Below are 57,671 nucleotides of genomic sequence, written 5' to 3'. Positions count from 1 at the left end.
CGGCGGGCGAACCGGCTGCGGAGCATGTCGGCGAGCGAGCTGGCGGTGACGACGGGAATGCGGCTGCGGGAGTTCAGCTGCCTGCTGGACATCGAGGTGCCGCGGCCTGTTCCAGGCGGCGGCGCGGTGCCGGTGGCGTTGCAGGCGATCGCGAAGTTCGGCCTGCCGAGGTTGGTGATGGTGCAGCAGCCGGTGCTGCGCTCGGTGGAGCTGTACCGCCGTACGGAGCGTGCCGCCCTGGTACTCCGCAGCCAACGGGCGTTGTGTCGGCGGCGGGCTGAGCTGTTCGTCGTGGACGACGTCGATGAGCGGCGGATGCGCTTGTCGGGGCGGCTGTATGGGCGGAGGCGGTCGTTCATCGTGTCGGCGATGCCGGCACCGCTGCGCCGGATCACCGTGATGGAGGGTGATCGTGGTCTGGAGCCGATGGGGCTGTTTCTGGGGCGCGGCGGGCTGTTGTTGTCGGCGTCGCGCTGGCAGCAGGTGTTCGACGCTGCCGCTTCGCGCGCACGGACCCTTTCGGCTGCGTGGGGTGGGGTGGAGATGCCCGCGCGGGTGCGGATTCACGATCTGCGGCACACGTTCGCCGTGTTCATGCTGCGTCTTTTGACCGAGCAGGTCATCGAGGACGAACGTCGTCGCCGTGCGGCGGGTGGTGCGGGTGCGTGGCTGATGGAGCATGTGGCACGGTCACCTTTGCTGATCTTGCAGCGGCAGCTGGGGCACCGAGATCCACGGTCGACGATGAGGTACCTGCGCTATCTGGAGGACGTGAGCGCGATGGTGGCGCGGGCGGTGGAGGAGTGGACGGATGAAGACCGCTCGTTCGCCGACTACGCCGTGCAACTCGCGGGCCGCGGCGGGGGTGTGTGATGCCGCGTCGCGGGGAGCAGCGCAGGGTGTCGGGGCAACGGGTGCAGCCGGTCGTGCCGCAGCCGGGCCCGGACCGTGTCGGGGTACGGCAGGTGGCGCTCGCCACCCGTACGGGCGGGCACATGTGCCGGGTCCACCCAGGCGAGTTTGCCTGCCGGGCGTTGGTGGTGGACTTGGCCGATGAGTGGGTGCTGCACTGTGAGGCGACAGCCGTGCGGGATCCCCGGCGGTCGGCCAGCGCGGTCCGCTCCTTTGCCGCGTTCGCCGACACCTGGCTCGCCGGGCATCGCATCGCGCCGGAGACGGTACGGCTGGCGGGCACGGACGTGGATCTGACGGAGGTGGTCTTCGCCTGGGAGCACGAGTTGCGTGGTGCCCATCCGCCCCCCTCGAAGCGCGGCTACGAGTTGGCGTCGTCGTTGCTGGCTCTGATCGGGCAGCGGGCGCAGCGGGAGGGCGATGTGCCGGCCAAGCTCACGGCCCGGGCCGCGGCGCCGCCTCTGTTCGGCAAGCCGCCCGAAGGGCCTCCGCTGGATGAGTTCACCCAGGCCGAGCGGCTGGCGTTGCGTGATGCGGCCCGAGCCGACATCCGGGCCCTGGAGCGGCGCCTTGAGGCGGGTCGCGATGCGCTGGCGCGCGGATGCGATCCGGTCGTGGGCGGGTGGGCGAGCGAGGTGAACCTGGTGTGGGCGGTGCACGCCGGCGTGCTGGACACCGCGGTGCTGCGCGCGCATCTGCCGACGTCTCCTCGCCACTGGCCGGCGCAGTTGCGGCAGATCGCCGGGAAGTCGGTGAGGAGGGCGCCGCAGGAGCTGCTGGCCGGCCTGGGGGCGATGCTTTTTCCCCGCGAGGTCGACCTGCAGCCGTTTCGGGTGTTGTTGCTGCTGGCCATGGATGAGTGCACCCCGGAAGAACTGCATGATCTTCGCCTGGCGGATGTGGAGTTCACGGACCGCGGGGTGCGGCTGCGGCAGACCAAGCACCGTGCCGCGCGCACCCGTCGCCGCCTTCACACCAGCCCGGCCGGGCCGGATGGTCCGGAGGTGTTCCAGGGGGAGGGCCGGTGGGATGTGCCGGGCTTGATGCGCCGGCTGGTCGCGGTCACCGAGCCGGTCCGCCGAACCTACCCCGCTACGGCGGAGTGGCTGTGGGTCGCGGTGGAGCCGGATGGCATCGGCTGCGCGCGGGTGGCCGGGCGGCGGGCCGGATTTGTCCTTTCCGGGCGGAGGTTCACGGACTGGATCAGCCGGCCGCGCGATGGCGAGGACCGCGGGCTTGACGTCTCGTTCCCGCATGATGTGAGGCGGTTGCGGAAGACTGCGAAGATCACCAAGGCGGTCGTGCTGGGCGGTGCAGTCGCCGATCTGGCAGGTGATGACCACCATGTAGAGGTCTTCCGCCGCCACTATGCGCACGGCACCACCGCCCACGTGCTGGCCGGCCGGGCTGTCACCGGCGCTCAGCAGAAGGTGTTCGCCTCGCTGACCCGCCCTGTCTTCGCCGACGACGCGGCCGTCGAGGAGCTGACGGATCCTCAGGTGGCGTCCGCACTCGGGCTGACAGCCGGCACGGCCAAGGAGATGCGCGAAGGGCAGCTGGACATGGGGCTGGTCAACTGCCGCGACCCGTATGACTCCCCGCACGCGCCCGCAGACGGGCGGGTCTGCCACGTTGCACCGGCGATGTGCATGCTGTGCCGCAACGCGGTCGTCTTCCCCGAGCACCTGCCGCGACTGGTGCTGCTGGCCGACCACATCGAGCAGATGCGCAACCGGCTCACGCCACCGCAGTGGCAGGCCGTCTGGGGACGTCAGGCCGCCACACTGGCGCAGCTGTTCGACGAATGCGCCTCATGGATGCCCGAGGCCCGCCATGAGGCCCGTGGGGGCCGGGCATGGCTGGATCTTCCGCTGGGGATGCGCACGGAGTACGACCAGTGACCGCCCCCGCCGCGCCCTGGGCGAAAAAGGAGAGCGCGCAGGCGGCCTTCGGCGACGACGAGCCGGTCTTTACTTTGGCCAACGGCCTGCTCGACGAACAGGCGCCGATGCCTCGTTTCGGAGAGCGGGAACGCTGGAGCGGGGCCTGCCTGCCCCGTCCCAGCAACGTCATCCCCTCGAACTGGCGGATCGCCTTCCCTCAGTTCGATCCAGTGTGGAACCTGCGGGCCAGGGAAGTGGCCTTCGCCCACCTCAACCCCACCCACCCCGTCCTGCGCGCAGCAGGAGTATTCCGCCTCGCCCAGCCGTCCCACTTGACGACAGTGCGCCAACTGGTCGACCGCATCGGCGTGCTGGGCCGCTGGGCACACGAACACGACCTGCCCGAGCACCTGCCGATGTGGGACACCGACATGCTCACCGACTTCCTCGCCGGGCGGGTACGGGCCGGGGCCAGCCGCACCCTGTCGCTGAACTCCTACCGGTCGGTGCTGAGTGCCCTGTACGAGCTGCGGCAGGTCCTCACCGGCGGTGGCCTCTCGGTGGATCCCGCACCGATCGAGGTCGCCGGCACCGTGCCGACGACACCAACCCCGACCGTCGCCCCCGCCATGTGGTGGCCACTTCTGCGCGCTGCCTGGACCTACATCGACTGCTTCGCCGAGGACATCCTCACCGCCCGGGACGAAGTCCTCGCCCTCCCGGCCAAGCCCGACCCGCCCGCACCGGCTCCCGCCCGGCACCGGGTCGACGAGCGGCTGGAGGCATGGCTGGCCGATCCGGACACCCTCATTCCCGTGCACGCGGCGCCGTTTCGCACCAGCCCGGCCGGTACCCCGATGTGGTCGGTGATCAGCATGCTCATCACCGACGGCGCCAACCACACGGCCCTGGACCGTACGCGTCCGGCGGCCGCAGGGCGCCGCCGCCGCGTCCTGGCCGAAGCCGCCCGTGGCCGCACATTCGCGCTCACCTCCGGCCAAGCCCAAGCGGTGCTCGGGGTCCGGCGTGCTTCGACGGGGAAGCAGCCCAGGTCGCCCGCGGAACTCGACGCCGTCCTCCAAGGGTGGCTCGCCGACCCCGCCCACCTCGTCCCGGTCTGCGAAGACACCGTCCCCACCAGGCGGGGGCCGCGCACCGTGCGCACGCCCAGGTGGGCGGTGCTGGCCCGGCTCATCTACGGCACCCACAGCCCCCACACCATCTCCGTGTCCACCGCGGCCGGCCGCCGGCGCCGCGAGCGCGTTCAGGCTGCCGTCGATGCCGGCCAGTGCCAGGTCCTCACCGGGCAGGCCCACGGGGCCGACCTGCCCCGGCCCACCCCGCACTTCACCCACGTCCAGCGTGCCGACGGCACGACGGGACCGTGGCGCACACACCTGACGGACCGGGAACTGGGCGACGAACTGCGCGCCCTGCAAGGCGCCGTGTACTGCTTCGTCGCCGCACTGAGCATGATGCGCGACTCGGAGATCCAGGAGATCCGCCGCGGTGCCCTGACCGTCCACTACGGCTCGCCCGCGGTGCGCTCGCACAAACGGAAGAGCGAACCCGCACCCATCGCGGAGAAGTGGTGGATCATCGACCCCGTCGCCACCGCCCTGACCGTCATGGAACGCCTCTCGCAGCATCCCACCCACCTGTTCACCACGCTCACCCACCCCGGCGCGTTTGGCCGGGGCGCCTCCGGTCGGCGCGGTGTGAAGGCCCCGGACGTCATCGACGCCTTTATCGCCCACATCAACTTCCGCCACACCTATACCGGCCTCCAGCCGATCCCCGAGGCCCGGGTGCGGCCGCACCAGTTCCGCAAGACCATGTCCGTGATCTGCGCCCAGGAACCCGACGGCGAGATTGCCCTCGGCATCCAGCTCAAACACGCCGCCCGCCGCATCCTGGCCAACCCCACCACCCATTCCTACGCCGCCCCCGACGGCACCTGGATGCGCGAGTTCGACGATCGGCTCGCCACCGCCGCAGCCGCCAAACTCACCAACCTGCTCACGGCCCGCACTGCCGGACACCCAGTTGCCGTAGGCCCCGCAGCACCCCGTCTGCACGCCGGGCTCGACCGCGCCGCGGCCCAGGTTCCGGACGCCCATACCAACCACGAAGGCCAACTCCAGGCGCTCGTCGCCGATGCCCGCACCGCAGCCGACCTCATCCGCAGCGAACTGCCAGAGCTGCACCTCGGCACCCTTAACCACTGCCTGTGGCAGCCCGAACGCGCCGAATGCACCAAACAGCTACCCGAAGCCGAACGCGGCGCTCCACTGATCGGAGCCTGCCAGCCCGCCCGCTGCCGCAACTCAGCCGTCACCGCCGACCACGCCAGGGTCTGGCTGGCCGAACACCACGACCTCGCACAGCAGCTACGCGACCGCCGTCTTCCTCCCGCCCGCCGCGCCGCGCTCCAAGCCCGCCTCGACGATGTCGAGATCATCACCACCGCCCTCACCCAGGACCTGTGAATGACCGTCTCCCCGACCTCCGAAACCAAACTCCGCGCCGCCATGGCCCGGCTCCTGGCCGGACAGCCCAAGCACACCGACGGCGCCCTCACCAAGGAAAATCTCGCCCGCGAAGCCGGAGTCAGCCACGCCACCGTCCACCGCGCAACCGACGTCCTCGCCGAATGGGACACCCATGTTCCCCACCCCATCAGGCGCACCCCCGGTGAACTCGCCCGCGACGACACCATCACCACCATGCGCGCCCAGTTGACCCAGGCCCGCGGCCACGCACGCGAACTCCAGGGCCAGCTCGACGCCCTGGCCACTGTCACGGCAACCCTGTACGCCGAGAACCTCGCCCTGCGCAGACGCCCGGACGGCCGTACCCCCGGCGACGCCAGCGCCATCGCACGGCCAGCTACGCGTTTTGACCTTGTTAGCTCATCAACTCCCCTCGAACAGCGGCCGGATGGAACACTTGGCCACTGACCACGGAGGAGTACGCGCGTGACGGTAGTGGAGTTCGCGGCCGGCCAGGACGGACGCGTCTACGTTGAGGTCCCTGACGGGACACGTGACAACGGCGACAGCGGACTGGTCCGGGCCGGCGCCGGGAACCGGATCGCCCAGGCAGCGACGGATACCTGGCAGGGCGCCCTGGCGGGCGTGCGATCGGTAGCCGAGGGGGCATTGGCCCAGCTGCGCGCAATCGACCCACCGCCCGAGGAGGTGGAGGTGACCTTCGGGGTGGCAGTCGACGGGAAGTTCGGCGCGACACTGGTGTCGGCGGGAACGAATGCGCATCTGACCGTCAAGGTGGTGTGGCGGAACACGGCCGCGACGCCAGGCCCGGACCCGGCCCCATGACCGGCCTGGCAAGCCGGCTCGCTGAACGACCGCCGTGGCTGGCCCGGTTTCCGCACCCGCACGGTGAGAGTGCCGCCGGAGCCGGCGTACTCGTAGGGCCCCGGCACGTGCTGACCTGCGCCCATGTCCTGGAAAAGCAGCTCGGCCGACCGCTTCCAGCGCCTGGCCCTGACCTGGCCACGCAGGCCGAGGAGATCGAGGTCGAATTCCCCTTCGCCGGGGAGCCCGGAACTGCTGGCAAACGCATGCGGGGCACACTCGTGGGCTGGGTGCCGATCCCGGCGGCCCGCTCCGGAGACAAAGCACTGCCGGACGCGGCGAACGACTCCGGTGACGTGGCGCTGCTCGAACTGGAGTCGCCCGTTAACTTCACCCCGGCGCCGCTGGCGTGTCCTCCCACGCTGGATAGTCACCGATTCTCCGTCCACGGCTTCCCCGACGGGGATCCTGTGACGCGACAGGCGAACGGTGTACTGAAAGGAGCCAGCGGACAGGAGGGGACATGGGTACAGCTGGACAAGGAAAGCGAGACCGGCTGGGCGATTGAGGTGGGTTTCTCCGGCGCTCCCGTCTTCGATCACAGCAGGGAGGCCGTGGTTGGCATCGTCGTGGTACGCGACAAGCGCGGCACCCGCACCGGGCACATGCTGCCCATGTCCTACCTGCGGACGCTCTGGCCCGAGATACGCAGCAACTGCCGCTGGCGGCTGGACCTTGAGGCGAACTACGACGCCCACTGGGGCCCCCGGGCACGCGGTTCCGAGCCCGATTCCCCCACCGACGAGTGGTTCTTCACCGGCCGCACCGAAGCCCGCCGCGTCATCCGCGACTGGTTGGAAGGCAAGGACCTGAGCCTCGCTGAGCCGCCGATCCTGCTCGTGACGGGTGGCCCAGGCAGCGGCAAGTCAGCGCTCCTGGCGCACTCGCTGGTCTCGGCCGACCCGCGTCTGGCCGAGACAGTACCTCGCTCCGGCACATCGGATCCGCGCCCGCCGATCGGGGCCTTCGACGTGGCGCTCCACTTGAGGGGACAAACTTGTGACGAGATGACGGCACAGCTGGCCCGTGCACTCGACGTCGCGGTGAGCGATCCCGATAAACTGCCGACTGCGGTGCGCAAGCTCCCAGGTGGTGATCTGATCACAGTGTTGGCGGACGCGGTGGAGGAAGCCGCCGACCTGAAGGAAGCCGAGAAGATTGCAGCTCTGCTGCGGGAGCTGGCCAACACCCGCCGGGTTCGAGTGCTGGCAGCCGTGCGCACAGCGCCCGCTGGTACCAGCCGAGCACGGATCTTAAACAGGCTCGGCCGAGACGCCATTCGCATCGACCTAGAAGACAGCCGATATCTGCACCGCCCAGACATCGCCGAGTACGCAATACGCCGTCTGACCAGCGAGCAGACGGATACAGCCCAGTACCGCGCGTACGAGCCAGACCAACTGCGCGCGATCGGAGAGGCCGTGGCGCGCAAGGCGGGCTACAACTTCCTGATCGCGCAGCTCACCACCGGCTGGCTGCTCCACCGCGGTGAACAGGAGCTCAGTCCAGGCGAAGCCGGTTGGGAGGACGAGCTACCCACGACCGTCGGTGACGCCATGGACGCGTACCTGGACACCTGCGGCGCGGACACGTCGAAGTCCAGGAACCTGCTCACCGCTTTGGCCTACGCCCGCGGCGACGGCCTCCCTCGCAGCGATACCTGGCTGCACATAGCGGACGCACTCGGCTTCCGTCTCCGCCACAGCGGCGACGACCTGGACGAGATCTTCCAGAGCGCGGCGCACTACCTCGTCGAACGGGTCCAGGTCAGTTCGAAGGAACGCAGATATCGGCTCTACCACGACGCCCTGGACCAGCACCTACGCAAAGAGAAAGAGCTTGAACATCCAGAACCGGAGGAGGCCATCACAGCGGCGCTCATGAAGGCCGTTCCCGGACGTGACGGGGAGCGGGACTGGGCTGAGGCCGATGCGTACACGTGCGAGCACGTGGCCAGTCACGCAGCCGCCGGAGGGCTGCTCGACGACCTCCTAACCGCCGGCACCGAGTACCTCGTCCACGCTGCCCCTCGCGGTCTGGCGCCGCACCTGCACCGAGCCCAAAGCGAGCCCGCCCAGCTGGCAGCAGCCGTGTACCGTACCTCCCTCAGCGTTCATACCACCGCCACCCCGGGCGTACGCCGCCAAGTGCTTGCCCTTGATGCCGCACGCGCTGGCGCCACCTCCTTGCGAGACCAACTGGTCGATCACATTCCCGCTGGCGACTGGGCGCCTCTCTGGGCGACAGGCAGCGACTTCGCTCCCGCGCTCCGAGACGTCCTGACCAGCGCCGGGCCTGTGTCCCACGTCACGTGCATGGTGCTGCACGGCACTCCCGTCGCCATCACCGTTGCCCTAGACCCCATTTCCAGACTCGGGGGCGACTGCACGGTGGAGGTGTGGGACCTCACGACTGGATCCCCACTGGCGAGCCGGACCATTCCAAAGTGCGAGGCCGTGTGCACGCTGCCGGACGGCACCCCGGTCGCCGTCACTGTGGGGTATGACAAAACGCTGTCGGGATACGACGAGACGAAGCGAGTGTGGAACCTGATCGAGGCAGTGCGAGTGTGGAACCTGGTCACTGGCGCCTCCATCGGCAAGCCCCTGCCGCTCCCCGCCACCGCACGACATGACGGGCGCTCGATTTTCGGTGTGGCGTGCACGACGGTGGGGGACACTCCGGTCGTCGTCATCGCCTATAACGACACCGATTTCAACGCAGACACCGACAACACGGTGCAGGCATGGGACCTGAGCACCGGCAACCCCATTGGCAAACCCCTCGCAAGCCCCACCCATCCGGGCCGCAGAGTCACTTTCCGAGAACCCGTCGCAGGTCACACTCGTAAGGTGATCAGCGTCGAGTGCGCGGTACTGGAGGGTACCCCGATCGTCGTCACTGGCGACGGCGGTGGCACAGTGCGAGTCTGGGAGCTGGCCACCGGCATCCCTCTCCGAACGCTTCTCGCGGGCATATCAGAGCGCACAGTCAAGATCAACCGGCTGCTTGCCGTCACAACGATGGACGGTAGCCCGGTGGTCGTCACCGCCGACCCTGAGCGGACGGTACGCATGTGGAACCTGGCCACCGGTTCCCCACTCGGCAAACCCCTCGGCCCTACCCCCGGGGTTAGCGCAGTCGCGTGCACGACGGTGGACGGTACCCTGATGGCGGTCACGGCCTGCTATGACAAGACGGTGCGGTTATGGGACTTGGCTACAGGAGTTCGTCTCGGTGAGCTCCTCACAGGCCATACCGAGGGTCTGAGAGCACTGGCGTGCACCACTGTGGATGGCACACCAGTTGCCGTCACCGGCAGCTTGGACGGCACGGTGCGGGTGTGGAATCTGACCACCGATACCCGGCTTGGAAAGCCCCTCCCTGGCCACAGTGGCCAGGTAAAAACGCTGGCGTACACAGTCGTGCACGGTATCTCGGCTGCCGCCACCGCCGGCGACGACGGCACTGTACGGATGTGGAACCTGGCCACCGGCACCCCCCTGGGTAGCCCTATACGGACCGGTCACACCGGCGGGGTTCTCGATATCGCGTGTGCAGTGGTGGACGGCACCCCGGTCGCCATCACTCGTGGCGAAGACGGCGAGATGCGGAGGGGCACTGCTCGGGTGTGGGACCTAGCCGCTGACGCTGACATGCCTCTCGTGGCGTTGGCTCCCATCGGAAGGAGTGGCGCCGTTGCGTGGATGGACGGCACCCCCGTCGCCATGAGCGACGACGTCCTCACCGGCGAGGTGACGGCGCTGAACGTGACCAACCGTGCCCAAATCGGACAACCGCTCCTGGGTCACGCTCCCCACAGCGTAAGGGGGATGGCGTGTGTCGTGCTCGACGGAACGCCGATCGCGATGACAAGTGACGATGATCAATGCGTGCGGGTTTGGGATCTGGCCACCGGCACCTCCGTCGGTGAACCCATGCCCAATGGGCGCCTGGTGTTCAGCAGTATGGCGTGCACAGTGGTGGACGGCACCCTGATGGCCGTTTCCGGCGACACCGGAGGCTCCGTACAGGTGTGGAATCCCACCACCGGCACCCCACTCGACACCCCCGTCACCGGCCACTCCGACTGGGTCGTCGCGGTGGCATGCACGGTGCTGGACGGCGCCCCGGTCGCCGTCACCGCCGGACGCGACAACACGGTGCGATTGTGGAACCTGCGCACCGGCGAGCCCGCAGGGATCCTGCCGACACCTCATCCCCGAGCAGTCGCCCTGACCCCCGGAGGAGATCTCATCGTAGGCACCGGCAACGACGTAGCGGTCTTCCGCCGCCGCCCCGCGCATACCCGCCGTTGAACGGCAGCAACTACATCCAGCCATACACGCACGGGTGACGCTGCGCATAGCGAGACGCGCCACGTTGAGACGGCGAACTCTGCCTAAGGCGGGGGCGCTGCGCTACCACGGCGTCCCGCCGCAGCGGCTGGGCGAGGTGCTGCGGCTGCGCGCCGTCGCCCGCCTCGGAGTCGACGTGCGGGTCGGAATCGGCCGATCGGTCACCGTCGCGGCCACCGCCTCCGCCCAGATCACAGGCCCGGGCGGTGTCCTGGTGATCGAGCCCGGCCGGGAGGCGGAGTGGCTGGGACCGTTGCCCGTCAGCGCCCTGTACGGGATCGGCCCCCTGTTGACTGAACTACGGGGAAAATTTCCCCAGGTCAGCGCCTGCTTTTGCTAGCTTCCCGGCATGCTCAACGGGCGGGTAGTTCCTAGGGATCTAGCAGGATTTGTGTTGCCTGATTCGGGGCGGCTGGAAGAGACCGGCAACCGGTACGAGCCCTACCGACTCCTGGATCAGACGGGTGCTGTGGTGACGCCGGTGGCCCTGTGGTTCTCGGAGCTCCAGGCGGCGGGCAAGCCGGAGGCGACACTCCGCTCGTACGGCAACGATCTGCTGCGCTGGTTCCGGTTCCTGTGGGCGTTCGGCGTGGTGTGGGAGCGGGCGACACGGGTTGAGGCGCGGGACTTCGTGCGGTGGATGCATGTGGCGGACAAGCCGGTCCGGATGCACTGGCGTCACCGTGCGAAGGAAGCCGCGGGTGAGACAGTTGCACTCCCTGAGCCGCGAGTGATTCCGGCGCCCGGTTCGCCGAACCCGGTGACTGGCAAGCCTGCACCGGGGTTGAAGTACGCGGCGTCAACCCGTGCGCACTGCGAGACGGTGTTGCGCACCTTCTACGACTTCCATTGTGAGGAGGGAACCGGGCCGCTGCTGAACCCGTTTCCCCTGGACCGTTCCAGGCGGGGCGGCAGGGCTCATGCCCATCACAATCCGATGGAGGCGTTCTCGCACGAGCGGCAGGGCCGTTACCGGCCGCGGGTGCCGAACAGGATCCCGCGCCGCATCCCTGATGCCCTGTTCGACGCGTTGTTCGCGGCGTTGAGATACAACCGGGACAGGGCCCTGCTGGCGGCGTGGGTGTCGACCGGGGCCCGGGCCGACGAACTGCTGACGTGCCGCCAGGAAGATGCCGATCCGGGGCAGCAGCTGATCGGCGTGATCCGTAAGGGCTCGCGGGAGTACCAGGAGCTGCCGGCGGCGCCGGATGCGTTCGTGTGGCTGCGGCTGTACCAGCAGGAGGCGTGGGAGCGGGGTGTTCCCCGGGGGCCGCGGCTGCCGCTGTGGTGGACACTGCGCCGGAAATGGCGTCCGCTGACCTACCACGCGGCAAGAGCGATGCTGCTGCGGGTCAACGCGCTGTTGGGGTCGAACTGGTCACTGCACGACGTGCGGCACACGGCGGCATACCGGATGGCGCGTGACCCGCAGCTCCCGCTCACTCACGTGCAGTGGGTTCTCGGCCATGCGCATCTGTCTACGACGCAGATCTATCTCGCGGCCGGGCTGGAGGAGATCCTGCACGAGGTGCGCGCGCATCATGCCCGGCAGGCCGAGCGCCGTCTGGCGCCGCCGGCACCTCCGGCTTCCGGGTACAACCCGGCCAGTCTCGACGTGCTGTTCCGGCGGCCGATGTGAGCACGCCGCACCCGCCCGCGGTCAGCAGTCCGGCTCCGGCGCGTCTTGGCACGGTGTCGTTGATGGGCGGCAGCCACCGGGTTTTGACGGCGGCCTTCCCTCCGAGGGATGTGCCCGTGTCCTGGGAGCACAGTGCCGAGACGTTCGATGCGACCTGCGAGCGGCTGGTGCAGGTGACGTTCAGTGACTCGGTCAAGACCTCCGGGCACCGGATGCGCGGGGTACATCGGGTGCTGCGCTGGCTGGAGTCCTTCGAGGGGGACAGCTGGCAGGAACGGTGGGTGGCCTCCGGCTCGGACGCCTTTGAGCGTGCGTGGGCCGACCGTGTCGCGGACGAGATCACCGCCCAGTGCGGGGTGAGCAGGCGCACGGTGCGCAACGAGATCCAGTGCGGCAGCGTGTTCCTGGCGGTCGCGGACGTCTACCGGCCTCGGCTGGAGTGGCTGGCCACCCGCTGGTCGCCGTTCGTGACCGACATCGTGGCCCAGCGGCGCGATCCGGACGGCTTCGCCGCGCTCAAGACGGCGGCCGGGACCCTCTGGGGCACTCCGGTGTGGCGCAAGGCCGCCTACCAGATCGCGTTGATGGTGATCGGCAAAGGTGGTGGCGTGCGGGACATCACGACCGGCGACTGCCTGCAACTGCGCCACATCGAGGTCAGCGTCCTGCGCAAGGCCCCGACCTCGCGGACGCTGTTCTACACGCTCCTGAAGGACCTGGGAAACTTCCCCCCGGACGCGCCCGCGACGCTTCGGTCGGTGTCGACGTACGCGGGCCAGTCCAGCGCCGAGGAACTGGTGGACCGCTACCACGTTCAGTGCCGGCCGGTACGCGATCTGTTCGTCGAATATCTCAACGAGCGACGTCCCGCACTGGATTACAACACCTTCGAGGATCTCTCCCGGACGCTGGTGGCTCGGTTCTGGGCCGACCTGGAACACCATCACCCGGGTATCGACTCCCTGCGCCTGAGCCCGGAGACGGCCGCGGCCTGGAAGGAGCGCATCCGCACCAAGACCGTCCGCCGTCGGGCCGCGGACGGCCAGATCGTGGAGAGCACTGCGCCCCGTCTCAACCCCGGCACCCTGCTCACGGCCGTACGCGCCTTCTACCTCGACCTCGCCACCTGGGCTGCGGACGAGCCCGCCCGCTGGGGCCCGTGGGTGGCACCCTGCCCGGTCAGGGACTCCGACATTACTCCCCGCAAGCACAACCGCCGAGTGAAGGCCCGCGCCGACCAGCGCACCCGCGAACGCATGCCCACCCTGCCCTTCGTGCTGCGCACCGCCGAACTCCTCCTGCGTCAGGCGCAGGAACGCCTGGCGGCGTTCCGGGACACCCCGCTGGGAGCCCGGTTCACGGTCGGGGGAGAGACCTTCACCAAACCCCGGGCCAGCAAGTCCGGACTGGAACCGACCCTGGCCACCGACGGGAGCGGGCGGCGCCGTTACCTGGTGGCGGACGAGAACCGGGCGTTCTGGGTGTGGGCGGCGATCGAGTTCTTCCGCCACACCGGCGCCCGCATCGAGGAGATGCTGGAGATCAGCCACCACAGCATCGTCCAGTACACCCTGCCCACCACCAGCGAAGTGGTGCCTCTGCTGCAGATCGCCCCCTCCAAGACCGATGAAGAGCGCCTGCTGCTGGTCAGCCCGGAACTCGCCGATGTCCTGTCCGCCATGGTCACCCGCGTGCGCGACGCCAACGGCACGGTCCCGCTCATCGCCGCCTACGACCAGGGCGAACGCCGGTGGAACCCGCCCCTGCCCCTGCTCTTCCAGTGGCGCAGCGCCGGACAGAACCGGCCAGTCTCCGCCCAGACCATCCGCAAGGCCCTCGGTGAGACGCTCGCCGCCTCCGGGCTCACCGACGCGGCCGGCGATCCGCTGAACTACCAGCCGCACGACTTCCGAAGGATCTTCGTCACCGACGCCATTCTCTCCGGCCTGCCCCCGCACATTGCCCAGGTGATCTGCGGTCACAAGACCATCACCACCACCATGGGCTATAAGGCCGCCTACCCCGCCGAGGCTATCGAGGCGCACCGCGCCTTCCTCGCCCGCCGCCGGGGCCAGCGCCCCGCCGAGGAGTACCGCACTCCCACCAACGCGGAGTGGGACGCCTTCCTGGGCCACTTCGAACGCCGCAAGCTGTCCGTCGGCATCTGCGCCCGCGCCTTCGGCACCTCCTGCATCCACGAGCACGCGTGCGTCCGGTGCGCGCTCCTTCGGCCGGACCCCGCCCAGCGGCCACGACTGGCGGAGATCAGCGACAACCTGCAGGCCCGGATCGCCGAGGCCGAACGCGAAGGCTGGCTCGGCGAGATCGAGGGCCTCCAAGTCAGCCTGGCCGGCGCCCGCGACAAGCTCGCCCAGATCGACGCCGAGGCCGCCCGCCGCAGCACGGCGATCCATCTCGGGATGCCGGCCTTCCCACAGATCGCGGGCCGCATCGGTACGACCTCAGCATCTCCCGTACCGGGGTGACATCAGAAGGATCGGCCCCTCGGCACCGGGGCGCTGACGGCTACGCCCGATGTCGGCCGTCGGCCGAGATCCGCGACAACCTCCTGGCCTATATCACCGAGGCCGGGCGCGAGGGCTGGCTGGGTGAGTTGGAAGGACTGGAAGTCAGCCTTGTCGGCGCCCAGGGCAAGCTCGCTCAACTGGATGCCGAACACGCCCGCCGGAGCACCACCGTGGACCTCGGCATCCCCACCTTCCGGATATCGCTGGCTGCGACGGCGCCTCACCTCTGTGGCCCGGATGAGACGTGCTCAGCATCAGCTGACTGGGCTCTCTCAGGTGGGACGGTCCCGGCTCACCAAATCATCTTGCTATTGAGAGCCTTGGACGCTTTGTATGCCTGGCTTGCGGACAGAGAGTGGTTACCATCAGCTGGATCCCACACCGAGAGATTCCCGGTGGAGTCGTTGTAGCCGTAAATCACGAGGTAGTGGCCGTTTCCTCCACCTGACCAGGGAAGCTCTGAGGTGTTCACTGAGAGGATAGCGACAGACGAGTGCTTAGTGATGCTGAGCTTGGCATTTGCCATGATGGTTGCCCCACTGGTCACCGTGCTCGCCAAGTAGTCATTTCTACTCTGCCTTTTGTTTAGGACGCTGGCAATGGTGGCGTACGAAGTGCCGGTGCTGCTTGTCCCCAACTCGCCAGCAAGTGTTGCCTGACTCGGCGGAGTGCTGTCAGTTACAGAAAGTGCGGCACGAACGGCAGCTGGGCCGCAGTATGCGGCATTCTGTTGCTCCTGCCGTGTGAATGAAACCGAGTCGCTTGCCGCATATGCAGGTACTGCTTGCATGCAAATTGAAAACGCAAGCACGGATACTGCTCCCACGCCGACGCGTGCCAAATCGCGCCTTGTTACCGCCACTGGAATTCCCCCTTCTATACAGTACGAGCAAGCTACCCTCCTCCTTCGCGGCGGGCAACGCGGCGCAGCAATGCGGACAGAAATATCTCGTGGGCTGAATTGTCCTTTTGTGGACTATCGGGTCAGATCTGAGCACTGATGTACCTGGCTTGATCTCGCATAGACAACGGACAGGACAGACCTTGGGGTGTGCTGCAGGTTTGGGCCGAAGGGCTCGACGATGCGCTAGTTCAGAGAACCCCGCCAGGCCGCCGCCCTTCGGCACTACGGCGTCGACCGCGTCGGTCTGCTCGCCGCGCTTCCGGCGGAGACCGTGCAGCGCCTGCTGGGGCGAGCAGGCCGTACGGCCGTCGACCGGGCCCGCGGTATGGACCCCCGGACCGTCATCCCGCGCCGCCTGCCAGCCTCCGTCAGCGTCCGGCACCGGTTCCCCTGCGATGTCCTCGACGGTGCCGTGGCGCGCTCGGCCCTGCTGGGCCTCGTCGTGCAGCTTGGTGTCGAGCTGCGCCGCCGAGGGCAGGCTGCGCGTGCTCTCACGCTCATGCTGACTTTTGCCGGAGGGCCGGCGTGGGAGAGGACTCGACGCTTGGCCGAGCCGTCTGGGCACGAGGACGACCTGCGCCAGCTCACCTACCAGCTCATGGATGCCGCAGGTCTCCAGCGTGGTCGGCTGACCGGTCTCGCGTTGCGCGGCGAGGACCTGGTCGACGGCGATCAGGTCGCCGAACAGCTCAGTCTCGACGCTGCCCGGCAGGCGCGGCTCGTTGCCGAGGGGGCGGCCGACCGGATCCGGGAGCGGTTCGGACCGGGCGCGATCGGTCCGGCCGCCACCTACCGGCCAGCTTCTTGACCTCCATGTAGAAGGCTGGCAGGGGGGAGTGTCTGTAGGGGGCCGATCTACTTCAGCAATCGAGCCCGTATCTCAGCAGTAGACGAGCAGTCGACGGTCTACTTGAGCAGATAGCGCGCTGACCAGCAAAGACGGAACTCGGGAGCCCGGAACCCAGGCTCTCACGCCGCGCCCGGCCCGCAGTCCGTCCACCGTGGCGTCGTCGACCTCATGTTCACCCTAGAGGCGTCCGTACGCGATGCCCGCGCCAGCCGCAGCGGTGACGTCGCTGGGCACGAGGAAGGCCGTACGTGATGGTGGGTTCGGTCCGGTACCGGACAACGGCCCGGGCCGCTGCCCGCCCCCGGCTCATCGGGTGACGATCGGCGTCACGAGGGCGGCCAGTACCGCCACGCCGGTCAGACCGATGATCAGCGGCTCGCGGCAGGACGGATGGCGGTGCGCCACATAGGCGAGGCCGCCGAAGATGATGCCGCCGACCAGGACGAGCAGCAGGACGACGAGCAGAGCGAGCGTGGACATGGGGAGAGGGTTCCCTTCGGGTTCGGGCATGCGTGTCTCGCATGCGGACCGGGAGCGTGGACGGCTTGCACCTCTTGCGTCGCAGGGCGAGGGTTCCAGCAGGGCCGGGAGTATGCACTCGCGGCCGGTTAGCGCGGCAAGTCATAAGCGGGGGTGGCATCCGGCCTGCGCGCGAGTCCTCCGCGCTACAGCACCCGGCGGGTGCAAGGCGAACTATCGACGGAGGCGTAGCCGTCCATCAGCATTGGTTTGGTGAGTACGCCGTGTTCGGCGACGTACGCGCCCACGTCGTCCTGTGTCCAGCGGGTGGTCGGGGAGATCTTGACCTTCGCTCTGAGCTGCGCATTTCGCCTGGCCTGTGCCGGGACGGGGGCGCCGGAGAGAGGCAACCCGCCCATGTGTGACGGCGTAACGCGCAGCCGGGTGCGGGCAACCGGGCCCCGAGGCGGGCCGTGCGGCCGGGGCAGGGCGCTGCCGGGCCGCCGTGATGTGTGATCAGCCGCGCCGCAGAGCGGTGCGGCGGGCCTGCTCGGCGGCCAGCCGCTTGGTCTTGCGCCGGACCCGTTCACCGACGGCCACTGGGTCCGCGGCGTCGGCAGCCGCGGCGGCCTCCGTCCAAGTGGTCCCCTCTCCGTAGGCGTACGCGAGCACCACTTGCTGCTCGTCGGCCTTAAGGCCCATAAAGACGCGGTTGAGCTTCTCGTCCGCGAACACCCCGCCTTCCGCCCGGTGCAGCAGGTCGACGTCGGCCGCAACCAGGTCGTGGAGCGACAGTCCGTCGCATAGTTCCGCGTCCAGGGACAGCACCCGCCCGTGCCGGGTGCGGCGCCGAAACAGGGGTACCAGCTGCCGGTGCAGCGTGCGGACCTCCGCCTTCAGGACGCCCAGGGCGGTCGGGGCGAGCCGGCCGGTGTCCCACAGGGGATTGCTCCATGTGCCGATCAGTGCGGTCTCGATGGCCTCGTCCCAACGCTGGCTGCGTGGCAGCACGAGGTGCTCCGCGATGACTTTGACGCCCGCCGCGGCCCACTCGCGGCAGTGAAGCAGTTCGAAGAGGTTCTGACCGGCCGTCGTCATCGCGGGCAGGCGGTCCATGTAAATGGGTTGGTTTTGGGGGAGCAGGTGCAGATCGTCACCGGTCACGACGACCCGTGCATGCCCGCGCAGCAGCCTGCGCGTGGAGGGGTCGGCCCAGGTTTTCTCCACCTGCGTGCCCCTGGTGCAGTCCCCGAAGGGCTGGTGGAAGTGGAAGGAGAGGCCGGTGGTCTCGGCCTGGATGCGTTGCATGGGGGCTCCTGTGGTTGAGTGCTTCCCTTCACGGCGCCGGGCGGCGGGCCGACCGGCAATGAATCACACACTCCGGTGTGTGGTCTGCGTCACACAGAGTCCGTCGGGTGCTGCTGCGGGGCGAGCAGACCGGCGAACTCGCGGTCTGCGGCGGCCGACCGGGACTGGTCGGCGCGGGTTTGGTAGTCGCCGGCGAGGTCGGGTTCGAGCCAGGCGAGTTCGTCGCACAGTCCGGCGGCCTCGTCCTGGGCGGCGACCCGGCGGTGCGGCAGTGTGGCCGCTCGGGGTGGTGCCGCCGCCGCTTCGGTGCGGCGGCGGAACTCCTCGCTGAGGCAGCGTTTGTGGTTCTCGCCGAAAAAGCAACGCTAAGCCGTGCAACAGCCTGATCTGAACGACCTATACGACGAGCAGATCCAGCAGTGGGATAGCTTCGTCGTATACGCACGCGTGTAACGGGAGTGGCGGACGACGTCCGGCCCAGGAGAGGTTGGCAGCGGCCATGAAAATTCCCCGCGCGGCCCATTCCGACCAGCCGTGGCGGATCCACGAGTTCACCGGCGACTTTCGGACCGAGGATGTGTGGTCCTTCCGCACCCCGGGTGCCGGCCCGGACGACTTTCCCGTCATACTCGCCGCGATGCAGACAGCCGACGGATTCGCCAAGCAGCCCCGCGCAGTCCGGTTCCTGTTCGCGGTGCGCTGGAAGTTAGGTGCTCTCCTCGGTTGGGACAAGCCCAAGACGAGCCTCGGGAAGCGGGTTCAACCACTGTATGACCGCTTGCCAGGCGATCTCCGTGAGACCGTCGACGTCTCCGACACCAGCGGCGCCCCGTTCACCCCCGTGTACCTGCTCCACAACGAGTCCGTCCGCGAACTGGCGAACAGGACCTGCCACGCCGTCATGCACCTGGGGTGGGTGCCGACCGGAGGCGGCGAATGCGAACTGCGGATGGCGATCCTGGTCAAGCCCAACGGCCGGTTCGGACGGGTGTACATGGCTCTCATCGCACCGTTCCGCTACCTGATCGTCTACCCCGCGATCACCCGGCAGTGGGAGCGAGCCTGGCGGGACCGCGAGCTTCCACCCACCGCGAACGTCGGTCCTCGACCGTAGTCGCTGCGAGCGTCGACACCATTCGTGGCCTCGCAACGGAGAGTCCCGGCCGCCAGCACCCAGCCCCGGCCACCGTCAGCCTGAGCCGTTGCTCAAGTGCCGGTGCCGCAGAGCTGTCGGGGTGTGCTCAACTGCCGCAATGTCCCAGGTCGGTGTGCTCAAGTACCCCGGATTCCTGCAGCGTCAACGACGTCATCGCGTGAGCGGCGCCGTAGGCGCCCATGACGGATCAGTTCGGCCCGGACGCTGAGCGTGCGGGCGGTCCCGGCTCACCTCGGTCTCCGTGCCCCGTCTGTCCGACCTGACAGCACCTCCGACCCGGCGGCGTGGCCCGCGGACGCCTCATGCCCCACGTCGCCGAGGACACCGTGAAGGCTGAGTGATCGCCTGCCACGGCTGGGGTGGCGACGGTACGTATGAGACGCGTGACTACTGTGTCGCGCATCACGCACGGTCGGCGAGGGAGGAATGGTGGACGTCTAACAAGGCACGCCATGGTGGTAAGGCATACCACCGGTCGCGGTCACCTTGATCACGTACAGCATCGTCGGGATCACGATCTTCCTGACGATTTCCGGCTCTGCGGAGAACCGGGGAGCGACGGCCCTCGGCGTCGGGCTGGGGGCTGGCTGGGCGGCGTCCTTCGTCCAGGGCGCGGCCCGTCAGCGACACGATCGGCAATCCCGAGCACGGGTGTAGACGCTGACGAACCGCGAGCCGTGTCAGTGCATCACTTTGAACCGCACCTGATGAAACGAGAGCCCCGCCGCCGTGGTGCGGCGGGGTGGTTGTGGAGGTCTTGATCTGAGCGGGAGTCGTTTCGCGGTGTGTTGGGGAGTCGCCAAGCATGTGTCTGCATGATCAATCGCGATGATTTTTGATGTCACCCGCTGTGGGTCCCGCTTCTTGCTGTTATCCAGAATGGTCCGACTGGTCGCCGGCGCCCTTGTTCTTACGGAGCTGCCCCCGGCGCACATCCCGGCTCTCCGGCGTCCACACCTGGCTTGCGATGAGCACGATTCCTGACGTCATGGTCAGGGCGATGTGAGGCGAACAACCAGCCAGGATGAGCCCGACGACGATCGCGGCGATCACCCCGACGACGAAAATGCGTTGCTGAACAGGCATGGCAAAGCCCCCAGAAGGAGTGGAACGGGGAAGGACCCTTGCGCTCGCGTTGCGTTCTCGGGCCACATCAGACTCCCGGGCTGCGCTCTACATGCGCAATGGAAGTCGGGTCAATGTGAAACGGATCTCCCGTTCGAGGAGATGGGAACAGCCTCCTCGGCGCTAGCCCCGCTGGCCACGGACCGCATGCAGACAGCGGGTTAACAGCACTCATATTTCGACCCCCATCCTCCTCAATCAGGGGTGGCACGCACTGCAAAGGGCGGCGCGACGTCCTGGCAGCATTGCTCGCCTCCGTAGTTTCGCGATCGAGGGTTGAGAGTCCGGAGGTGCAGCTCGGGCTGCTGGCGGGCGATGAGGCACATGAGGCTTACAAGGGCCGAGTCCTTGAGCGAACGCGGGGGCGAGGAACTTCTGCGCGAGGCACAGACGCCGAGCGAATCCAGCCCTATTCTCCGCCCATGACTCGTGGTCACGACTCGATGCCCGAACCTCCACCCGCCGAACCCGGCGTTCTACGCCTACGCATCGACCCCAACTGGGCGTCCACCGGGCAAGTTGCGGTGCGTGCCACACCCGGCCTTGCCCGTGCCCTCCTCGCACAGTTCGAAGAGCAGGGAGCCGAAGCCAGCTTTGGCTCAGAATTCAGCCTCGACCCCGACCAACTCTTCATTGTGGTGCTCGGCAGCAGTGGCGCTGGCGTCTGGTTGACTCTCCGCACCGCAATCAACGCCATCGTCGGCAGGCACAAGGATGCCCGCATCCGAGTCGAGGTTGGCGACCGCACCGTCGAGATCAGCGGTAAGAGCACCGCCGACATGGAACGCCTCCTCGAACACGGAGAGCGTTTGTGGGAGCCCACCAGTCGAAATGAGGACGCCGCTGACGGTGACGGCTCCGGCTAACGGCGTTGCGTTGAGTATCAGCCGGCTGCCCGCCATCTACACCGCATAGCGCCGCCAACTTGGCTGGCCACCTACTGCTGGAGGTCGCACCCACCTGTGACGTCGATCGATTGATGGCCAGCGGGCCTCCGGGACAGTTGCGACGGGACGGGACTGTCTCCGTGCGCTATTCATGACGGCATGAGCATTCGCGAGATCGTCGAGATAGATCGCCCTGCGGACTGGCCAGCGGATGTGAAGGCCTACATACAAGCCCTGGCCGAGACCGTGCCCGGCCACGTGACCGACGGCGGAGACCTCCCCTACGAGGTCGACCTCACCGGGCGCGACATCGAACTTCGAGACCTGCTCGCCGACCGTTGGTTGCGCTCATTCCACGCGACCCGATTGCTGGACTACGAGGTTGAGGACGTGCAGGCGTCGGGGCTGAGGGTACTGACCCAGTCCCTCGTTGAGGATCGCCAGGACAAGGCCCTCGCCAACGAAGTGATCACCCGAGCCGAGCACGCCGCGCTACGCGAATCCAGCGTGTTCACAGTGGACGATAGGACGCTGCCGTACCGCGTCGGCAAGGTGTGCCTTGTCGGCAATGCCCAGCCGCTCCACGACCGCCCCTACGGTTTTTCGCACCAGCTCAGCAACTGGGGCGGTGAGGCGCAGTACGCGACGAGTGCTTGGGAGCATCTCGACAGCGCCCGGGTGAAGAGGCTGGGGCGGCCGGCGATCGTCGTTGCTCTCCTCGACGTCTCGGACCCCGTCATCGCCGTCGTCACTGATCTATGCCTTCGTGGCCAGCCATCGGCACATGGCGAACGTCGGGTCGCAGATCGACTTCGAGGCCGACATCGCTGGGGCGCAGATCGAGGACATCTGGCAACCTGGCCAGCAGGAGTACGACCAGTTCGAACCCCTCCCTCGTATCTAAGGAGTGGGGCGGCCAGGTGACTGGTCCATTCACTGATCCGAGCTGTCGACGACGCCTCAAAAGTGGCCCTGGCAAGATTTCCGTGAAGCCGGGATGAGTTCCCGAGAGCCGGTAACACTCCGTCACTGGTAGCGGCAGTGTCGGCGAAGGTGACGACCTCGTACGGATTGCGCCTGCACACCTGGAGGCGGTGCGGGTGGAGCGAGTGTGGGTGGCAGCGTGTTGACGAGATGAAAGTCCCAACTCCCCGGCGTTCTACTGCCTAACCGTCCATCCTGGACACATGACTTCCACCGATCCCGCCAGAGCGAACGAGCCGCCGACAATCACGGCGGTGACACGACGCGACATCTTCAAGTATCTGAGTGGGATGTCGCGCCCCTGGTGGGGCGAAATGGACGAGGTCACGTTCCTGGAGGGCCTCTACGACCTGGACCGACCTCCAGTTGGCAACAGCCGGCTTCCTACAGTTCGCGCCGATATCCAGCAGCACCGGTTGAACCACCAAGACCTGCTCGACGACTGGATCTTCGACGACTCCCGTTTGAGGCTCGCAGACGGCCCGGACGAGGTACTGCTCACCTTTCTGGCACGGGTAGTCCATCCCGAGGTGGCGGCTGACGTCGAGGAGGCCATGAAGCACGTTGAGGAGCTGAACTTGCTTCTGGCGCCGGACGGATGGGGTCTGCGTTCGGGCGGGTTCCTCTCGGGCCGCCCCCTGTATGAGCCGGTACGAGTTCCGCCTAGTGGCCCGTTGATCCCGTTGCCGCTGGAGGACGAGGACACGGGCAAACTCGATCTGGTCCTCGGCCAGGTATTCAGTCTCCTGGACTGCGCCGGCGAGGAGACCGCACGCAACCTGCTCCGCACCGCGGTCCTGACCCTCCGCCGTGACGGCGGCTTCTTCCATCCCACGCCTGGTGACAATTGGACGGATGCCACCTACGAGGCGGTCCTGACGGTAGAGCGCGAACTTCTGCCCACCTGCACCCCAGAGGTGAAAGAGGTGATCTGGCGGACGTTGCAGTCCGTGCTCACCCAGCTCGGGCGCATCGACGTCCAGGACCTTGTGGTCGAAGGCGAGACCCGGCCGCTGCCCACCATCCCACCGGACTGGCGGACCCAAGCCGCAGCATCCGCCACCCCCATCCTTCGCGGCCTCCGACTCGCCTTCTCCACCACCGAGTTCGATGTCACCCGCAGGGACTTCACCGACCTGGAGATCCGCGGCTCCCAGGACAGCAGCGGGTTCCACTACCTCTATGACACCCGCGGACGCCGGATGATCACCGAGTTCGTCCTCGACGACCGGCCGCAGGTAGCGACCTTGTGCAGCGTCACCATCATCAAGAAGGGCGACACCTTCACGCCGAGGATCAAGCTCTGGAAGAAGGACAAGAAGAAGGCTGGGGAAGTCTCCGTCATGCAGAACATGCCTGAGACCGGGACCACGCGGGCCGTCAAGGCACTCGTCGACACCGGGGACGTCCACGAGAACTTCTGGAAAGTCATCAACTTCCTCCAGGGCTGCACCGGCCTGAGCACACCCGGCGACTCCCTCCAGCTCGTGGCTGGCGACGAGGCCCAACTGGCCCAGCTGCTGACCGACCAGGACCGGACCACGGTGCTCGGCGCGGTCAGGACAGCCATCGGCGGCGGGCTCACAGAGGAGGACATCCGGCTGATCAGCAACCGCAAGGAACAACTCCAGAGGTTCGAACGGCTGCTGACCGACGTGGACTACTTCCAGCAGGAAGAGAGCCTGGCAACGACGCGCGGGGCGGAGGCCGTCTGGCAGGCATTCTTCGAGACGAACCAGTGGATCTTCGGCTACGGGCTCAACCTCATCGCCTGCGAATCCATCGACGACGGCAAACTGGAACGCATCACCGCCGGCGCCAACATCTTCGGCGGATCCGGAAAACGCATCGACGCCATCATGCGTTCCAAGGGGCTGATCAGCAGCATGCTCTTCTGTGAAATCAAGACCCACGACACGGAGCTGCTCGCCAAGACCCCATACCGTGCGGGCGTTTTCCAGGCATCGAAAGAACTGGGCGGTGGCGTGGCACAAGTGCAGAAGACCGTCAGCAAGGCCCAGCAGCTCATCTCCCGCGAGTTCCTCACCCGCATGTACGAGGACGACGGCACCCCGACCGGCGTCGAACTGTCCACCACCCGGCCCCGGCAGGTCGTGGTGATCGGGAGCCTGCGCGAGTTCACCGATAACGGCGGCGTGAACCCGGAGAAGATCAACTCCTTCGAGCTGTACCGGACGTCCATCCAGGACGTCGAGGTAATCACGTTCGACGAACTCTACGAGCGGGCCTGCTTCATCGTCGAGGATCACTGAGGCGGACCGCTGCCAGGGCGCTCGCCGACATTGCCGCTTTCCGTGACGGAGCGTCACCGGCGCACGGTGGCACAGCCCGCTTCACGAAAATCTTGCCAGGGCCACTTTTCGAGCGCCGCCGACACCGAGCGGCGTTTTCGTGGCCCCGGTGGCCAACTGCCGGTCGAGGTGTCACCAACTACGAATCGTCACGCGGCGGCGATCTGCGGTTTCACCTGTGGAGCTGGCCAGAGTCGGTTCGAGGCCACAGCTACCCGACTGCAACTATCGGTCTGAGGCTGTCCACGCGGCGCCGAGTTCAGCGAACTGCGAGCGCAGTACTCCACGTTGCTCCTCCAGTACCTGCGAAGTGGGTGAGAGGAGAAAGACGTTGTCGCGGTAGAGGCGGAAGCCGATGCGCTCCCACCCTCGGCGGATTTGGGCATTCACTCGGTCCCACTCGGCCTGGTCCCGGAGGCGGTTGCCGGTGACGTCGGTGACACCGGGCGAGCACGCGATCGCCCGGCAGCCGGCCATGAGCCGGAGGACAGCCTCCATGGCGAGTACGGCGCCCAAGCCGTGGCCACGCCACTGCTTGTCCAGGGTCACCCTATCCATGACGAGCAGGTCGGAGCCGACGTAGTCCAGCAGCTCACTGACCTCGTCGGTGAAGTTGCCTGTCTGCTGGTCCAGGATGACGCGGGCGGTCTGGTACAGCTCCTCCGTCTCCTGCTCCATGGCCCAGAACGCGTTCATTCTCTGATCGAGGCGCACCCGGAAGAAGGTCATCGACCCGACGGCGACATCCCCCACGACATTTGCGGAGCAGTCCGGGGTGACGCATCCACCGGAGCTTGCCCGGCAGCGAGCGGTGTCGTGTGTGCGGCGGCGGTGGAGGACGGTCACGTCCCACCGCTCCAGCGTGTCGCCCTGCGGGGTGTCGAGGAGTGCGTCGTCGTAGGAGATACGCAGGCGTAGTTCGGAGGGGTCTCCGGGCAGCCTGCGTGACTCGATCACGCCTACAGCCTAGTCAGGCGGGCTGTGCCGCCGTCCCCATCCCGGAGTCGTGAGCGATCAAGGTCGGCGTGTTGCGGTCACCAGCAGGGTGTCCGCGGTGCGCGGCCCCCGGACGGTCGACGGCAGCATGTCCACGCTGATCCCGCTGAATCCGGCCTCGTCCAAGACCTTCACACAGACGTGCTCCTGGAGCACCCACTGGTCCATCGTGGTCGCTTTCCCTAAGGCGTTCTCGCGAGGACGGAGGCGGCCACGACGTCCGGTTGGCCTATTTTGCCGACCGCTGTCCAACCTCGCGAAGGGGTCACCTTCAGCCGGTTTGGAGATCACGCCATTCGTGATCGACTATCGCGTGTACTACTGAATCACGCCACTGCCCACCTTTGTAGATGTGCTCGCGGATCGTGCCTTCCTCGATCATGCCCGCTGCTGTCATGGTCTTCGCTGAGGCTTCGTTGATCGGGGAGCGAGCGCCCCAAATGCGATGCAAGTCGAGGTCCTCGAAGCCGACGGCGAGCAGGAGGCGTACGGTTTCGAGGCCGTAGCCGACGCCCCATGTGTCCGGGCGCAGCGCGAAGCCGAATGTGGCTCCGCGCTGCTGGTGTGGATCCGTGGCGACGCGGCCGAACCCGATCAGTTCGGTGGAGTCCCGCTCGATGACGGCGAGTGCGTACTCCGTGCGCGGCGTCACAGCGGCCGAGGCCATGGACCTGGCCACGATGATGCCGACCTCAGCATGGGAGCGCGGCTCGAACGACAGGTGCGTGGTGGCCTCGATACTCCCGTAGATCGCGAACACAGCGTCCACGTCCTCGACCGAGAGCTCGCGAAGGTCTAGTCGCTGGCTGGAACGCTTGACCGGGTGCATGTTGGGGGACTCTACTGCGGGCTATCGCGGAAGCCCTCGTCTGATGGTGCTTGGGGCCAGCACGAGTGCCGGTTCCACATCCGACGTCATACGGTGGCCTTAGCCGACCGCCGTCCGGCCCCACGGACGAGGCCCCGTCGTCCTCGCTCACAGGCGATGCGGTGCTGGGTCTAGCTTGGCGCCTCCGGGTCCTGGCCGGTGCGACTGAGCTGCGGCCACATCTGCCGCAATGTGGGGTGCAGGGTCTTGCGGCCCACGGCTCGGGCGGCAAGACCCCGCTTGGCAGAAGACCGTCAGCCGAGCGGCACTTTCGCGAAGGTCTCCCACTCGTACATCTGGTTGTCCCGGTGGATGACGATGAGTTCCGCAGTGGAGATGCGAGCATGCGCTGGCGGGAGGCTGAGATCGGAGAGGGCCTCCCTGATGGGCTGGGCGGGACCGTCTCCCGCGCTGTAGGCCACGGAGACGTGCGGAGTGAAACCTGAGGCCTTCTCTGGGACCTCGCCGAGAACCTCTCCGATAGTCTCCCGAATGGCGTCTCTAACGGTCCGAACAGGGCCGTCGGGGTGGACATGCAGGAGCACCGCTTCGGGGTCCAACACCTCCGGTCCGATCTGGACGTCGAAGGCTGAGATAGCGGCTAGCCGTGTTTGGGCTGCATCCACGATGCTGTGGACGTCCTGCTCCTTGGTCTCGCCCACGAAGCCGATGCCTTGCATGGTCAGGTGCAGCCATTGGTCGGGGATTGGGGTGAGTATCTCTCCGAGGGGTGCGAGCGCGGAACGGTACTCGGCAGCGAGTCGGTGCACATCGTCCTGGCGTTCGAACGTGAGGTGCCAGGTGTAGAAACGGCGGCCCACGCTCCAGCCGGGCCGCCACCACCAGTGGTTCCGCATGGTCTCGGGTTGAGTCGTCATAGCTCGGGATCAAATCAGGGAGAGCCCTCTCCTGGCGAGAGCGCAAGATGTCGCGGAGCGGAGTGCACGCAGAACTCTTCGACGGCTTGTCGTAGGCCGATGGTCGCGGTGCCGCTGGCGCGAGATCGACCGATGCTTGTGGACAGTTCGCTGAGGCGGCGGGTCACTGGTTCCAAGCGGTGGTCCGGCGGAAGGGCGAGGACAGGCGCGAGGGCTTCGAGAGCGCCCTCTGCTTCCCCGTTGGCGAGATGGGCTGCGGCCTGGCTGATGTGGATCTGTGCCTCGGTGCCGTAGGCCCTGACCGGTTGTACGGCCAGGAGGACGAGAGCGTTGTCTGCGGATCTCAAGGCATCGGCATGACGACCAACACGCAGTTGGACGGCCGCAGCGTAGTTCTCCTGCCGTGCGGGCTGACAGGCGAAGATGCCCCCGATCTCGTCTTCGCTACTCATAGCGGCGCGCGCGTCTTCGGCATGGGCGAGCGCCGCCAAGGCCTCGTCTTGGGCACCCAGTTCCGACCAGGCGTCCGCCTCTTGGCAGGCGAGGAGCACTGCCACCGTGCCCGTCGTGCGGTAGGTGGCACCGCGCCGGGCGAAGTTGATCGCCTCCCGGAGGCGTCCATCCCAAAATGCCACCTTGGAGCGAGTTGAAAGCACCCAGGCGCGCAAGTTGTTGTGCCGTGCCAGCTCGGCGCACAGCCACGCTGTCCGACCCTGGGTTTCTGCGTCGCGCAACTGTCCCAAGTCGGAGGACATCCATGCCAGGAGCCCGCACAGGTAACCGGCCGCGACGTACAGGTCGGTCGACTGGCGGGGGTACTGGTGGCCTTCGAGGAGAGCGAAGACGCGGTCACGTAGTGCTCGGGTGCGGACGAAGAGCGCGACGGGATCTGAAGTGAGGTAGTCCGAGGCGAGCGACCGAGTATCGGCCATGAGTTGCTCAAGGGCGATATCGCCGACGTTTGAGGCCTCCGCCCATTGCGCCCACGTCGCGGACTCGTCGGCGGCAAGACGCACGAGATTAGACCCGGTCGGTTCGGGCGGGGCAACGATGGACGATGCCGTGGCCGGCGTGTCCGACGGGTCGGTGGTTGACAGGCGATGGGTGAGCAGATGCAGGTCTGCCTCGGGGAGCACGCGCCGGTCTTCCAGGTCCAGCAGGTCCTCCACGCGGCATGAGAAGGCCTCCGCCATGGCAAACAGGACTGAGAGGCTCGGGCGACGTGAGGAAGGGCCCGGCCATTTCTCCCACTTGCCAACGAGGGATGCGTCGGCGGCGACGGACTCGCCGAGGCGTCTGGCACTTCCTTGGGTGATGCGGTCGGCTGCCTCTTGAAGAGTCCAGCCATGGGCATGCCGCCACGCTTCTCTGGGACGCATCTTGAAGCGGGTGCGCATCTCGATCGCGATATCGGCGAGCGCGCATCCGGCGATAGCCATGTCGTGGCGGAGAGCATCCCGATCTGCCTTGGAACCGGGTTTCGAGGGGGCGTTCATGGGCGTGCTCCCTTTGCGGTGTCGTGGACTCAAGGTAGCTGCGTCATCGATCGATCGGGTGGGCGTGAACCGGGAGATCGGGGATATGCAGCCCAACTGGTCGTCCACAAAAGGCGATTACTCCTGGTTGGCGCGCCGGTGCGTGTCCAAAAAAGTTGGTCACGTGTGCCCGTGACGGCAACTGCCCTGATTGAAACCGTAGGGGTCCCCACCAGCACACCGGGCAGGGCAGTCCCCGGCTACTGACTCCTGGACGCTGATCGCCAAGTGAGGACGTATGGAGAAAACGGCATGACACCGACTGTGACCATCGCCCGAACGCGCCCCAGAGTCCTCCCTCCTCTCCGCGAGTACCGCGGATTCAATATGTCCTTCGAGCGGGACGAGGGCTCCGCGGCTGGCGTTATCGCCGATGCAGACCGAGCTGTGCCGGGTCGCGCGCGGGTCATCGTCCGGGCAGGGTTGCGGTATTGGGGCTGGGCGGGGCTGATCGATTCTGCCGATGTACTCGTCACCGAGCTGGTCACGAACGCCCTTGAACATGGGCTCGGTGATGTCGGGCTTCGTGTGTATCTCACCGACACGCACCTTCTGATCGAAGTGCGGGACGGCTCTCACCAACTCCCCGTACTGCGCAAGGCGGCTCCCGACGACGAGAACGGCCGCGGCCTCTTCCTTGTCCGCGCCATCTCCGACGCCTGGGGCGTCAGCTCTGACGGCATGACGACCTGGTGCTCCCTCCCACTTGTGAGAAGGAACGACGACATGGAACACGATGGTGTCGCTGTGATCCCCGATCTCGGGTGTGCAGAGACCAGTTGGATCCAGAAAGTGGAGTTCCGGGCGGACCGCCACGTCGTCGGCAACGCCTACCGCTACACCTGCCTGTACCTCTACGCGTACCTGGCCCCGGAGCACGGCTTCGTGGACATCGAAGATCTGGCCACGATCGGGCGTGTGCTGATGGCCAACGCCTTCGCGCACACCTGCGTGCCCGAGTACGCCGTGATCACCATGCAGTGGGCGCTGCTCCAGACCGGCGAACTCGTCTTTCAGGTGCACGACGGCCGCGTCGAGTTCCCGGACTTCGACAAGGTCGTCAGCTGGGAACCGGCCGAGGGTGAGCGACCCCGTGGCCTGTGGACCGCCCGCCAGTTCGGAGCGGAGATCTCCTACGCGCCCACGGACGCGGGAAAGATCGTCCAGGCCCTGATCAAGCCCCGCGCGCTGCCCGTCTAACCCCCGCCGAACATCGGCCTCCCGGCCGGCCGCCGGGGTGCCGTGAGCCTTGCCTCTGCCCAGACCACCCCGACCCATGAGGACTTTCATGTCTGACCGCGTGTCACCCACTCGCCCGGTCACGCACCGTCGGCGTAGGCGGCCTCGCCCGCCGTTAAGCGCCTACCTGCTTGAGCAGATTCGGGCGGCGGTCGCGGCCCCACTGCTCATCGTCTTGGCCGTGCTGGGCGGTGTCGTCATCGCCTGGCGAACCATCCAGGTGCCGACGGGACCGCTTCTTGCCGTGGTCGCGTGCGGCGTGGTGGTGGCCTCCGGGGTCGGGGCCGTCCGGGCCAGGACGGCGGCGACGGCGGTGGAGCGGATGCAGGACGCGCAGGTGCAGCGGGTCACCGAGGCGGCGACGGCGGTGGAGAAGGCCGTGGTGTGGGCGGCGGAGGAATTATGCCGGGGCGGCCGGCCGATGGTGCCGGAGAGCCTTCCGCCGTACGAGGCGGCGGGCTCGGCGGACGAGGCGGTGGCGCTGCTGGGTGAGGTGCAGGTGCAGGCGGTGTCCGCGCTGATCCGTGTGCACGACGACTCGCAGGCGATGCTGCTGCTATCGACGCTGCACCAGTTCTCCAGGCGTGAACACGCCCTGGTTGACCGGGCGTTGGAGAAGCTGGACCGTCTGCAGGCTCTGACGGAGGATCCCGACCAGTTGGACGGGATCTTCGCGCTCGACCACTTGGTGACGCGGTTGCGGCGCTGGATCGAGAGCAAGGCGATCCTGGCCGGGGAGTCCCTGCGCAGTGCGCGGCAGCCGGTGAGCGTGACGGAGGTCCTGAGGGGTGCGGTGCAGGAGGTCCTGCACTTCGCCCGGGTCAGCGTCGCGGCCGGCACGGTCGGCGCAGAGCTGGGCCTTCCCCGCCATGTGGGACCGGACCTGACGCACCTGCTGGCCGAACTCGTCGAGAACGCGACGCAGTTCTCCGATCCCGCCAGCAAGGTCCAGATGCGGGCCCACCGGGTAGCGCGTGGGTTGGCGGTCGAGGTCGAGGACCGTGTTGCCATCCCGATGCGGCCCGGGGACCGGGAGCGGTGGAACCGTCTGCTGGCCGATCCCGGCCGGGTCGACATGAGCGACGTGGTCCGCGCCGGACAACTCGGCCTGCGTACGGCGGCGTTGATCGCCCGCCGCCACGGCATCTCGGTGACGCTGTCGGAGAATCCGACCGGCGGGACCACCGCCCTGGTGGTCGTCCCGGCACAGCTGCTGGTGTCAGTGGCTGTTCCGCCCCGCGCGGCTGTCCATGCTCCGGCACCGGCCACCGGGTCGAGTTCGCCGCCCGGACCGCAAGCAGGCGGCGCACCGGCACGACCCACACTCGCGTCGCGTCGGACGGCACCTGCAGCACCGGGCGCCGGGGAGGGGGCGGCTGCGCCGCGGTTGCCCCGGCGTGTGGTCGCCGAGCAGCCGTCATCGCCCGAGCCGTCCCGGCCGCAGCCTGCAGTGGTGGCTCCCCGTTACGGCCTGGCCGGGGACTTCCGCAGCAGCTTCGACGCCGGCCGCACCCAGGACGGCACGACCGGGGCCGTGCCCCCGGCCTCACACCCCTAGTCCCCCCACCCATGGCCCGCCCCGGTCACGGCGGCGGGCCCGTATCCCCTGGAGCGATCCCCGATGACCCACGAGACATCCCGACCGGACGGCGGCGACACCATGACGGCCGCCGCGCACGGATCGGACGACCCGAGCAGGCAGATGGCCGGGATGCTGGAAGAGTTCGTCGAGCGTGTCCCCGGCGTGACACACGCGCTGCTGATCTCGCGTGACGGGCTGCGGATGGTCGACAGCGGCATCCACAGGGACTGGGCCGACAAGTGGGCCGCAACGCTGGGCGCGCTGGCGTCGCTGGCCGAGAACGTCCCCGGCCCCCGCGGTGGCGCTGCGGCGATGAAGCAGACGGTGGTCGAACGCGTCGACGGCATGCTCTTCGTCTCGATCGCCGGAACCAGTGCCGCCTTCCCCAACCAGCCGGGCAACAAGGACGGCGTGGTCGCCACGGTGCTCGCCGTGATTACCGAACCCGAGGCCAGCGCGGGCACGGTCGGCTACGAGATGGGCCTCCTGGTGGATCGCTTCGCCCCGTACATGGTCGCGGCCGTCCGCAGCGCCTGATGACCGGGCCCGACCAGGACACACCACCGTCCACCCCAGGCAGCGCCTCGTTCGTACGGCCCTACTACGTCACCAGGGGCCGTACCCGTGCCCGGCACCTGCTCCGTCCGGAGACCGTGCTGGAGGCCGGCACCGGCAGAGGCGGCCCGGGGCTCTCGGAGGGGGAGTACCGGCAGATCACACAGCTGTGCCGGACACGGCGCCGGTCGGTCGCCGAGCTGGCGGGCACCGTCCGCCTCCCGCTGAGCGCGGCCCGCGTGCTGATCTCGGATCTCGTCGACGCCCGCGTCCTGGTGCTGCCCGTCACCACCCCCTACACGTCCACCGATTCCCCGAACGGGAACCGCCCGACCGCCCAGCTCTTGGAGGCTTGCCGTGCCGCTCTCGCACGCAAGTGGACCGATGCCGACACCCGGGCCAGCTGACCCGCCCCACCCTGACGCCGTGCTCCGCCCGGCGGGAGGCCCGGCCGTGCTGAAGATCCTCATCGCGGGAGGCTTCGGTGTCGGCAAGACCACCGCCGTGGGCGCGGTCAGCGAGATCACCCCGATTGCCACCGAGGAGTACCTAACCCAGGCCAGCGCCCCCACCGACAGCCTGGCCGGGGTGGAGGCCAAGATCACTACGACCGTGGCCTTCGACTTCGGCCGCATCACCTTCGACGTCCCGGTGCCGATGGAGCTGATGCTGTTCGGCACCCCGGGCCAGGACCGGTTCATGGACCTGTGGGACGACCTGGCCCGCGGCGCGGTGGGCGCGGTGGTCCTGGCCGACACCCGCCGCCTGGACTCCAGCTTCGACGCGGTCACCTTCTGCGAGCGCACCCGGTTGCCGTTCGTCGTCGCCGTCAACGAGTTCGACGGCGCCCACCGCTACCCCGTCGCCGAGATCCGCGAAGCCCTCGGCCTCACCCCCCAGTTGCCGGTCGTGACCTGCGACGCCCGCCAGGCCGCGTCGGTCGCCCGCGTGCTGATCCGCCTCGTCGACCACGCCCTGTCCCAGACCCCATCCACCGCCACCCTCTTGGACGCCTGATGACACAGCACCCCCAGATGCCCCCGCCGCCCGCGATGGTCCGCCGGACACCCGGCTTACTCCAGCCCCGGTCCGAACAGCGGGAGTTGCTCGTTGCAGGGCCCGGCGTGATCCGCGCGGGACAGGAGACACTGAGCGCGGTCCAGGCCCAGGAGATCGCCGAGGAGCAGGCCCGTGAGGAGTTGATCCAGCGGCTGGGCATCCCCACTGGAGCAGACGATGTGATGGACCAGTTCGCCCTGCAACTCGCCGAGAACACCGGCCTGTTGTACGGGTTCGTCAACATCTTCCGCGACCGGCAGATGTTCGTCGGCCTGTACAACCCGCCGTCCGACAGCGGTCACATCATTCTGGACCGGACCATGGACCGCGAGCACGGCTGGTGCCCCGCCGTGGTCAAGCGCAGGCGGGCCCTGCCCCTGGCCGATGTCCACGCCTCCCCGCGGTTTTCCGGGAACTACGTCGTCGACGCCATCGGCGTCCGGTCGTACTTCGGCGCACCGCTGATCCACGAGGAGAGCGGCGTTGTGCTGGGCACCGTGTGCGGCGTCGACCCCGAGGCCCGCCCGCGCTCGGACGCCCGCCGCATCCTCGACATCGTCAAGGCCACCGGCGCCGACGTCCTGCACACCCTCACCACCGGCGCCCCCGCGCACTGAGCCTCGTCCGCAGCCCCACCTCCGGGGGCCCAGCCGCACCCGCCTTGCGACCCCGTACAGGGAGAGGGAGACGACCATGTCCGCCACACCGCCGATCGCACTCACCCCCTACCTCACCACCGCCCACAACGTGTTGTGGGCGGTGGCGGAGGACTTCGCCGCCGAGCACATCGCGCCCGATGTCAAGCACATGGAAGCCTCCCCGAACCAGGTGGAGCGCCGCATTCCCCAACTCTTGGCGAAACAGGGCTGGTTCGGGGTCACCATCCCCACCCGGTACGGGGGGATGGAGGCCGGGCATGTCGCCAAGACTGTGCTGATCCACCGCACCGCGGTCGTCTCCGCCGCGGCGGCGGCGATCCTCCAGGCCAGCCTGATCCCGGTCGGCGCGCTCCAGAACTGGGGCACCGCCGGCCAGAAAGAGGAGTGGCTTCCGCAGGTGGCCGACGGGTCGCTGCTGCCGTCGATCGCGGTCACCGAACCCTTCGCCGGCGGCCACATCGGAGGTATCAAGACCGCCGCCGAACGCCGCGGCAAGGACTGGGTGATCAGCGGGATGAAGGCCCACATCGGCAACTCGCACATCAGCCGAGTCCACGTGGTCGTCGCCCGCACGGCCGAGGCGGGTGTCACTGCGTCCCGCGCGCTGACCGCGTTCCTCGTCGAGTACGACCGCAAGGGCGTGACCCTCGCCCCGCACAGTGCCGGACTGGGTCTGCACGGCTTCACTGCCGGCTGCCTCCGCCTCGACAAAGTGCGGATACCCGCCGCCAATGTGCTCGGAGAGGTCGGGCAGGGACTGTACGTGGCGCAGAGCAGCAGCATCCTCTACGGCCGCCCGAACCTGACCGCAGTCAGTCTCGGGATCCACGAAGCCCTCGTGAGGACCACCGCCGACTTCCTCAGCACCCGCCCGCGCTACGACGGGCACCTGTCCGACCACCCCGTCGTACGAGACCGGCTCGGCGCCATGCAGGCCCGCTACCAGACCGCCCTGACCGCGACCTACAGCGCGGTCCACCTCCTCGACAACCGGGCTTCTTGCGACGGCGAGTTGATCGGCGCCAAGCACACCGGCCACCAGTTCGCCGTCGCCTCTGCACAGGACGCGATGGAACTGCACGGCGCCGCTGCCGTGAACGGCAGCAGCCTGGTCCAACGCGTGTTCCGGGACTGCCAGCACACCTACTCGCCCGCTGGCACCGGGGAGTTCCAGCGCATCCACCTGGCCAATACTGCCCTCGGCACCGAGTCCATCCAGTGGTCCGAACGCCTCGCGGCCGAGGCCGCCTGGACACACCCCGATCCCGCCCCCAGCCTGAGACCCCCGCGCGCGACAGCCCCGTCGTAGTGCACTGCCGCACGCGGACCCGACCCCTGCCGTTCTGTTCTGGCGGCAGGGCCCACCTCGTGTCCCCCGGCCGGACGGCGGCCGGGGGACACGAGAACCCGTCCCCGCGTCTGTCTCATGCGGCGCTACAGCGCAGGGACACCTGTCCCGGTGTGGAGAGCCAAGCGGCCCCCACCTCCCCGGACGGCAAGGCAACTCTCCCCACCGGGACATCCAGCCACCCCGACATTCAGTCGACAGCCCGCCCCACGAATCGGGGTGCACACGAACGAGGAACGTATGCCACGCAAGCGATGGACGATCGTGGGAGCACCGGCGTGCTCCCACCGAGCGCGAGACCCGCCGACCGCCCCGGTCCGCCACGGGCGCGGAACGTCTCGGAGTCGTCGCGCCTCGCCTCCCAGCAGCGCCCGTACCGACCCGTGGACTTCTCCCGGTCAAGGCGTTCCGAAGGCCAATCCGCCGTGGTGCACAACGACTTCCGCACCAGACCCATTCATCTCGGCCCACCACCACAGGAATCCCGTGCTCACCGACACCGATACGACCGAACTCCTTGTTACCGAAGCCAGCGGCCTCGACGCGAAACAGGCAGGCCAAGCCGACGGGATATATCGCCGGCTCCGCGAGTCCATCCGCTCCGGCGAGATACCGCCCGGCGCCACCATGGACAGTGCCGACCTCGCGATCGGCTACAAGGTGGGCGGCGAAGTCGTCCGTGCCGTACTCAAGCGGCTCACCCGCGACGGCCTCGCCCGCGGGCAGGGACGATCGGTAACCGTCACGGCACCGTCAGATCGGCGCTCTGGTCATGCAGCCCGGCCCGGACCGCCGCCCAGGACGTCCGCTACGCAGTACTACTCGGCGTTCGGCGAGAACAAGACCTTGAGCCAGTGGGCCGCCGATTCGCGGTGCCGGGTGAAGTTCGGCCGCCTCTTCGGCCGGATTCACACCGGCGGCTGGGATGTCGAACGGGCCATCACCACCCCGTTGGCCTCGAAATGAACCCGCCTTCCCGAGGAACGTGTCGGCGCGCTCCGCACCTGGACTGCCGTGCTGGCCATCCCATTCCCCCTGACCTGCGCTTACCGCTACTGCCCCGGAACGAGGAGTCCGCATGACGCCCGAAGTGCTCGTCGTCGCGTCCTGGAACATCCAGAAGAACGGACGTGCTCCGCTCGACGGCCAGGACCATTCACCCCGCCCGGAGGAGATCCTCGCGGCCTTCGACCCGCGCCTGGCGTCGAGGGCGACCCGGCGCTGCCGGTGCTTGAGGAGATAGAGGACAGGCCCCACAGGCTGCATCGCTCGTACGTCGGAGCGAACGGCACCCGGGTCATGGATACCCGCCCGGACGAGGCGATGCGCACCGCGGGTTTGGAGGATCTGGCCCGCTACTGGGCGACCGCGATGCAGGGAGACAAACGGGCGGTGTCCCGAACGGTCAACGCCTGTGCGACGCACGGCCCGGACTCCCGCGTCGACCGCGTCTACGGCACCACCGACCTGCTGCCCACGGTGACCGGCGTGGACGTGATTGAGGTGTCCGAAGACGACTCGGACCACCACATCGTCCGCGTCACGCTCGATGGCGACGGCGTCTCGGACCTCCTCAACCAGCAAGTCACAGAGGTCGCGGCCTGACGTACGGCCGTCCTGGTCAACCGGTCGCCCAGGGCCCGGGGGCGGCACAAGAGCACGGTCCGAGGACAAGAGGAGGCACACGATGCAACGCGAACTCCCCCTGATAGCAGGCCAGAAGGTGGTCAACGAGGATGTCGCCGAACTGACGTCCGGTGCCCGGACCGTGGCCGAGGCCCTCGGTTACCGGTACGCGGCGATCGAGCGCGGCCACCGGTTGCGGTTCCTGTTCGATCCGCTGCGGCTGCTGGAGCAGCGGGATGTGATCCGGGCGTACGCGGCCGGGGAGGACCCGTTCCCGACGAGCGTCGAGATCGATCCGGCGAACTCCTGCAACCATCACTGCACGTTCTGTATCTACAGCAGCCTGCACTCCAAGGAGCGCAGCGAGCGGATGGCCCCCGAACGGCTGCTGTCGCTGGTGGAGGAGCTGGCTCAACTCGGGGTGACCTCCCTGCTGTTCGTCGGTGGGGGCGAGCCGATGACACACCCCAGGACGGTCGACGCGATCGAGCTGGCGTCCGGTCACGGCATATCGGTGGGGCTGATCACCAACGGCTCGCGGGTCTTCCCCGAGCTGGGCGCCCGGCTGAAGAAGGCGGCCACGTACGTACGGTTCAGCCTGGACGCGGCCGACCCCGAGCTGCACGCGAAGCTGCACGGCAACAAGGACCATCACCGGATCATCGCGAACCTGCGGGCGCTGGCGGCGGCGGACGGGCCGTGCACGGTGGGCACCGGGTTCTTCATCAACGACGACAACGTGCACGACCTGGTGGCCTGCGGCGAGTTGGTCAAGGACTGCGGGGCCGACTACATCCAGTACAAATCGTACTCCGGAGTCGCCGTCGGCCCCGAGTTGCACGAGCGGATGCTGGCCGGGCTGAACCGGGCGCTGGACCTGGACGACGAGCGGTTCGACGTGCAGATCGTGGACCGGATCTTCGACAACAACACCCACCAGGTCCGCGGGTACAGCCGCTGCCACTGGCAGCAGTTCAAGCCCGCCATCGGCGCCGACGGCAACGTGTTCCTGTGCGCTCAGAAACGCACCCGTACCGACGCCGGCGACGGCATCGCCGGGGTGATCGGCAACATCAACGACTCCACGTTCGCCGAGGTCTGGCGCGGCGAGCAGCGTCGGCAGGTCCTGGAGCAACTGGTGTTGAAGTCCTGCCCGTTCTGCGTGCACCACCAGCAGAACCGCATGCTCGAATTCCTGACCGGATTCGACGCCCCGCACGGCAAGTTCTTCTGACCCCGACCCCCTTGCCGGAGGCATCTGATGGCTCGTCCCAGCACCGAGACCGACCTGATCACCGCCACCGCACGGCCCCGCCCGTACTGGTCCGCGCACAAGGCGCTCTTCGCCGCCGCCGACACCGCGGCCTTGCCGGTCCCCGGGGAGATCCAGATCCGGCCCGCGCCGTGGACTCTGGAGGTCTACGGCACGATGGACTGCAACGTGGCCTGCACTCACTGCAACGCCGACGAGCGCAACCACGCGTACGGACAGGGCAGCATGCCGCTGGAAATGATGGAGCGCCTCCACGTCTCGATCGCGGACATGGGCGTGCGCGGCGTCCAGTACTGCGGCGGCGGCGAGCCACTGCTGTGGCGCGGCGGTCAGATCGCCGACTTCATCGCCGCCCTACCGCGCGAGAGGACGCGGGCCGGGATGGCATCCAACATGACCATGGGGAAGGTGCTGGCCCGCCCCGAAGTCCTGGACAAGATGGTCTTCGTCGCGGTCGCGGTCTTCGCCTACGACGACACCACCTACGAGGCCGTCGCCCAGGTCAAGCACGGGCAGAGCCGGATGGAGAAGGCGGTCAAGACCGTGCTCGCGGCCCGCCAGGCCGCGGGACTGTCCACCCCGGCCGTCAACGCGAAGGTCATCATCAACTCCACCAACTACCGCTGGCTGTCGCGCATTTACGCGTGGGCCGAGGCGACCGGCTTCGACTCGATCCACCTGCGGCTCGCCGACGACTACGAGCACCGCGGCGGCGGCTTCGTCCTCGACGAAGCCCAGCGCACCGAGTTCCGGGCGGACCTGGAGGCGTTCGCCGCTGAGCGGGGCCTGACGGAGTGGGCGGGCAAGATCGGCCTGATCCTCGGTGACGACAACAAGGGCGTCACCGGCACCCACTCCCACTGCTGGACGGTGGCCACCGGCGTGAACTGCTGGGTGCTGGCCAACGGGGAGGTCTACGTCTGCGGCCCGCAGTGGGGCAGCAAGCAGTACCTCATCGGGAACCTCAACCACGGCAACCTGGAGGACATCTGGGGCGGCGAGCAGCATCAACAGGTCGCCCGCCGACTGATCGCGAACATGGGTCTGTCCCGCTGCTATGAGCTGGGCTGCCGCCACATCAAGCAGTCCATGACCGTGGACCAATGGACGGCCGGTGAGGTCGGGGTGCCCCCGCAGGAGGAGTTCGAGCAGCGGCACGCGTGGTTCCTGTGACCCGGGCCCGGACACACGATGTGGTGATCGTGGGCGGGGGCCTGTTCGGGCTGGTGCTGGCCGAGCAACTCGCCACCCGCTGCCCGGCGAGCGTGATGGTCGTCGAACGCGAACACCATCTGGGCGGCTTGTGCTGGTCCAGGCGCGATCCTCAGACCGGGGTGGAGTACAACCCGTACGGCACCCACGTCATGGCCACCTCCGACCCGCGGGTGTGGGAGTGGATCACCGGCCGCGTGCGGATGGTCGCCTACACGCACACCGTGCACGCGGCCGTGGCCGGCCGCCTCGTACCGCTGCCGCTCGGACTGGAGGCCATCGAAGCCGCCTACGGCCGCCGCATGTCACCCGAGCAGGCACAGGACGCCGTCGAACGGGATGCCGCGCCGTACCGTGACGCTCCGGCGGACAGCGTGCGCACTCTCGCTCTCGCGCAGGTCGGACCGAAGCTGTACGAGATGTTCGTCCGCGGGTATGTCACGGCGCAGTGGGGAGCCGATCCGGCCGATCTCGCGCCGGAGGTCTTCGCTGAGCGGTTCGGCATCTCCTACCGCCCCAGCAGCGGCTACCATCCCGAGGCCCGGTGGCAGGGACTGCCGTGCGGCGGCTACGGCACGCTGATCGAACCGCTGGCCGACCACCCGCGCATCGAAGTCCATCTCGGCCGCGACTACCGGCAGCCGCCCAGCCCCCGCTACCGGCAGCTCATGGTCGTCACCGCACCGGTCGACGCCCACTTCCACCGCCAGCTCGGCCCCCTGCAACGCCGCAGCCTCCACCTGAACTGGCAGGTCCTCGACGCCGGAGATGTGCAGGCCGTACCGGTGGTCACCTATCCGGACGGGACGAGTCCTCACTACCGCTCGCACGCTCCCGCCCTGCTGCCGTGGAACGGCGCGCACTCCCCGTCCGACGCCCTGCTGGTCGGGTTCGAGGCCGCCGGCCCCGGACCGAACCAGATCGACTTCGTGCTGCGCAGCCCGCACAACGAAGAACTCGCCGGGAAATACCGGCAGTTGGCTGCCGCGCCGGACGTGCTGCTCGCCGGCCGCGGAACGACCTTCTACGACGACATGGGCACGACGATCGGCCATGCCCTCGCCCTGGCCGACCGCCTCGTCCCCGACCTGACCTGATTCCCGTCCCGCCACCACCGCCAAGAAGGGTGCGCCGTGTACACCGTGGCGATCCACCAACCGCACTATCTGCCGTACTGCGGCTACCTCGACAAGTGGGACCAAGCGGATCTGTTCATCCTGCTGGACGATGCCCAGTTCACCCGGGGCGGCTGGCAGAACCGCAACGTCATCAAGACCGAGCAGGGCCGCCACCTGCTGACCGCGCCCGTACGGCACGAGGGATTCCGCACCCTGAGCGACACCGCCCTCGACTACACCCGGCGCTGGGACCGCTCGCACATCCGCACCCTTCAGCAGGCGTACGCCCAGGCGCCCCACCGGCACCTGCTGTCCACCCACATCGAGGAGGTCTACTGCCGGAAGTGGTCGGTGCTGAGCGAGCTGGCCATCGGGTGCACGCTCAGCTTCGGACGGCAGTTCCGCATCGAGACCCCGACCGTGCTGGCCAGCAGCCTCAACGTGCCCGGCAGCAGCAGCCAGCGGCTGGCCGACCTGTGCCGGGCGGTCGGAGCGGACGCCTATCTGGCGGGCGACGGCTGCCGCGTCTACCTCGACGAGCAGCCCTTCGACAAGGCGGGGATCGAGGTGCTGTGGCAGGGCTTCACCCACCCGCGCTGGCGCCAGCTCCACGACCGGCACGGCTTCCTCAGCCACCTCTCCGCCCTCGACCTGCTGCTCAACACCGGGCCCGACGCGCCTTTTGCGCTGCGCGGTCCGCGTCTCCTTGCCGGAGCCGCCCAGTGACCGTCTCACCCGAGGTTCCGATCTGGCGCACGTACCTGCCCAGCCCGGTCCGGCGGCAGACGCACCTTGAGGTCGCCGACATGCTCAAGTCGGGCCGCATGGTCGACGGGCCGCTGACCTACCGCCTGGAGCAGGCGGTAGGGTCCGCGTTCGACCGCCATGCGGTCGCCGTCGCCTCCGGCATGGACACCCTCGAACTCCTCCTCGAAGCAGCGCAAGCCCGGGGCCGCGACGTGCTGATCCCGGCGAACTGCTTCCCGTCCATCCCGGCCCTCGCCGACCAACTCGGCGCCCACCCGCGTCCCGTGCCCGTCGACCCGGTCCACCTGGCCATGGCCAAGGAGGTCCTCGAACTCGCCGCCGACGCGCTCCATCCCATCGTCGTGTGGGTCCACCACGCCGGCATGGTCGCCCCGCACGCGCGCCACACGATCAGCACGCTGCGGGACGCGGGCCACACCGTCATCGAAGACTGCGCCTACCTCCTCCCTGCAGACCAGCCCGCCGACGGCCCCGGCACCTGGGGCGACATGGCCCTGTTCTCGTACGCGCCGACCAAGCCGCTCAGCGGCAACGGCGGAGCCGTCGCACTACTGCGCAACGCGCCGGACGCCGAGCAGGTGTGCGCGCGGCGCTCCCACAGCGGCCAGGAAGACCGATGGCTCGGCGGTGACCGCTTCCACCGGGGACGGGCCATCACCGAGTTCGCCGCCTCCGTCGCCTACTGGCAGTGGCACCACCGATCCCGCACCCGCCACACGCTGAACCGCCTTGCCCACGCCTACACCAGCCTCTTCACCGCCAGCGACTGTCCGGCGCTGCCCGCCACACGGGCGCCTCAAGAGACCTGGGGCCGCTTCACGGTGGACCTGGCCACGCCCGCCCACGCCCGCCAGACCCGCGAGCGCATGGCGAAGAACGGCATCGCCACCACCGTGATGTTCGACCTGCCGTGGAGCGGCTACCCCGCTCTGACCGGCGCCCACCGGTTCCAGAGCGATCTGCTCCCGGTCCTTCAGCGGTCGGTGTGCATCCCGTACCACCCCACCCTGTCGATCCCCGACGTCCACCGTGTCGCCGAGTTCGTCACCAGCGCCCTCATCCAGGGAGGAACCCAATGAGCACCAGGACCGCCGTACTCCTGGCCGCAGGCCGCGGCACCCGCCTCGGGCGCGACAAGCCCAGCCTCCTCTTCGGCGGCGAGACACTGCTCGCCCGGCACATCCGCCAGGCCCGCCTCGCCGGCATCACCGAGTTCGTCGTCGTCGCCGGACGGCACAACGAAGACCGTGTCCGCGAGATCACCGCAACCGTCCCCGACCCCGAGCAGATCGAGGTCGTACTCCAGGAGGGCCCGGACGCTCACGCCGCGGCTGCCACCGGCCTCGAACGCGTCACGGACCGCGAGGCGGCGTTCCTCTGCGGCATCACCGACCTCGTCCCCGACGACACCTACGCCACGATGGTCGCCACCGCCGCCGCCCCGGGGGTGACCGTGGCCGCGTTCGTGCTGGAGCACACCTTCGTCGGCGGGATGCTCGACTTCCACCCAGGCACCCTCGACCTGCTGCGCATCGTCGAGCGCCCGCCCGGTGGCTGCCCGCCCGGCCGCCTCGTCAACATCTGGATACACCACCTCTCCGGACGGGCCTTCATCACCCAAATCGCCGAGGCGACACGGCAGCTCGGGGACTATGAAGAGGCCATCAACCAGGCGCTCGCAGGCGGCAGTCACGGCACGGCGCACACCGTCCGCGACTGGGAGGCCGTGAAGGACGAGACCAGCCTCGGCCGTGCCTACGAACGCTTCCGCCCCCAGGACCCCACCGCGGCAGCCTGACCCCCGACCGCCCCCGGAAGGTGCCATGCATTCGTAGCCGGCGCCCCCTCGACCCCGAGAGCCTCCAACCATGACCTCACCTCGCACCCTCAACCTGGCCGTCACCGGCGGCGGCACCGGCGGCCACACCTACCCCGCCCTCACCACCATCACGACCCTCCGAGAACGCCTCGCCCAACAGGGCATCACGCTGAACGTCACCTGGTACGGCGACGCCCAGGGCCTCGAAGCCCGCATCTGCCAGACACACGGCATCACCTTCCGCCCGATCGCGACCGGCAAGGTCCGCCGCTCCCTCAAACCGGCAGCCGTCCTGCGCACCCTCACCGACATGGCCCGCGTCCCCTACGGCATCCTCCAAGCCGCCACATCGCTCGCCCGCCACCGCCCCGACGTCGTCCTGTCCACCGGCGGATACGTCGCCGTCCCCGTCGGACTCGGCGCCGCCCTCACCCGCCGCCCCCTGGTCATGCACGAACAGATCACCGCCGTGGGCCTGGCCAACCGCGTCCTGGCCCGCGTCGCGACGGCCGTCGCCCTCAGCCACGACTCCTCCCGCAACGCCCTGCCCCAACGCGCCCGCCGACGAGCCCAGACCACCGGAAACCCCGTGCGCTACGCGCTGCTGCACGGCGACGCAGGCAAAGCCCGAGCCGCCTACGGCCTCGACCCGGCCCTGCCGTTGATCTACGTGACCGGCGGCGCCCAGGGCAGCGCCCAGATCAACTCCCTCATCACCGACATCCTCCCCACGCTGCTGCCGTCCTGCCAGGTCCTGCACCAGTGCGGCCCCGACCACCATCAGCGGATGCTCGGCCACGCCGCCGACCTCGACCTCCACCTGGGCCACCGCTACCGGCCCGTGCCCTACATCGACGGCGAGTTGGCAGACGTCTTCGCCGCGGCCGACCTGGTCGTCTCCCGGGCAGGCGCCGGCACCCTCGCGGAGCTGACCGCCATCGGCAAGCCCTCCGTCCTCATCCCGCTGGAGCCCACGGCCGCCGACGAACAGCGCCGCAACGCCGAGTACCTCGCCGAACACGGCGCAGCCATCGCGATCACCAGGCCGGACGTCACCGCACAACGCCTCGGCGAGAGCCTCCAACGCCTGATCGAAGACGCCCCTCAGCGCGCGGACATGGCGGCCAAAGCCCGTACGCTCGGGCACCCCGACGCCGCCGACGCGCTCGCGGACCTGGTCATCGCGCACGCCCGGCCCCACCGGAAGGGCGGAACTAGGGGACGAGCCCGGTGACCTGCTCCGGGGTGGGATGCCCGTGCTCCAGGTAGACCGGGACACCGGACTTCTTCGCCGCCAGCGCCTCCTGAAGCCGACGGGCATCCGGAGGCGCCAGCCGGGCCACCGCCTCACCCGGGTCCAGGAACGCCCACCCGCGCAGCTCATCGTCCGGCGTCCGGAACCGCTCCTTGGTCTCCTCGTCGACCACACCACCGTCGAAGACGAAGACCAGCTCCTCGAAGAAGCGCCCGTCCTTCATCACCCAGTCCGAGACCAGCATCCGGCCCACAGGCAAAGCGACGCCCAGTTCCTCGGCGACCTCGCGGGCGGCAGCCCGCTGCGGGGTGTCCTGCTGCGCGCGCTCCATCCCGCCGCCCGGGAACAGCCACCGGTCCTTGTGGTAGGTGGGGTGCACCAGCAGGACCTTCTCGTCACGGTCCATGATCAGTACGCCCGAGGCCATCGGCCAGGTGTCGCGCGTGTACCCCTTGGACACCTCAGCGGTGTTCGTCGTCATACGGCTTGTCCCTCGTGCATCCCCAGAAGACGGCAGAAACAGCCATCATGCCGGGGCTCCCCACCCCCACGCAGAGCACCCGCCGTGTTGTTACCAACGCCCCAGCCCGCCGCCCCGCACAGGGAACCCATCCCACCGGGACAGACCTGAAGAAGGGGATCATGCACCGCTGCCACCCGATCAAGGCGTACGACATCCGCGGCCACGTTGACGACGTCACGCCGGAACTCGCCCGCGCCGTCGGCGAGGCATTCGCCTCCCTCACCGGGGCCACGACGATCGTCGTCGCCCACGACATGCGCCCCACCTCACCCGCCCTGGCCAACGCCTTCACCGACGGCGTCACCACGACCGGCACGGATGTCATCCCCCTCGGTCTGGCCAGCACCGACCAGCTCTACTTCGCCTCCGGCACCCTGGATCTGCCCGCAGCGATGATCACCGCGAGCCACAACCCCGCCTCGGACAACGGCATCAAACTGGTGGGCCCGGGGGCCAGCCCGATCGCCCGGGACACCGGACTGGAGGACATACACACCTACCTCCATACCGGACAGCTGCCACACCAGCCACATTCCCGCCAGGCACCTGCCTCCGCAGGACGCCTGCACCCCGCAGACCTCCACGACGCGTACACCCACTACGTGCGCGGCCTGGTCGACCTTGACGGCATCCGCCCCCTGAAGGTCGTCATCGACGCGGGCAACGGCATGGCGGGCCACGTCCTCCCTGACCTCCTGGAGGACCTGCCCCTTGCCGTCGTCCCCCTGTACTTCGAACTCGACGGCACCTTCCCCCACCATGACGCCGACCCCATGAACCCCGCCAACCTCACCGACCTCCAGGCCGCTGTCGTCGCCAACGGAGCCGACCTCGGGATCGCCTTCGACGGCGACGCCGACCGCTGCTTCATCCTCGACGAACACGGCGCTCCCGTACCGCCGTGCGCGCTGCTTGCCTGGTTGGCTGAGCGTCTCCTCGCTCGCAGACCGGGCGCCACGGTCGTCCACGACCTGCTCACCTCCGCCGGCACCATCGAAGCCATCACGGAAGCGGGCGGCACCCCGGTCCGATCTCGTGTGGGGCACGCCTTCGTGAAGCTCGCGATGGAGGCCCACGGCGCCGCCCTCGGCGGGGAAGCGTCTGGCCACTACTACTTCGGCCACTTCTGGCACGCCGACTCCGGAGCCCTGGCAGCCCTGCATGTTCTGGACGTCCTTGGCCACAGCGACCAGACCGTGTCACACGCAACCGCCCCCTACCGGCGCTACGCCTCCTCCGGAGAGGTCAACCGGCGGGTGAGAGACGCCCCAGCGGTACTCAAGGCAGTCGAGAAGGCCTTCGAAGGACGCGGATTCATCGACCGCCTTGACGGCCTGTCGGTCTCCCTTGGGAGCGGCCGCTGGTTCAACCTCCGCCCCTCCAACGTCGAACCCGTCGTCCGCCTGACTGCCGAAGCACCCACCGATCAGGCGATGGACGAACTCCGCAACGATGTCCTCGAAGTCATTGCCAGTGCGGATGAGCGGGCGCCGTACGTCCCGGGGCTCACGGAGCCGACAGAGACGGGAGACGTTGCACAATGAGGCCCGAGGATGTTGGAAGTCACAACTATGGGATGCGGCAGAATCCGAGGTCACGCATCGAGGACAACTCCCCGGAATCCATGAATCGTCAGGCGTGGACGATCTACGGCCAGTTCCAGCTGGACCGGGGATTCCGGACTCCGGATCCCGACCGGATCCACTGGGGTACACCCGGTGATGCGGGGCCGGGCACCGGTGTGCTCGGCGACATTGGAGGCAAGCGGCTGCTCGACCTCGGCTGCGGGGGCGGCCACTACGCCGCCCACCTCGCACGTGACCACCGCGCTGTCGTCGACGCCATCGACGTCGCGCCCACCCAGCACGAGCGTGCCCTCCTCCAGTACGCCGACGTCCCCAGGGTCCGCTTCCTGCTCGGGGACGCCGTCGACCACCTGCACCGCTGCGAGCCGTACGACCTGGTGTACTCGGTCCACGGCCTCGGTTACCTCCACCCACACCACACCACAGCCTGCCCGCCCTGCACCGCGGCCTGTGCCCCGGCGGACGGCTCGTCTTCTCCGTCCTCCACACCGACCTTCACCGCCGGCCGCCCTCAAGCAGCCTCGAACCGCGACAACTGACGGTCCAGCTCAAGGGGCTTGAGCCGCAGGACGTGCACCTGTGGGTTCTCTCTCCCCAGCTGTGGGAGGACGTACTCGCCGACCACGCCTTCACCGTGGAGGCGATTGACCTTCTCCACCGTCAGGGCGACGACCCGGTCGTCGATCAGCTCATTCAAGCCCGCCACGCCTGAACACCCTCGGTACCCTGGACATCGGGCTCGACGGCACCTTCCCCTAGCCGTGACTGTTGGTTCAACGTCCGCCCCTCCGACGCCGACCCCGCTGTCCGCCTGACTGCCGAAGCGCCCACCGATCACGCCATGGGTGAGCTCCGTGACGAAATCCTCGAAGTCATTGCCGGGGCAGATGAGTGGGCGCCCTACGTCCCGAGGCTCGCCGACTAGCGTGACGCCATTGGACAGTTCGGCCAGGTAAGCACTGCCAGCGTCCTGCCGCACGAAGCCCAGTCAGTGCAAGGGGATCGGAGAGGCATCCGAGCGTGGTGAGCGGGCGCGACAGTGTGTGCGGGCGAGGGAACCGTTGAATCGATTCCAGCCACTTTCGGAGGGCGAGGGGCGTTCATGGCGTCCGGCTTTCCGACCAGTGCGTATGGCTCAAAAGCATCGCAAAACCTATGTCATCCAGCGTCGCTGGCAGTGTCTCCACAGGTACATGGACTCGTGAGGAGATGTTCAGCATTGTCCTGCTGGGATTCCCGGTGTCCATGGGTTTCGTGGGGGTGTATCCCCTTGCGGGTTGGCAAAGGTGGCTTAAAACTGCATCAGGGGACGGTCCGTTGCGGTCGACTGGGCTTGCTCGACGGAGCGTCACAGCGGTTGTGATGGGTACGTTCCCCATAAGTGCGTTGTGGCTAACCGGATTTCGTTCGAGGTGTGTGAACCGCCCCGGTTCGAATGGAGACTCGATTTCGTGAAAGGATCGAGTCATGGCACGACCTTCCCGTTACCCGCCTGCTGAGCAGTCGACGGCAAGCAGGTTGCCTCTCGCCGTCTAAGCGTTGTCCCGTAAATGATCTAGGACGGGTTTGTTGACCTGCCTGCTTCTGCATCAGCCGACGAGGGTGAGGTTGTGCAGGCGGGCGATGCCGAGCATGGCGTGGTGGACGCCGTCGCCCTTGAGTCGGCAGTCGCGGAGGATCTTCCAGGTCTTCATGCGTGCGAAGGCGTGCTCGACGCGGGCACGGACCTTGCGGTGGGAGGTGTTGTGTTCCTTTTTCCAAGCGGGGAGTTCGGTCTGGCCGGGTTCGCGGCGGTGCGGGATGATCAGGCCGGTGCCCCGGTAACCGCCGTCCGCGATCACCGTGGCGCGGCCGACGGCGTCCTTCGCGCCGGACAACTCCCATGCCTTGCAGTCGTTGCGGTTGCCCGGCAACGGCCGTCCAACTGCTACGACCAGCCGGGTATCGGCGTCGATGACGACCTGGTGGTTGGTCGAATACCGGTAGTTCTTCGACTGCTCGGCGACCGTGTGGTCGCGAGTGGGGACGAGGGTGCCGTCAACGATCAGCACGGCGTCACGGCGGAACCGTTTACGTGGCTGCAGTGCCAGCGCCGGGCCCAGGTGATCGACGATCCGGTCGGCCGCGGACTTGGACACCCCGAACAACAGCGCCAGTTGGCGCAGGGTCAGGTTGGTCCGCCAGTACGCGGCGACCAGCAGGACTCGGTCCTCCAGAGGCAGGCTCCACGGCCGGCCCTTGCGGACCGGATCCGCGCTTTCGCGCCGCAACGCGGTGATCAGCTTGCCGAACTGACGCGGACTCAGCCCGGTGAACGGGGCTATCCAAGACGGCTCCGACGCCGTGATCACACCAGACACAGCAAGATCATCTCACCCGTGGCCAGCAGTTACGGGACAACCCTTAGGCAGGCCGGAAAAGCAGAGACCCCCCGCATTCGACCTGCGGGGGGTCTCTGGCTTCTGGGACACAACGGGCCCCTTTCGGCCTGACCGTGACGTACGCGGCCCGTCCCCCAAGGCGAGTGAAAGACGAGCCGCCTACTGTCCTGGCCGGTGGCGCTCGTCAGCTGATGAAGTCGCTCTTGTAGAAGACGCTGGCGTCGAGAAGGTCGTCGGGGCTCGCTGCGGTCTTCGACGAGAAGCCGAAGGCCAGTCGCGGCTGGCCCGAGACCATCCAGGTCGCAATGCCCTGCGGTTCGCGGCCGGGCAGCGACGCCCCGGCGCTCGTCTCGAAGACGTCGTAGACCGAAGCCCCCGAGTCGTTCAGGTCGAGAGTGACAAGGTACGAGGTGTTGTTCGCGCGGCCGTAGGTCAGGTAGGCGTACTCCCCGCAGGAGACGATGCCCTGGAAGTAGTCGGTGTCTTCGAGTCCGGGGATCTCGCCGTTGTTCGGGATCGCCCGTTCTACGAGCCGGTAGCCGTCGCTGAGCCGTCCGGCTACCGCGTCGTCCATGTCGAACACCGCGAGTCGCCAGAGACGCTTGGCGGTCGCGTCCGTCGCGTAACGGATCAGGAGTCGGTTGCTGTACGTGTCGATCGCCGGCCGGGGGAGCTTGACGAAGCTGGAAATCGTCGGGGTGCGGTCGTAGATGGTGACTGCCGGATGGTCCGAGTAGTCAAGGGTCAGCCCGGCGACGAACCGGAAACGGGACAGCTTCTCCCCGGCCCCGTTGTCGTCGGAGTCGGAGCCTTCGATCCAGAGATACGGTTCCGATCCCGACCCTGTCGACTCCACGCCCATCGACGAACCGTGGCCGAATCCGTGCAGCGCCATGATGTCCAGCACGTTCCCCGAGAGATCGGTCTTGGAGATCCACAGATCTCCGTTGTGACCCGTGCTGTCCCCGATCCGGTGCTGCGCGAAGTAGATGTGGCTGTTGACACTGTCGAAGGCGAACGACTGCATGGCCCAGGTCGGCTGGTGCAGCGGTGCCCGCCAGACCGGATTCCCTCCGGCGCCGGACAGCAGGAAATGCTTGGAGGAAGGCACGGACGCCGCCGCCGACCCCGCCGCCCCGAGCGAAAACGCTGAACCCGTCGCCGCAACGGCCGCGATCCCCGCCCCAGTTCGCAGAATTCCACGTCTGCTCGGCTGCTGCCGCTGTTCGCTCTCAGAACTCATACCGCTCACTGCTGCGCTCCCTCTGATTCCTTTGCACGCCACCCGGGGTCCGACCCGTTGCCGCTCCCCGTTTCCACGTTCTCGACGCGCGAGCCGCCCAGCCTGGCAGAGAGGATCACTTCTGACCACCCCAGAACCTTGGCCCTCCCAGGAGAGGGCGAGAGGAGATCACTATCCTGAACAGGCGCTCTCCTACGACGAGTTGGCCCCGCCGGAAGGTGACCTGCGGGACGCGTTCCCCACGAGCCCTGGGCCGCCCTCTACACCTTCACCGCTGAGTGCGTTGTGGCAAAGGGAGTCCCTGTTCGATGTGTGCGGCGCGGGTGATCATTCGGACAGAGGTGCCGGTGGGGTCGCGGGCATGAAGAAACGGGCCTCCCGGTAGTGACGTGGTTGTTGAAGCCCGTCACGGTCAAGGAGACCCGTTGTCCGGACAGTTGACCATTTCCGCTGCGCCCGCGTCCATCACGGCCACTCCGGAGTGTGACTGCTACGTGCACAGGTTCGGTTCGATCGCTCCGGGGCGGCGGGCGCGGTGCTATCCGAGTGACATGACGGACGGGGAATGGGCCGAGGTCCGCTCCGCGATGCCGGTACCGGCCTGGCTGCTCAAACGAGGTGGGCGCCCGGAGGCGCACTGCCACCGCGAGATGCTCGACGCTGTGCGCTACCTCGTCGACAACGGCGTGAAGTGGATGGCCGTCCCGGTCGACTTCCTATTAGTTACGTGGAATCAAGCGCCGCAGGATGCGGCTCGTATCCTGCGGCGTTCCCACGTACTGAGGAGATCTGTTGGGCAGCGCGGTGGTGTTGGAGGAGAAGTGGCCGGTCCTGGGTCGGCATCAGCAGGCGGCTGAGTGGCTGCGGGTATGGACGGATCTAGGACGGGCACCCCGGACGATCGACGCGTACGCACGAGGGCTGGCCGAGTACCTGCTGGTCTGCGAGCGGGACGGGATCAACCCGGTCACGGCGAACAAACTGCAAGTGGCCGCGTTCGTGAAGGAACTGACCACCCGGCCGAGCCGTCGTGGGCCCAATGTCGTCGTGCTGGACTCCGGGGTGGGCCTGGCGAACGCGACGTTGCAGCAGCGCCTGGTGCCGGTGCGGCTGTTCTACGACTACCTCATCGAGGAGGGCCTGCGGGATTCCAACCCGGTCGGCCGCGGCCGGTACACCCCCGGCCGGAAGTTCGGCGGTCACCAGCGGGGACTGGTGCCTCGCCTGAAAAAGCTGCCGTGGATTCCCACCGAACAGCAGTGGCTTGACCTGCTGGAGGTCGTGCGCGACGAGCCCATACGCAACCGCGTCATGCTCGCTTTCGCCTACGATGCGGCCCTGCGGCGCGAGGAACTGTGCTCGCTGCGGACCGATGATCTCGACCCCGCCCACCGGACGCTGCGAGTCCGGGCAGAGACGACGAAGACCCGGCGCGAGCGGATCGTTCCCTACTTGGCCGCCACCGGGGTCCTGCTGTCCGGCTACCTCGCCCACCGGGCCACGATCAGCCGGACCCGCGGGCCGCTGTTCCTGTCGGAGTCGCGCCGCAACTACGGCCAGCCGCTGACCCTTTGGACCTGGTCCAAGGTAATCCGGCGGGTCGCGCTCGCCGCTGACCTGCCCCGCTTCTCCACCCACACCACCCGGCATCTCTGCCTGACGGACCTGGCCCGGATGGGCTGGGAGCTGCACACCATCGCCTCGTTCGCCGGCCATGGCAGCACCGAGTCGACGCTGACCTACATCCATCTGTCCGGCCGGGACCTGGCCGAGAAGCTTAACCGCGGCATGCAGCAGATCCACTCCTGGCGCATCGACATGCTCACCCGGGCCAACTCCACGATGCCGGAGGCCACTTCGTGACCATCCCTGCGCCGAGGGCGACTGCTCGACAGAGCGAGTCCTTGCCCTGGACCTGGCCTATCGACGCCCACTGCTATGACCGGCGAGTCTGGCTCATCGACGCCGAGTCCGCACACCTGCGGACGCTCGGCTTCGACCAGCTTCGCGGCGACCTCATCCGCCTGGACACTTCGGCACTCAAGCCGCTCGCCCGTCTCGTTCGTCCTTTGAACGATGCCCTCGCGGCTCTCCGCTGGCCACCGGAGAGACTTCACCAGCAACGCTTTGCCCGAGATGCGGCCGGGGTGGTCCTCCTGCACTGCCGGGACCTGCACAGACCTTTCTGGTCCTGGTCGGATCAGGACTGGGCGGACCTGATCGGGGCCCGCGGCGGCGACTTCCGCCGCGGCCGGTCTGGGCAGATCGGCGCAAACGCCCGCCCGTTCGTCATCGCGCTCGCCTACCTGCTCGGCGACTTCACCGCATTCAACCGTCTGGGCCCCTTCCAACGCGTGACCTTGGCCCGGCTGGTCTTCGACAGCAACACCGTCGACACCACCATCCAGCAGATCAGCGACGTGCTCGTCGGCTGGGGCTACAGCCGGGATGCCACCCGGCTGACCTCAGTGATCTCTCACCTGCTTCTACTGAACCGCAGCCCGTTCCTGCACGACCTGTCCACCCTGGCCCTGGCCGAGATGAGGGCCGATGCGGGACTGGGCCGCCAGCAGAGCAAGGACTTCCACGGCGTCCACCGCGCGATCGCCGCTCTCGGCTACGTCGACCCGCCCCCGGCGCCCAAACACGGCCCTGGCGGTCCACTGGCGATCGAGGGCACTGCCGACACCTGGGCACACTGGATCGAGCGGTGGTACGCGACGACGACACTCACTCCCAAGACCCGCACCGGTTACCGAAGCGTGCTCGCAAAGGTCGGCCGATGGCTGTCGGCCGAACACCCCGAGATCACCGAACCCGCTCAGTGGACCCGCCAGACCTGCGCGTCCTGGGTCGCCGCGGTCGACCGCATGACCGTCGGGCAGTTCGCGCAGTGGAGCGACGGAATGCGCAAGCGCCTCGGGGAGCCCATCGGCGCCGAGACGAAGTCCGGTTACTTGGGAATGACACGCACGTTCTTCCGCGATCTACAGGAGTGGGAGTGGATTCCACGCCGGTTCGATCCAGCCCACGCCCTGGGCACCCCCAAGGCCATCCGCGCGCTTCTGGGCCCCGACCCCCGGGTGATCGCCGACGACATCTGGGCCAAACTCCTGTGGGCCGGCCTCAATGTCGAACCCGCCGACCTGACCACCACAGACGGCCGATCCCACCCGGTCGAACTGATCCGAGCCATCACGTTGACCTGGCTGTTCGCCGGACAACGCAGTGACGAACTCTCCCGGCTCCGGCTCGGCTGCATCCGCTGGCAGTACGACGGCATGCCCGTCCCCGGCGACTCCGACGAGTCCCTCGCCCGCGAGCCTGTCTGCTTGCTGGATGTTCCCACCCACAAGACGGGCACCTCGTTCACCAAGCCCGTCGATCCGCTACTCGGCCAGGCCGTCGAAGCCTGGCAGGCCGTCCGCCCCGAACAGCCGGCGATGCTGGACCACAAGACCGCAGAGCGTGTGCACTTCCTGTTCGCGCACCGCGCCCGCCGGGTCTCCAAGCACTACATCAACAACACCGTCATCCCGATGCTCTGCCGCAAGGCCGGCGTCCCGACTGCCGACGTCCGCGGCAACATCACCAGCCACCGGGCCCGGTCCACCATCGCCAGCCAGCTCTACAACGCCAAGGAGCCGATGACGCTCTTCGAGCTGCAGGAATGGCTGGGACACCGGACTCCGGACGCCACTCAGCACTACGCGAAGATCACCCCGAACACCCTGGCCAGGGCCTATAACGACGCCGGCTACTTCGCGCGCAACGTCCGCACCATCGAGGTCCTCGTCGACCGCGACGCGGTCGCCTCCGGCGCCGCCGCTGGCGGCGAGCCCTGGCAGTACTTCGACCTCGGTCACGGCTGGTGCACTTACACCTTCTTCGAGCAGTGCCAGCACCGCATGGCCTGCGCACGCTGCGACTTTTACACCCCGAAGGACTCCAGCAAGGGCCAGTTGCTGGAGGCGAAGGAGAACCTGCAGAAGATGCTCGCGAGTATCCCGCTCACCGACGACGAACGCGCCGCGGTCGACGACGGCCAAGCCGCCCTCGACCAACTCCTCGAACGACTCACTGACGTTCCTACCCCTGCCGGGCCGACGCCTCGGCAGATCGGTGTCCCGGCCACCGCCACACTGCTGCCGATCGTTGACATCACCAACCGGCCTACGAAGTCTGCTGAAACATCCGACATCGCAAGCCCGGCAGCAGGAGGATGCCCGACATGACCTACGACTACGACGGCAGCCAGGTCCTCTTCCGGCAGGCCAAAGCCCGTTCCCTCGCGGCGCGTCGCTTCACGAAAGAAGCTGCTGAAGAACGAGAGCGCGGACGCTCTGGAATCGAACGCAAGCAGCGTGAACGCGATGCCGTCATCGTCACCGTTGTTCTGACGCAAGCCGCCGCTGAGGGCTACGCCAACTGGGCACATATCCAAGCCGGAACTTCGGCCAACGGCACCTGGGTCAACCGGTGGGAGACGCTGCCCGCAGCGGCCGAAGCCATCGGCCGCCCTGCGGGATCTCCCCTCAGCGCGGAGCGACGCGACTTCCTCAACCTACTCGGAGCTTGGAGGAACGCCCTTCTGCACGCGGACGCCAGAGCACGAGACCGGCTGCATGACCTGCTGACCAGCACCGGAGCCTTGACTTCGGGGACATCGGAGATTGACCTGCTGACCGCTGACCTCGCGGAGGCGGTGGTCAAGAGGGCCGACGAACTCTTCCGATGGGCCCAGGACCTGACCAGCATCCAAGCCCCGTTCCTCGACCATGCATGGATCGCAGGGGACGAGCTGTTGAGTTGACAGATCAGATTCCACAGAACGTACTGGCGGGCGGTCTACGACTTCTTCCGCCGCTGGCGGACCTACAACTACGTACGGGAACTCTACGAGCGCCTGCGCCGGACGGCGAGGGAGCGCACGGGCCGCAATGCCGAGCCCAGTGCCGGGATCATCGACAGCCAGTCGGTGGACGCCTCCGAGACCGTCGGCGAGGACAGTCGCGGATACGACGGCGGTAAATCACGCGACGGGCGCAAGCGCCACGTCCTGACCGACACCGAGGGCCTGCTCCTGGAGGTCACCGTGACCACCGCGGACGTCCACGACTCCAAGGCCGCCCCTGCGCTGCTGGAGACATTCATGGAGCAGCCGGGCCGGCTGCTGAAACTGCTGTGGGTCGACAGCGCCTACCAGGGTCCGGCGCTGGCGAAGGCGTTCGCCCGCCACGGGGTCCGGGCCGAGGTCGTGCGCCGATCCGACGGGCAGCGCGGATTTGTTGTACTGGCCCGCAGGTGGGTGGTGGAGCGAACGCTGAGCTGGCTCTCCCGCTCACGCCGCGTCAACCGCGACCACGAACGCCGTGCCGATCACCACCAGCAGATGGTGTGGTGGGCCGCCACGATCAGGCTGTCCCGGCGCCTGGCCGGGGACGCTCCGCACTGGCCGGAGAAGCGTCCCGACCGACTGCTGCAGGCGCGGGCGTGAACCGTCCGTCCTTCTCCCGCACCAGCCAGCCCCGCCTCGCCAGCACGTAGGCACGGTGACGGATCTTCTCCACCTCGTTCTTGATCTCCGCCTCCCGGCCCACCGCCCGCGCCAGCTCCGCCCCACTCACCGGCTCCGAAGCGGCCACCACCGCGGCGAACACCTCCCGATACAGGCCGCTGAGCACCTCCTCACCCATGCCCGACCGCCACACCGGCGGCTGCTCGCCGTACCCCGCGCCGGAGCCACTCGATCCCACAGCGGTAACCACCGCACCACCGGACGGCACGGAAACCGGCGAACTCACCGTGCTCTCCTCGGCCAGCACCGACACGAGCTCCTCACGCCCCACCCTGGCCCGCTCAACTCGCTCCCGCGCGGAATCCACCTCCGCCTGAGCCTGCTCCAGGACCTCCGTCCAGGACTCCAGCTCCTGCCTCGCCCGCGCCTCACGCCGTTCCATCAACCCCAGCACCGACGGCATCGCACACTCTCCTCGATCAACAACAAGCCGCCCGCTGCCTGCCCCTACCCCTCCGCGCCCATGCCCCGCACACGAAGAAACCCCTGCTCATCGAACAGGGACTCCCTTTGCCACAACGCACTAAGTGTCAGGGGCTGTTCAGGCGTCGGTCGGCGGAGTCTCTGATGAGTCGACCTCCGATCAATCTTGAATTCCGTAGGTGTTGAAGAGGTACAGCCGGGTGCACGCGGTCGTGGCCCCCACTCGTACGGGTGTGAGCGCGCCCGAGTTATAAAGGCGTCGGGCGAATGTGGAACCGAACCGGGCACCCGCACGTGGTCCGTTATCTTCCGCTGCAGGAACTATCGTCTGCTTGCCGGCTGCCGGCAGCGGGGGTTAGTTCGCTGGTAGCCTGGTGAGCAAATGGCAAGGACCTCCGTCTCGTGTGCCCTGCGGCGGCTACCGCAGGCGAGACGAAGGTCCTCACCGGTGATGTAGCAGGCCCTGGCCGGCGGATCCGCTGTGCGGAACGCTCAGCTGGGGCTTGGTGCTATCGCCAGGGCGCCCAGACCATCACGGCCACAAGCAGTCCCATGGTCTCCAGGACGACGGATGCCCGATCGGCTGTGACGTGTGGTTGCACCTGGCGCCACCGGCCTTTCAGCCAAGCGATCAGCTTCAAGACCGGCTCCTCCCTTCAGACACTGCAGGAAAGCGTCCCGCGCCGCTGGAGTTGCTGAGCACGCCTCCAGCTGGAAGGCATGGGCCAGAACCTCGGCACACTGGACGGTAACAAGAGATCGGCTGTTCGCAAATTCGATCTCGGCTATTCGGACACTGACTTCCCTTTCGCAACGGGGAGTTGTGACAGGACTTACCAATTCCCAAATGCCTTGCCGTGCCGAGTGGTCCATTGGCGCGGCGCGGATTTCTCTGCAAGCTTCAGTCGAAGGTGACCTGACGTTAGGTCAGGCCGCCACGGACGCGGCGCGGTCAGTGGTGGGTTGCTATGGCCCGTAGGCGAGGCGTTCGGCGAACTCGGCGGCCGGTTTCTCGATGTCGTCGGCGCCGAGCCCGCTCGGGAGGTCCCAGACGGGGACGGTGAGACCGTGAGCACGGAAGGACCCCACGAGGCGGGTGCCCTCACCGAGACCGGAGCGGCCGGCGGCGTGCAGCCGGGCGAGAGCGTCCAGAAGCTGCTCCTCCGGGTACGGCATGACCCAGCGCAGGTGGTTCTTGTCCGGCGTCTCGCACCAGTACGCGGCGTCCACGCCCTGGAGTTTCACGGTCGGGATGGCGGCGGCGTTGGCGCGCTCCAGGGAGGCGGTCACCTCGGGCGACGTGTTCTCCGCCTCCGGAACCCAGAATTCGAAGCCCGCGTGCACAACTGGCTTCAACGCGCCTTCCGGGTCGAGCAGTTCCTGCAGTCGCGGACCGTCGGCCGGGGCGCGGCGGGCCTGCACCGGAGTGCCCGGTTCCGCGGCCAGCGCGCGCTGGAGGGTGTCG

General features: G+C 68.0%; 53 protein-coding genes and 3 pseudogenes (1 of these 56 running past the window's edge). 39 read left to right on the top strand and 17 right to left on the bottom strand.

The genetic code is table 11. The features are described 5' to 3' along the window. The 9 genes from R6V09_RS00600 to R6V09_RS00560 all read left to right on the top strand — a co-directional run. On the top strand, positions 1-873 hold the 3' portion of the coding sequence (locus R6V09_RS00600) for a site-specific integrase (protein ID WP_317879305.1). 585 nt of this gene lie to the left of the window's left edge; only the last 873 of its 1,458 coding nucleotides appear in the window; its start codon lies off the left edge, out of view; it ends in the stop codon at positions 871-873. A gap of 92 nt (positions 874-965) precedes the next feature. Beyond that, entirely contained in the window at positions 966-2,813 is a 1,848-nt protein-coding gene (locus tag R6V09_RS00595; protein WP_317879304.1) for a hypothetical protein, read from the top strand. Further along, positions 2,810-5,284: a hypothetical protein gene (locus R6V09_RS00590; RefSeq protein ID WP_317879303.1), complete on the top strand. Its 2,475-nt coding sequence runs from the start codon at positions 2,810-2,812 to the stop codon at positions 5,282-5,284. Before R6V09_RS00595 ends, R6V09_RS00590 begins: the two co-directional genes overlap by 4 nt. Beyond that, positions 5,285-5,755, top strand: coding sequence for a hypothetical protein (locus R6V09_RS00585; RefSeq protein ID WP_317879302.1), 471 nt, complete (start codon positions 5,285-5,287; stop codon positions 5,753-5,755). Between the two features lie 18 nt (positions 5,756-5,773). Then, positions 5,774-6,133 (top strand): CU044_2847 family protein, encoded by a 360-nt coding sequence (locus R6V09_RS00580; RefSeq protein WP_317879301.1) that lies wholly within the window; start codon positions 5,774-5,776, stop codon positions 6,131-6,133. Continuing rightward, entirely contained in the window at positions 6,130-10,491 is a 4,362-nt protein-coding gene (locus R6V09_RS00575) for a trypsin-like peptidase domain-containing protein (RefSeq protein ID WP_317879300.1), read from the top strand. Before R6V09_RS00580 ends, R6V09_RS00575 begins: the two co-directional genes overlap by 4 nt. A gap of 34 nt (positions 10,492-10,525) precedes the next feature. After that, positions 10,526-10,870, top strand: coding sequence for a hypothetical protein (locus R6V09_RS00570; RefSeq protein WP_317879299.1), 345 nt, complete (start codon positions 10,526-10,528; stop codon positions 10,868-10,870). Between the two features lie 9 nt (positions 10,871-10,879). Next, complete coding sequence (locus R6V09_RS00565; RefSeq protein WP_317879298.1) at positions 10,880-12,169, top strand: tyrosine-type recombinase/integrase; 1,290 nt, start codon at positions 10,880-10,882, stop codon at positions 12,167-12,169. Positions 12,170-12,285: 116 nt separating this feature from the next. Continuing rightward, entirely contained in the window at positions 12,286-14,655 is a 2,370-nt protein-coding gene (locus R6V09_RS00560) for a site-specific integrase (protein ID WP_317879297.1), read from the top strand. 334 nt (positions 14,656-14,989) lie between these two features. Here the strand turns inward: R6V09_RS00560 and R6V09_RS54505 are convergent, their stop codons facing one another. Continuing rightward, positions 14,990-15,487 (bottom strand): C39 family peptidase, encoded by a 498-nt coding sequence (locus R6V09_RS54505; RefSeq protein WP_442809944.1) that lies wholly within the window; start codon positions 15,485-15,487, stop codon positions 14,990-14,992. A 439-nt stretch (positions 15,488-15,926) separates the two neighbouring features. On the opposite strand from R6V09_RS54505, the gene R6V09_RS00555 reads away from it, so the two are divergent. Beyond that, positions 15,927-16,409, top strand: a complete 483-nt coding sequence (locus R6V09_RS00555; RefSeq protein ID WP_317879320.1) for a DinB/UmuC family translesion DNA polymerase — start codon at positions 15,927-15,929, stop codon at positions 16,407-16,409. 348 nt (positions 16,410-16,757) lie between these two features. Here R6V09_RS00555 and R6V09_RS00550 read toward each other — a convergent pair whose 3' ends face one another. From R6V09_RS00550 to R6V09_RS00540, 3 genes and pseudogenes are all read right to left on the bottom strand, one after another. Beyond that, positions 16,758-16,931, bottom strand: a complete 174-nt coding sequence (locus tag R6V09_RS00550) for a hypothetical protein (RefSeq protein ID WP_317879296.1) — start codon at positions 16,929-16,931, stop codon at positions 16,758-16,760. A 160-nt stretch (positions 16,932-17,091) separates the two neighbouring features. Then, positions 17,092-17,266, bottom strand: a pseudogene (locus tag R6V09_RS00545) (phosphoadenosine phosphosulfate reductase domain-containing protein); the annotation flags it as partial. Positions 17,267-17,426: 160 nt separating this feature from the next. Next, positions 17,427-18,218: a hypothetical protein gene (locus R6V09_RS00540; RefSeq protein WP_317879295.1), complete on the bottom strand. Its 792-nt coding sequence runs from the start codon at positions 18,216-18,218 to the stop codon at positions 17,427-17,429. A 107-nt stretch (positions 18,219-18,325) separates the two neighbouring features. Here R6V09_RS00540 and R6V09_RS00535 point away from each other — a divergent pair, with 107 nt between their 5' ends. Continuing rightward, positions 18,326-18,604: a hypothetical protein gene (locus R6V09_RS00535; RefSeq protein WP_317879294.1), complete on the top strand. Its 279-nt coding sequence runs from the start codon at positions 18,326-18,328 to the stop codon at positions 18,602-18,604. A 113-nt stretch (positions 18,605-18,717) separates the two neighbouring features. Then, positions 18,718-19,332 (top strand): DUF2867 domain-containing protein, encoded by a 615-nt coding sequence (locus R6V09_RS00530; protein WP_317879293.1) that lies wholly within the window; start codon positions 18,718-18,720, stop codon positions 19,330-19,332. A 912-nt stretch (positions 19,333-20,244) separates the two neighbouring features. Here R6V09_RS00530 and R6V09_RS00525 read toward each other — a convergent pair. Beyond that, positions 20,245-20,460 (bottom strand): hypothetical protein, encoded by a 216-nt coding sequence (locus R6V09_RS00525; protein ID WP_317879292.1) that lies wholly within the window; start codon positions 20,458-20,460, stop codon positions 20,245-20,247. Positions 20,461-20,921: 461 nt separating this feature from the next. Between R6V09_RS00525 and R6V09_RS00520 the strand changes: the two genes are divergently transcribed. The 3 genes from R6V09_RS00520 to R6V09_RS00510 all read left to right on the top strand — a co-directional run bounded on the left by R6V09_RS00520 (position 20,922) and on the right by R6V09_RS00510 (position 24,643). Beyond that, complete coding sequence (locus R6V09_RS00520) at positions 20,922-21,365, top strand: hypothetical protein (protein ID WP_317879291.1); 444 nt, start codon at positions 20,922-20,924, stop codon at positions 21,363-21,365. A 180-nt stretch (positions 21,366-21,545) separates the two neighbouring features. Further along, positions 21,546-22,310, top strand: a complete 765-nt coding sequence (locus tag R6V09_RS00515; RefSeq protein WP_317879290.1) for a hypothetical protein — start codon at positions 21,546-21,548, stop codon at positions 22,308-22,310. 314 nt (positions 22,311-22,624) lie between these two features. Next, positions 22,625-24,643, top strand: coding sequence for a Shedu anti-phage system protein SduA domain-containing protein (locus tag R6V09_RS00510; protein ID WP_317879289.1), 2,019 nt, complete (start codon positions 22,625-22,627; stop codon positions 24,641-24,643). Positions 24,644-24,907: 264 nt separating this feature from the next. Here R6V09_RS00510 and R6V09_RS00505 read toward each other — a convergent pair whose 3' ends face one another. From R6V09_RS00505 to R6V09_RS00485, 5 genes are all read right to left on the bottom strand, one after another. Beyond that, positions 24,908-25,639 (bottom strand): hypothetical protein, encoded by a 732-nt coding sequence (locus R6V09_RS00505; protein WP_317879288.1) that lies wholly within the window; start codon positions 25,637-25,639, stop codon positions 24,908-24,910. Between the two features lie 57 nt (positions 25,640-25,696). Next, positions 25,697-25,846: a hypothetical protein gene (locus tag R6V09_RS00500; RefSeq protein WP_317879287.1), complete on the bottom strand. Its 150-nt coding sequence runs from the start codon at positions 25,844-25,846 to the stop codon at positions 25,697-25,699. 103 nt (positions 25,847-25,949) lie between these two features. After that, entirely contained in the window at positions 25,950-26,507 is a 558-nt protein-coding gene (locus tag R6V09_RS00495) for a GNAT family N-acetyltransferase (protein ID WP_317879286.1), read from the bottom strand. 293 nt (positions 26,508-26,800) lie between these two features. Then, the gene (locus R6V09_RS00490) at positions 26,801-27,424 is read right to left on the bottom strand and encodes a 2'-5' RNA ligase family protein (protein WP_317879285.1); all 624 of its coding nucleotides are present in this window, start codon (positions 27,422-27,424) and stop codon (positions 26,801-26,803) included. 14 nt (positions 27,425-27,438) lie between these two features. Beyond that, positions 27,439-28,920: a helix-turn-helix transcriptional regulator gene (locus R6V09_RS00485; protein WP_317879284.1), complete on the bottom strand. Its 1,482-nt coding sequence runs from the start codon at positions 28,918-28,920 to the stop codon at positions 27,439-27,441. Positions 28,921-29,211: 291 nt separating this feature from the next. On the opposite strand from R6V09_RS00485, the gene R6V09_RS00480 reads away from it, so the two are divergent. The 17 genes from R6V09_RS00480 (at position 29,212) to R6V09_RS00400 (ending at position 44,451) form a co-directional block, all read left to right on the top strand. Then, a complete protein-coding gene (locus R6V09_RS00480; protein WP_317879283.1) occupies positions 29,212-30,159 on the top strand; it encodes an ATP-binding protein in 948 nt (315 codons plus the stop codon). Between the two features lie 220 nt (positions 30,160-30,379). After that, positions 30,380-31,756: a sensor histidine kinase gene (locus R6V09_RS00475; RefSeq protein ID WP_317879282.1), complete on the top strand. Its 1,377-nt coding sequence runs from the start codon at positions 30,380-30,382 to the stop codon at positions 31,754-31,756. Positions 31,757-31,819: 63 nt separating this feature from the next. Beyond that, a complete protein-coding gene (locus R6V09_RS00470; RefSeq protein ID WP_317879281.1) occupies positions 31,820-32,317 on the top strand; it encodes a roadblock/LC7 domain-containing protein in 498 nt (165 codons plus the stop codon). Next, on the top strand, positions 32,317-32,742 hold the full coding sequence (locus tag R6V09_RS00465; RefSeq protein WP_317879280.1) for a DUF742 domain-containing protein: 426 nt from the start codon (positions 32,317-32,319) through the stop codon (positions 32,740-32,742). The genes R6V09_RS00470 and R6V09_RS00465 overlap by 1 nt, the downstream gene beginning before the upstream one ends. Further along, positions 32,720-33,352 (top strand): GTP-binding protein, encoded by a 633-nt coding sequence (locus R6V09_RS00460; protein ID WP_442809943.1) that lies wholly within the window; start codon positions 32,720-32,722, stop codon positions 33,350-33,352. The genes R6V09_RS00465 and R6V09_RS00460 overlap by 23 nt, the downstream gene beginning before the upstream one ends. After that, positions 33,352-34,011 (top strand): GAF domain-containing protein, encoded by a 660-nt coding sequence (locus R6V09_RS00455; protein ID WP_317879278.1) that lies wholly within the window; start codon positions 33,352-33,354, stop codon positions 34,009-34,011. The genes R6V09_RS00460 and R6V09_RS00455 overlap by 1 nt, the downstream gene beginning before the upstream one ends. Positions 34,012-34,087: 76 nt before the next feature. Continuing rightward, positions 34,088-35,362, top strand: a complete 1,275-nt coding sequence (locus R6V09_RS00450; RefSeq protein WP_317879277.1) for an acyl-CoA dehydrogenase family protein — start codon at positions 34,088-34,090, stop codon at positions 35,360-35,362. Positions 35,363-35,887: 525 nt separating this feature from the next. Then, the gene (locus R6V09_RS00445) at positions 35,888-36,367 is read left to right on the top strand and encodes a GntR family transcriptional regulator (protein WP_317879276.1); all 480 of its coding nucleotides are present in this window, start codon (positions 35,888-35,890) and stop codon (positions 36,365-36,367) included. Positions 36,368-36,479: 112 nt separating this feature from the next. Further along, complete coding sequence (locus tag R6V09_RS00440; protein ID WP_317879275.1) at positions 36,480-36,644, top strand: hypothetical protein; 165 nt, start codon at positions 36,480-36,482, stop codon at positions 36,642-36,644. A 56-nt stretch (positions 36,645-36,700) separates the two neighbouring features. Further along, positions 36,701-37,006: a hypothetical protein gene (locus tag R6V09_RS00435; RefSeq protein ID WP_317879274.1), complete on the top strand. Its 306-nt coding sequence runs from the start codon at positions 36,701-36,703 to the stop codon at positions 37,004-37,006. Between the two features lie 82 nt (positions 37,007-37,088). Further along, a complete protein-coding gene (locus tag R6V09_RS00430) occupies positions 37,089-38,261 on the top strand; it encodes a radical SAM protein (RefSeq protein WP_317879273.1) in 1,173 nt (390 codons plus the stop codon). A 27-nt stretch (positions 38,262-38,288) separates the two neighbouring features. Next, positions 38,289-39,473, top strand: coding sequence for a radical SAM protein (locus R6V09_RS00425; protein ID WP_317879272.1), 1,185 nt, complete (start codon positions 38,289-38,291; stop codon positions 39,471-39,473). Continuing rightward, a complete protein-coding gene (locus tag R6V09_RS00420) occupies positions 39,461-40,609 on the top strand; it encodes a UDP-galactopyranose mutase (RefSeq protein WP_317879271.1) in 1,149 nt (382 codons plus the stop codon). Before R6V09_RS00425 ends, R6V09_RS00420 begins: the two co-directional genes overlap by 13 nt. Before the next feature lie 36 nt (positions 40,610-40,645). After that, on the top strand, positions 40,646-41,356 hold the full coding sequence (locus tag R6V09_RS00415; RefSeq protein WP_317879270.1) for a WbqC family protein: 711 nt from the start codon (positions 40,646-40,648) through the stop codon (positions 41,354-41,356). Next, a complete protein-coding gene (locus tag R6V09_RS00410; protein ID WP_317879269.1) occupies positions 41,353-42,477 on the top strand; it encodes a DegT/DnrJ/EryC1/StrS family aminotransferase in 1,125 nt (374 codons plus the stop codon). Before R6V09_RS00415 ends, R6V09_RS00410 begins: the two co-directional genes overlap by 4 nt. Further along, a complete protein-coding gene (locus R6V09_RS00405; RefSeq protein WP_317879268.1) occupies positions 42,474-43,196 on the top strand; it encodes an NTP transferase domain-containing protein in 723 nt (240 codons plus the stop codon). Before R6V09_RS00410 ends, R6V09_RS00405 begins: the two co-directional genes overlap by 4 nt. A gap of 70 nt (positions 43,197-43,266) precedes the next feature. Then, on the top strand, positions 43,267-44,451 hold the full coding sequence (locus R6V09_RS00400) for a UDP-N-acetylglucosamine--N-acetylmuramyl-(pentapeptide) pyrophosphoryl-undecaprenol N-acetylglucosamine transferase (protein WP_317879267.1): 1,185 nt from the start codon (positions 43,267-43,269) through the stop codon (positions 44,449-44,451). On the opposite strand, the gene R6V09_RS00395 is transcribed toward R6V09_RS00400, so the two are convergent. After that, a complete protein-coding gene (locus R6V09_RS00395) occupies positions 44,432-44,953 on the bottom strand; it encodes an NUDIX hydrolase (RefSeq protein WP_317879266.1) in 522 nt (173 codons plus the stop codon). The two genes, R6V09_RS00400 and R6V09_RS00395, sit on opposite strands and share 20 nt — an antisense overlap. Positions 44,954-45,114: 161 nt before the next feature. On the opposite strand from R6V09_RS00395, the gene manB reads away from it, so the two are divergent. Both manB and R6V09_RS00385 read left to right on the top strand, forming a co-directional pair. After that, the gene (manB, locus tag R6V09_RS00390) at positions 45,115-46,539 is read left to right on the top strand and encodes a phosphomannomutase/phosphoglucomutase (RefSeq protein WP_317879265.1); all 1,425 of its coding nucleotides are present in this window, start codon (positions 45,115-45,117) and stop codon (positions 46,537-46,539) included. 32 nt (positions 46,540-46,571) lie between these two features. Next, a complete protein-coding gene (locus R6V09_RS00385; protein ID WP_317879264.1) occupies positions 46,572-47,120 on the top strand; it encodes a class I SAM-dependent methyltransferase in 549 nt (182 codons plus the stop codon). Here R6V09_RS00385 and R6V09_RS00380 read toward each other — a convergent pair. The 4 genes and pseudogenes from R6V09_RS00380 to R6V09_RS00365 form a co-directional block, all read right to left on the bottom strand. Next, complete coding sequence (locus R6V09_RS00380; RefSeq protein WP_317879263.1) at positions 47,093-47,287, bottom strand: hypothetical protein; 195 nt, start codon at positions 47,285-47,287, stop codon at positions 47,093-47,095. The two genes, R6V09_RS00385 and R6V09_RS00380, sit on opposite strands and share 28 nt — an antisense overlap. A gap of 320 nt (positions 47,288-47,607) precedes the next feature. Then, positions 47,608-47,801: pseudogene (locus R6V09_RS00375) on the bottom strand (phosphatase); the annotation flags it as partial. A 369-nt stretch (positions 47,802-48,170) separates the two neighbouring features. Then, entirely contained in the window at positions 48,171-48,941 is a 771-nt protein-coding gene (locus R6V09_RS00370; RefSeq protein WP_317879262.1) for a transposase, read from the bottom strand. A 205-nt stretch (positions 48,942-49,146) separates the two neighbouring features. Beyond that, positions 49,147-50,073 carry a phage baseplate protein gene (locus R6V09_RS00365; protein WP_019067335.1) on the bottom strand — a complete coding sequence of 309 codons (927 nt, stop codon included), beginning with the start codon at positions 50,071-50,073 and terminating at the stop codon, positions 49,147-49,149. A gap of 683 nt (positions 50,074-50,756) precedes the next feature. Between R6V09_RS00365 and R6V09_RS00360 the strand changes: the two genes are divergently transcribed. Genes R6V09_RS00360 through R6V09_RS00340 form a run of 5 tightly spaced genes read left to right on the top strand, consistent with a single transcriptional unit; the run spans position 50,757 to position 55,702 of the window. After that, the gene (locus R6V09_RS00360; protein ID WP_317879261.1) at positions 50,757-51,062 is read left to right on the top strand and encodes a transposase; all 306 of its coding nucleotides are present in this window, start codon (positions 50,757-50,759) and stop codon (positions 51,060-51,062) included. Beyond that, a complete protein-coding gene (locus R6V09_RS00355) occupies positions 50,998-52,068 on the top strand; it encodes a tyrosine-type recombinase/integrase (RefSeq protein WP_317879260.1) in 1,071 nt (356 codons plus the stop codon). The genes R6V09_RS00360 and R6V09_RS00355 overlap by 65 nt, the downstream gene beginning before the upstream one ends. A 41-nt stretch (positions 52,069-52,109) precedes the next feature. Continuing rightward, positions 52,110-54,440, top strand: a complete 2,331-nt coding sequence (locus R6V09_RS00350; protein ID WP_317879259.1) for a tyrosine-type recombinase/integrase — start codon at positions 52,110-52,112, stop codon at positions 54,438-54,440. Then, positions 54,437-55,018 (top strand): hypothetical protein, encoded by a 582-nt coding sequence (locus R6V09_RS00345; RefSeq protein WP_317879258.1) that lies wholly within the window; start codon positions 54,437-54,439, stop codon positions 55,016-55,018. The genes R6V09_RS00350 and R6V09_RS00345 overlap by 4 nt, the downstream gene beginning before the upstream one ends. Before the next feature lie 3 nt (positions 55,019-55,021). After that, complete coding sequence (locus tag R6V09_RS00340; protein WP_317879319.1) at positions 55,022-55,702, top strand: IS5 family transposase; 681 nt, start codon at positions 55,022-55,024, stop codon at positions 55,700-55,702. Here the strand turns inward: R6V09_RS00340 and R6V09_RS00335 are convergent. Both R6V09_RS00335 and R6V09_RS00330 read right to left on the bottom strand, forming a co-directional pair. Next, positions 55,620-56,186, bottom strand: a complete 567-nt coding sequence (locus R6V09_RS00335; protein ID WP_317879257.1) for a hypothetical protein — start codon at positions 56,184-56,186, stop codon at positions 55,620-55,622. The genes R6V09_RS00340 and R6V09_RS00335 overlap by 83 nt on opposite strands. 998 nt (positions 56,187-57,184) lie before the next feature. Beyond that, positions 57,185-57,671: pseudogene (locus tag R6V09_RS00330) on the bottom strand (DUF5926 family protein); the annotation flags it as partial.

Source organism: Streptomyces sp. W16 (assembly GCF_033194735.1).
Taxonomy (GTDB): domain Bacteria; phylum Actinomycetota; class Actinomycetes; order Streptomycetales; family Streptomycetaceae; genus Streptomyces.
This window is presented reverse-complemented; position numbering and strand designations above follow the sequence as displayed.

What these genes read in the sequence shown, in the direction of transcription:
- R6V09_RS00585 (WP_317879302.1), top strand. Translation starts at nt 5,285, where the DNA reads ATGACCGTCTCCCCGACCTCCGAAACCAAACTCCGCGCCGCCATGGCC.
- R6V09_RS00575 (WP_317879300.1), top strand. Translation starts at nt 6,130, where the DNA reads ATGACCGGCCTGGCAAGCCGGCTCGCTGAACGACCGCCGTGGCTGGCC.
- R6V09_RS00565 (WP_317879298.1), top strand. Translation starts at nt 10,880, where the DNA reads ATGCTCAACGGGCGGGTAGTTCCTAGGGATCTAGCAGGATTTGTGTTG.
- R6V09_RS54505 (WP_442809944.1), bottom strand. Translation starts at nt 15,487, where the DNA reads ATGCAAGCAGTACCTGCATATGCGGCAAGCGACTCGGTTTCATTCACA.
- R6V09_RS00555 (WP_317879320.1), top strand. Translation starts at nt 15,927, where the DNA reads ATGGACCCCCGGACCGTCATCCCGCGCCGCCTGCCAGCCTCCGTCAGC.
- R6V09_RS00550 (WP_317879296.1), bottom strand. Translation starts at nt 16,931, where the DNA reads ATGTCCACGCTCGCTCTGCTCGTCGTCCTGCTGCTCGTCCTGGTCGGC.
- R6V09_RS00540 (WP_317879295.1), bottom strand. Translation starts at nt 18,218, where the DNA reads ATGCAACGCATCCAGGCCGAGACCACCGGCCTCTCCTTCCACTTCCAC.
- R6V09_RS00530 (WP_317879293.1), top strand. Translation starts at nt 18,718, where the DNA reads ATGAAAATTCCCCGCGCGGCCCATTCCGACCAGCCGTGGCGGATCCAC.
- R6V09_RS00525 (WP_317879292.1), bottom strand. Translation starts at nt 20,460, where the DNA reads ATGCCTGTTCAGCAACGCATTTTCGTCGTCGGGGTGATCGCCGCGATC.
- R6V09_RS00520 (WP_317879291.1), top strand. Translation starts at nt 20,922, where the DNA reads ATGACTCGTGGTCACGACTCGATGCCCGAACCTCCACCCGCCGAACCC.
- R6V09_RS00515 (WP_317879290.1), top strand. Translation starts at nt 21,546, where the DNA reads ATGAGCATTCGCGAGATCGTCGAGATAGATCGCCCTGCGGACTGGCCA.
- R6V09_RS00500 (WP_317879287.1), bottom strand. Translation starts at nt 25,846, where the DNA reads ATGGACCAGTGGGTGCTCCAGGAGCACGTCTGTGTGAAGGTCTTGGAC.
- R6V09_RS00495 (WP_317879286.1), bottom strand. Translation starts at nt 26,507, where the DNA reads ATGCACCCGGTCAAGCGTTCCAGCCAGCGACTAGACCTTCGCGAGCTC.
- R6V09_RS00490 (WP_317879285.1), bottom strand. Translation starts at nt 27,424, where the DNA reads ATGACGACTCAACCCGAGACCATGCGGAACCACTGGTGGTGGCGGCCC.
- R6V09_RS00485 (WP_317879284.1), bottom strand. Translation starts at nt 28,920, where the DNA reads ATGAACGCCCCCTCGAAACCCGGTTCCAAGGCAGATCGGGATGCTCTC.
- R6V09_RS00480 (WP_317879283.1), top strand. Translation starts at nt 29,212, where the DNA reads ATGACACCGACTGTGACCATCGCCCGAACGCGCCCCAGAGTCCTCCCT.
- R6V09_RS00470 (WP_317879281.1), top strand. Translation starts at nt 31,820, where the DNA reads ATGACCCACGAGACATCCCGACCGGACGGCGGCGACACCATGACGGCC.
- R6V09_RS00465 (WP_317879280.1), top strand. Translation starts at nt 32,317, where the DNA reads ATGACCGGGCCCGACCAGGACACACCACCGTCCACCCCAGGCAGCGCC.
- R6V09_RS00460 (WP_442809943.1), top strand. Translation starts at nt 32,720, where the DNA reads ATGCCGACACCCGGGCCAGCTGACCCGCCCCACCCTGACGCCGTGCTC.
- R6V09_RS00455 (WP_317879278.1), top strand. Translation starts at nt 33,352, where the DNA reads ATGACACAGCACCCCCAGATGCCCCCGCCGCCCGCGATGGTCCGCCGG.
- R6V09_RS00450 (WP_317879277.1), top strand. Translation starts at nt 34,088, where the DNA reads ATGTCCGCCACACCGCCGATCGCACTCACCCCCTACCTCACCACCGCC.
- R6V09_RS00440 (WP_317879275.1), top strand. Translation starts at nt 36,480, where the DNA reads ATGACGCCCGAAGTGCTCGTCGTCGCGTCCTGGAACATCCAGAAGAAC.
- R6V09_RS00435 (WP_317879274.1), top strand. Translation starts at nt 36,701, where the DNA reads ATGGATACCCGCCCGGACGAGGCGATGCGCACCGCGGGTTTGGAGGAT.
- R6V09_RS00430 (WP_317879273.1), top strand. Translation starts at nt 37,089, where the DNA reads ATGCAACGCGAACTCCCCCTGATAGCAGGCCAGAAGGTGGTCAACGAG.
- R6V09_RS00425 (WP_317879272.1), top strand. Translation starts at nt 38,289, where the DNA reads ATGGCTCGTCCCAGCACCGAGACCGACCTGATCACCGCCACCGCACGG.
- R6V09_RS00405 (WP_317879268.1), top strand. Translation starts at nt 42,474, where the DNA reads ATGAGCACCAGGACCGCCGTACTCCTGGCCGCAGGCCGCGGCACCCGC.
- R6V09_RS00400 (WP_317879267.1), top strand. Translation starts at nt 43,267, where the DNA reads ATGACCTCACCTCGCACCCTCAACCTGGCCGTCACCGGCGGCGGCACC.
- R6V09_RS00395 (WP_317879266.1), bottom strand. Translation starts at nt 44,953, where the DNA reads ATGACGACGAACACCGCTGAGGTGTCCAAGGGGTACACGCGCGACACC.
- manB (WP_317879265.1), top strand. Translation starts at nt 45,115, where the DNA reads ATGCACCGCTGCCACCCGATCAAGGCGTACGACATCCGCGGCCACGTT.
- R6V09_RS00385 (WP_317879264.1), top strand. Translation starts at nt 46,572, where the DNA reads ATGCGGCAGAATCCGAGGTCACGCATCGAGGACAACTCCCCGGAATCC.
- R6V09_RS00360 (WP_317879261.1), top strand. Translation starts at nt 50,757, where the DNA reads ATGACGGACGGGGAATGGGCCGAGGTCCGCTCCGCGATGCCGGTACCG.
- R6V09_RS00345 (WP_317879258.1), top strand. Translation starts at nt 54,437, where the DNA reads ATGACCTACGACTACGACGGCAGCCAGGTCCTCTTCCGGCAGGCCAAA.
- R6V09_RS00335 (WP_317879257.1), bottom strand. Translation starts at nt 56,186, where the DNA reads ATGCCGTCGGTGCTGGGGTTGATGGAACGGCGTGAGGCGCGGGCGAGG.